We start from the raw sequence: 47,035 nt of genomic DNA, 5'->3' as shown, positions 1-47,035 counted from the left end.
GTGTCTACAGAACTCTGGCCGGTCCAGAAAGCTCTCAACGCACGCCCATAGAATTTCTTGTTGGCGCTTTCATATCTAAAAACCTAAGCCACTATTTGCATTCGCCCACATGAGAAATCCGCCAGAGAAGACGTATTTCTCTCACTCTCCCCCAGCGTCCATCTCTTCAATTGGCTCCCAGAGCCCTCGAAAAGGAAAATCCGGCTCAATCAATCGCCATTTTTTCCCAGTCGCAACCTCTTTGAACCACCTCCCCCCAAAAACCTCTCCACTTCCATAGTTCGGATCGCAGGAAATTTCCTCAGCAAATCCATCTCTCACACAGCCATCCAGATACGATAGAAAGCGATGATATTCAGACATCGAATTGAAACCGTGAATTGAGTGCCATTGATATTTATTCATCACGAATCCATTTTGGATCGACCTTTGGAATATATATCTGATTCCCACCCCCGACCAAGCCCCTCTGCGCTGCAGCCGCGCCTTCATATATCCGGGTACCTGCGGGCACATCAGCAGTAATAACTCTTGTGGCGGCATTTCCCCAGTTCTGATCCAAGGCGGAATCAATCACCGACTGCAAAGGCCCTTGAGGCTTTATGGACGTCCAAAAGCTACCAGCCGGATTTCCTTTGTCGGATATTACTCTATACAACGTCGTATTCGATTCGAGAGTTCGTGCGGTATAGCTAGCACTCCTAAAAGTATTCGCGACATCGCGTGAAAGAGGCCCAGGGTTTATTGGCCCATATCTAATAGCACCCGTCACACCGGCTGCCTCACCCAATCCCATCGCAATAGTGGTTGTCGTTGCTGGATTGGCCAACGCAACCATACCCAGTTCCCAAGCACCAAAGCCTAAAGCCGGAGCCGAAACAGCGGCCAAAGACACGCCGATCGCGGGCCCAAGCCAATCCTTGTCGCTGCGAGGAGGGGTTTTAAGATACGTACCGGCCTGTTTTGAAATCACCTCAAAATCACGTGACCATCGCCCATCGGGATCTGTGAATCTGTATGGATTATTGTTCGCGTACCAGTATCGANACCTCAAAATCACGTGACCATCGCCCATCGGGATCTGTGAATCTGTATGGATTATTGTTCGCGTACCAGTATCGATTGAAGTTGGCACCCGGACTGGAGTACGCCGTCACCGGGTCCACCGACAGGAACCGCCCAATAACCGGGTCGTAGTACCGCTGCTGCATGTAGGTCAGCCCGGTGGCCGCATCCTGCACATGCCCGGTGTAGCCTGGACCATCGTTCACTGGCTGGGTCAGTACCCGCCCATAAGGCTCGTACTCGTTGCGTTCGACCACATTGCGACTGGCATCGGTCATCAGCACCACCGAGCCCAGGGCATCGGTATGCACATAGCGCACCGTCTGTGCCTGTGCGCCAGCCCAAAGGCTCAATAGCATCAGGCAGAGCAATGTCCCCAAGCCTGCTTTCCATCGCGCATTCATCTTCATCCTCTCACTTCCCGTGATGGCACTTCCGCGTGGGCTTCATACGTGACAACTCAGCGTATGTAAATCTCGTAAATTTCGCAGCCGTAAACCCTGACATCCAGTCGGCGCTGGCTGATGAGCGCCGAAGTCAGCGTGGCCAGCAAGGCGTTGCCGCTGGCCTGGTTGTCGTAGAACTTGTGAACCGGCTGCGGAAGGTTGCCGCACTCGGTGCCGCGCTTTGAGAACCACACATAGTGGGCGGCGGTGTTCTGGTAGGTTCCGATTTGCGTCACCAGAACGTCGCTGAGTACTTCCAGCGGATAGACCGGCGGCTCGGCGGCCGCCGCCATCAGTTCTGTATTGACTGGCGCGGGTGCCGCCAGTGGCGTGGCATCCATGCGCGGAGGGGTGTCTTGCACCTGCGCCAGTGACGGGGCCGCGAGGGTGGCCAGCAGTGCCAGGAGGGTGGATTTCATTCCATTCAACATGAGGTCTTTTTCCAGGTGTCGTCAATCAAGGGCTGAGCAGCAGTTGGTACAGCAACAGCATGGGATTGTTGGCCTGGTGTTTGACGCCAGGGTTGGCCACTGCCGCACAGACGCCAGCGGCATTGCATGACAGCACGCGATAGCTGTAGCTGCCCGAAGGCCGGTCCAGCGAAGTCCAGCCCGGCGTGGCGCCGTCGTACACGGCAGTCCAGGTCATGCCGTCAATACTCTCTTCGACGACGTAGCGCACTGCACCCGACACGGCCGACCAGTTCACATAGGTGGTGGCACGTACCGGCAGCGAGGCCGGCCAGTCCACCTCGGCGACCAGGCTCCCCCCCAGTTGGATGTAGTCCGTGGCTTTGCCCATGCGCTGGTTCTGTTGGTAGCGCAGCACACCCGCCTGGTCGTAGAAGGAGAACAATGCTCCTCCCGCCTGCTGCGAGCGGGTGCGCCGACCGTGGGCATCGTACTGATAGGATTCGGCGTTCCTGACTTCGCGCAGTCGATTGCCGTAGTCGAAAATATGGGCGGTGCCGTTGCGATTGCCCAGGTTGCCTTGCACGTCATAACCCAGGCCGATGACCGTGGCCCCCGCACAGCCACCGGTCTTGACATTGGTCAGACGCCAGGAAGGGTCATAGCAATAATGGTGGTCACGCCCTGGCGCCACCACGCGGGTCAGGTTGTCCAGCACGTCATAGCCGTATTGGGCGACACCGAACATGGGAGACTCGACGCGCACAAGACGGTCCAGACCGTCGTATTCCATCGTCCGGTTGCCACGCTGGTTGCGGCCCGCAGCACCGTCTGCAATGGCAGTCAGGTTGCCGTTCTTGTCGTAGCTGTACCCATCCCGCAACAACGCGGTGCCGCCATAGGCATCCTGGCTGACTTCCGGCAACTGCCGCGCGTTCTGGGTCAGCGTATGGACGATGCCGTTGCCATAGCTGAATTGCTTGATGGCGCCGTTGGGGTAATAGCTCACCGACTTGGCATAGGTACCCGTCTGGGTCGGCTGGCCCAACGCATTTGGAAGATAGGCGACTGTTTGCCCACTCGGATAACGCACGCTGCTCAGGTTGCCACTGGTGTCATAGTCGTAGCCCAGCGTCCAGGTAGCGCCATCCGCGCGCGCCAGCGCTTCGGCCCTGGGCAGTCCACGCCGGAAGTAGGCGTAGCTGTTGTAGGTATACACCCCGTCATTCAAGGTACTGACCTGCTTGACTTGTCCCCCCGGCCAGTACTGCCAGCGCTGGTTGCCCTGCCCATCCGGGAACGTCAGCGAGTTCAGACGTTGGCGTGCGTCGTAGCTGCGCAAGACCCAACGCCCCGACGCCGCGGCCAGCGCCGTGCTGCATTCGGCCAGACTCGACAAGGTCAAGCCCGAGGCCGAACCGATGAGCAGGCCAGCCGCGTCATAGCCCATCACCGTTGTACCGGTCTCCGGCTCGACCATCTTGCACAATCGCTGGCGCTCGTCATAGACATAGCTTCGTTCCAGTACCGGCTCGCCCACGCCACCGCGCCGGGTGATGCGGGTGGGCTTGCCCCAGGCGTCGCGGGTGATGTCGGTAATCGCCCCCAGCGGCTGCTGTTCGATGCGTATTGGCCAGTCATAACTGGGCTGGTCATAAGCCTGATAGGAAGTGATGCTCACTTGCCCCTTCGGGCTGGTGACTTTTGTCTTGAATCCAGCCTCATAGGCCGTGAGCGTGGTCAAGGGTCCCGATTCGCTGTCCTGGCTGACGGAGGTCACCCGTCCCAGCGCGTCATAAAAGCTCCAGATGCCCTTCAAGGCGCTGTCGTTGATGCTGGTGAGGCTACTGACCGGATAGGACTGGAACTCCAGCTGCCCCTCCGCGTCGTAGCGCTTGACCACCAGGCTATGCGTGGCCGCGATGGTGGTCCCGTTGGTATTGTCGAATTGCTCTTCCAGCACCGGCCGCCACAAGGCATCGAAATGCTTGACGCGCCGCGCCGCGCCGGTATCCACGATCTGAATCCAATAGCCAGCCGGCAGGCCATAACGTCCCACGGCGCTCGGGGCAAAGCTCTGTGTCGTACGGGCCCAGGCGCTGTTGTTGCAAACACCGGCGGTTGTCTCCGACGGATGGGTGATGCTCGCCAGCCGGCCCATCGCATCGTAGGTGTAGCAAGTGGTATAGCCGCCCTCGTCCGTGACCGAGTCGATCCAGCCATTGCCATTCACCACCGCCGACTGCGTTGTGCTGTCGGCATAGGTGATGGTCTGCGGGATACCGCGCTTCCAATTGGTGAATGTGGTGACGTTGTTGTTGCCGTCCTTGACCGTCCTGAGCGTGCCCAGCTGCCCCGTGTCCACAGGCGAGGCCACATCGTAAGTAAATACCTGGGGCACACGACCGAACTCACTGGTCTGCGTCGGCAACGCCTTCCAACCATAGACGGTGCTGCTGGTCTCCACCCCGTTGGTCGTCGTCCGTTTGACTTGCCCCATTACCCACAACGCCGGATCGTCGTAGTACTCGATGGTTTCAGTTTTGCTGTAGGTCTGTGCCTCGCCCGCCAACGGCAACGCCAGCAACATCCCCAGTACTGCCCGCTTCATGCCCCGCCTCCATGCCAATCGCACATCACAAAACGACATTGTCCTATTGCGGAGCGCTGGCCTTGTCAATCTTCAAGGGCCGGACGAATCCATCAAAGCAATACCTTCCTTCACAGTCGGCCCTGACCCTCCAACTGTGGTTGATCCCATCCACCCACTCAACCTTCTCGATCAAAGGAGCATTCAAGTTGTCATGGCCATCAAACATGCCAGTGCCCGTAGGGAACTGTATCCCCACGTACTCCGGAAAATTCTGATTCGCGGCATTCTCAAGATACTTGTAGCTGATGCGCCGCAAGACAGTGGAACCAGCCCCCGACTCCTCTTCGATTACCTTTCCAAACGTCTTTGCAAAACCAAACTTGTATCTCGTGAACTTCCCGGTCGAGTCCGACACCACCGTGCGCGCCTGATATGGTGAAGTCCATCCCGGCTCGTAACTGTAGTTGCGGACATAGGTTGAAAGTCCAGGGCCAGACACCGTCATCTTGTAAAGAGATGCCATCTGGTAGACGGAGGGGTACGGCACAATTGGCCCGATATCGGATCCACCTCCACCAGCGACATGCTGATAATAACAGCGCGCTTCGCCATGATTTGTTCCATGCAATATCTTGCGCAAGTCGAATTTCGCGGTAGCCCCTGAAGGACTCCTTATCGATACATAGGCGGCATCACCATATCCGGGCGCGACAGACGTCGACTTTGTTCCTACGTTTATTCTGCAGATCGCCCAAACCTCCAGCGGCCGATACCAATTGATGCTGCGCAAGTTGTTGGAGATCTCGTACCCCCAAGAACTCCCGTCTGGATTGGTCACAGTGCTCAATGAGCCAAGATTCCCCTCATACGCATAGGTCCAGGTCCGTCCGAATGAGGAAACTTGCACCAATCTCCCGCCGGAGTACCCGAAAGACATCACTGTCTCGCCATTGTGGACAATTGAACTCAGATGAAACGGGTTGTCAGCGTCAAATTTGTATTCAGTCTTGTTCCCGAACCTGTCAATGACTTCAGTCGCATACAGGAACGATTGCATCCTTGGAACAGCCAGCGCCACCCAGCATCCTTGATGCGTTGCGAGAGCGGATTCAGGCGACCGATAAATGTTCTGACTCGCACCCGAGCAGGTGCTGTCGTTGATATTTCCCGCAAACCTTTTTGCAAACCAGTTGAAGTGATAAATCGTGCCGTTGGGCAAAGTCACCCGAAAACCCTCTCCGCGCCCATTCTTCAGCGTATCAAGGCACGAAATCTTCCAATGGCTCGGCGTGGTGCCCACATAGCTTCGCCCGTCCTGTGGACTGGCTGTTCCACTTATGGATTCCTTGACGGATTCCATTCCATGACCAGGAACATTGATGCTTATCCCGGAAAAATAATATTCAGGCCTGTAGGTGACCTGGAAAAAGGTTCCGACCCCATAAATGGTGGGTAACTCACCAAGATAGGTACAGCGTTTGAGGCGACTCTCATCATTTGACCAATTTGAACCTGGCCAACTATCGCCGTAACCAGCGGCGAATATTCCCGTCATGTAAGGAATATCAAGCTCCCATGGCGTTGCGGGCATACTCGAAAAATCAGTGCCGCTACCCAACTCGTCCGTGCTGAATTCCGTCGGACTCAGTTTCCGCCCGAAGGTTATTGAGCCAGAATTTGTCTGGACGACCACATCCGTCGTGCGGAAAGAGACCCCACCGTCCTGGAGATTCACGGACTGACCAAAATCCTCAACGGTCATCGGCTCAATCACTTGAGCCGCTTTTGTCCGACTATTGTAGTTGTCTATGACGGATGCTCCATACGCGTTGGAGCACATGAGAATCCCGGCGCATATCACCGTCCTAAGCTTTCTTTGCATGTCATTCCCTTTAAGATTCTTCCCCTACCCAGAATCCTTGTTGATCCGCCGCGCCTGCCTGGAGGCGTACGGCATGCAGCCCCGGATTCATCGGCCCCTTGCGGATGATCTCCATGACTCTCCCCGTGTCGCTCCCGCATTTTCCTTGATCAGGGCACCTGATTGGCAGTTGACAATCGATCTTCCTGCCTTGTCAACCATCCAGAGCAAGAGCCAGCCAACTCACTTTAATTTTTCTTTTGCAAGACCTCATTGTTGGATGCAGGCGTCCATCCGTGTTCATCCCCAATTCGACGACACGATACTGGCAAGCATCCCACGAGGAGGCGCCTGGCCAGCGAAGGACTATCATCCAGCGCTGCGGTGAACCCGTGTACCGTTCTTACTCACGAAGACGCGCCAATGCTATCGCCCCCCTGTGTTGCGTGGCTAACGCACTGATACATACCCACCTGGCACGCCCTTCGGCGACAGCACCACCTGCCACAGCTGCGAGCGCCGGCTGCGGAATGTCGCCATCGAGGCAGCCAGATAGAAACGCCACATGCGACGGAAACGTTCGTCGTAGCGGGCATCCAGATTTGGCCAGGCGCGTTCGACGTTGGTGCGCCACGCCTGGAGGGTGCGATCGTAGTCGGTGCCGAAGCTGTGCCAGTCCTCCAGCACGAACAGGCCTTCGCTGGCCTGCGCGATCTGCGCGGCGGACGGCAGCATGGAGTTGGGGAATATGTATTTTCCAATCCACGGATCGGTGTGGTTGACCGAGCGATTGGTGCCAATGGTGTGCAGCAGGAACAGGCCGTGCTCCGGCAGGACGCGGCGGGCGATTTCGAAATAGGTGCGGTAGTTCTTGACGCCGACGTGTTCGAACATGCCCAGCGAGAAGGCGGCGTCGAAGGGTTCGTGCAGGTCGCGATAATCCTGCAGGCGGATCTCGATGGGCAGGCCCTTGCACAACTCGCGGGCGTATTCGGCCTGCTCCTTCGAGATGGTCACGCCGACGCCGGAAATGCCGTAGCGTTCGGCGGCGAACTTCAATGCCTCGCCCCAGCCGCAGCCGATGTCCAGCACGCGCATGCCGGGTTTCAGTTGCAGCTTGCGGCAGACCAGATCCAGCTTGGCCGCCTGCGCGTCGTCGAGGTTGACGGCCTGGCGCCAGTAGCCGCAGCTGTAGACCAGGCGCGCGCCGAGCATGGCGTGGTAGAGATCGTTGCCCAGATCGTAATGGCGCTCGCCGACCTCGCGGCTGCGGCGGCGGGTCTGCGGGTTGAACAGGCGCGCGAACAAGGCGTCGCGGATTTCGCCGGTGCCGTGCACGCGCTCGTCCAGACGTGCGTTCAATACGTGGAACAGGAAACCATCCAGCGATTCGGCATCCCAGTCGCCATCCATGTAGCCTTCGCCCAGGCCCAGCGAGCCCTGCGCCAGCATCCGCGCGTAGGTGCGCGGTTCGTGTACCTGGATATCCCAGGGCCGGTCGCCGCCAATCCGCACATCTGCTTCCGCCAGCAGTCGTTCGACCCGTTGCGCGAAGCGTGACGTGCTCATGGCAGGCCCTGTTGTGCGAAGCCTATTGGGCGAACAGCCCGCTGTAGGCGGGCGCCAGGTGCGGACGCAGCACCGAGGCCGGGACGTCCACGGTCTGGGTGCCGTCGGCGTACGGCCCCACCTGGTAAGGCGGGAACACGAAGCGCAGCGCGCTGATGTGGCCGGTGGTGTCGAGGACCGGCACGAACTGGGCGAAGTTCTCCGCCTTGGGCTCGGTGCCGTCGTCGATCATGCGCGAGGCGTTCTTGAGCACTTCACTGCGTTCGGCCGGCTCCAGTTCGTCCGCATCCGCGCGCAGGGTGACGCCGGTGAGCAGTTGTTCGCGCACGTAATCGCTGATTGCCTGCCAGCCGGCGGGTTTGGCGATCAGATCATTGGCCGACAGCAGGTGGTTCTGCTGCGGCAACCAGACGAAGCGCGCGATCAGCGGCTGGCCGTGGGCGCCGCCGGTATAGCGGCTGCCGTCGGCGGCGACCGCGACGACCTGCGGGGTTTCCAGCAGCTTTTCGAAGCTGAGCGAGAGTTCGTAGGGCGCGGTCGGCTTGTCGTTGCCGAAGCCGTCCACCGCTTCCATCAGCTCACCGCGGGCGGCGTGCGCGTAATCCGACAGCGCTTTGGCAAGACCGGGGTAACGATCGATGCCCGGCGGATAGGTGATGCCGACGACGTAGCGCTCGTTGGTCTCGATGACGTCCTTGAGTTCGACCGGCGCTTCCGGCGCGACGGGGCTGGTGGCGGGCGCTCCGGCTTCGGGCGTGGCGGCGGTCGGCGGCTGGGCGGCGTCGGGTTCGCGCTTGCACGCGACCAATGCCAGCACCAGGGTCGCGGCCAGCAGGGAAATGCGATGGACCTGTTTCACGTCAGGGGCTCCTTCCACTCAACGAGGCGACAGTTTATGCCGCGTCGCAGCAGCGCTCCAGCCCCGGCCGCGGGAATACAGTGTTCACGCCAGCAGGGTCACGCCCGGAAAATCACGCCAGCAGGTCGGCGTACTCGGGGTGGCGCTGGACGTAGACCGCCGAGTACGAGCAGGCCGGCACCACCTTCCAGCCGGCGGCCCGCGCGTGGTCGAGCGCGGCCTTGACCAGTTGCGCGGCGATGCCGCGTCCGCCGATGGCCTCCGGCACGCCGGTGTGCTCGATGACCATGCGGCCGTCGCGCAGGCGGTAGATCAGTTCGGCCTCGTGCCCGTCCACCGAGGTGGAAAAGCGCTGGCCATCGGGGTCGTGCTGAATCGTGATGTCCATCACTATCTCATTGAATATTCGGGGGTTCCATTCTGCCCGCGTGGCCGGGAATGCGACAGAAGCCGACGCGGCGCGTCACTCTTGGTCACGTCAAAAAGCTGACGGACAGCGCTATTTCACAGTGTTTTCACTCCGGGCACCGGGTTGGCACGGTCTGTGCGTAATCCCCGGCAAGCAATCCGGTAGGGAACACCCATGAGCGCCAACGATCATCCGTCCGAGACCGCATCCGTCGCCAGCGATTTCACCCTGCTGGAAGGCCTGTTCCAGTTGACCGTCACCGGGCATACCGAGGACTGGGAATTCGAGCGCCTCAACAATGCCGTGTACGAGCGCCTGCTGTCCAACTACGCGCAGGAAGAAGTCGGCACCATCAAGCTGTCCAAGACGATGATGGCGGGCTGAGGCGCCGCCTCGCCCATCTCCGCATCGCGCGGCTTCCCGGTTCGCCTGCGCAACCGGGAAGCCCCGCCGGAAAGCCCGTTCCGGGCCCGGCCTCCGGCTTACCTACTCTTCTCCACGATGATCGCGCTTGCCCTGGTTGCGGCGATCACGGGCACTCATGCTGCCCTGGATGGCCTTCATCCGGCTTTCGGCGGCGTGCAGATCCACCTGCTTGGCAGCGGCGCCGGATGACTGGAAACCATCGGCCTGCGGCGGGATGCCGCCGTGGGCCTGATCCAGTTGCTGCCAAGGTGCGGGTTCGCGATCCTGCTGCTGTTTCTCGGCCAACAGTTCGCGGGTGCGCGCCAATGCCTGCTCGGGACTGATCCGGCGCTTGCGGGCGGTCGCGCGCTTGCGGGGCGCGGAAGTCGCGGTGCGCTTGCGCGTCACCTTGCTGGCCGGCGCCTTCTTCGCGGCGGTTTTCCGGGTCGCTGTCTTCTTCACCGCGACCTTCCCGACCGCGGCTTTCTTCGCGGCGGCTTTCTTGGCGACGGCCTTCTTGGCCGCGACCTTCTTCCGCGTGACCTTGCTGGCCGCCGTCTTCTTCGCGGGCGCCTTGGCCCGCTGGCTGGCGGTTGCCTTGCGCGTGGCGGTCTTCTTCGCGGTTTTCGTGGTCTTCCGCACGGTCTTGCCGGCCGTTCCAGCGCCGGCCTTGCGGACGCGGGCGCCCGCCTTTTTCGCCGTGGCCTTGCTGGCGGTCTTTGCCACGGTCTTCCGGGTGGCCTTCTTCGCGGTCTTCTTTGCCGCTTTCTTCGCGGCCTTGCGGGGCGTGCTGCGTGTACGTGTTGCCATATTGCCTCCACGGGTGTGGTTCACCCGTGGGATAACACAGCGGATCTTCAGATCAGGTGATTGGCGCCGCCGCGTTCAGCTGCCGAAACGGCTCAGCTGGGCAAGGAAATGGTTCAGCACCTTGGGCTCCATGGCAATCATGAAGAGCACGCCATAGGCGGCGCCGGCCAGGTGCGCGCCGTGGTTGACGTTGTCGCCGCCGCGCTTGTCCATCCATATGCTGTAGGCCACGTAGAGGACGGCGAACACGATCGCCGGCATCGGGATGAAGAACACGCCGATCATCGCCCACGGATTGATCAGGATGAACGCGAACAGCACCGCCGACACCGCGCCCGACGCGCCCAGGCTGCGGTAGTTGGGATCCTTCTGGTGCTTGAGGTAGGTCGGCAGGATCGAGACCACCAGCGCCGACAGGTAGAAGCCGATGTAGACCAGCACGCTGCCGGTCAGCTCGGTGACCACGCCTTCCATGATCCGGCCGAAGAAGAACAGCGTGACCATGTTGAACAGCAGGTGCCAGATGTCGGCGTGGATGAAGCCGTAGGTCACCAGCCGGTCGTACTGCTTGTTGCGGTCGATGGCCGGCGGCCAAAGGATCAGGCGGCCGGCCAGCGCGGGCGTGCGGAACGCCAGCAGCGAAACCACCGAGGTGATCAGGATCAGAATCAGGGTAATGGGGGCTTGCATGGGGGATTCTCAGACCGCGCGGTAGTTGTCCTGCATCGGATAGCTCCGCGCGTAAAGGGCGAACACGAGCGCCGCCAGGAAGGCGAAGCCGGCGAAGAAGAACATCAGGAACGCATTCTCGCTCAATCCGGTGCTGGCGATGTGGGCGGTGACGGTGTCGTTGCGGACGCCGGCGTTGGTCAGCAGGACCCACAGGCTGCCGAAGGTGCTGGTCAGGTACCAGAACGCCATGATCACGCCCTTCATGGCCTGGGTCGCCTGGCTGTAGGCGAATTCCAGCGCGGTCGCCGAGACCAGGATCTCGCCGAAGGTCAGCAGCGCGTACGGCAGGATCTGCCAGGCCAGCGAGACGGGGTCGCCGCCGTCCATCCACAGCTGCAGGGTGCCGGCGACCACCCAGGCCAGACCGGAGAACGCGATGCCCCAGCCCATCCGGCGCAACGGCGTGGGCTCGAAGCCGAGCTTGCGCAGGGCCGGGTACAGCACCAGGTTGTTGAACGGAATGAGCAGCATGACCATCGCCGGGTTCAGCGCCTGCAACTGGCCGGCGTCCTTGATCAGCCAGCCCGGCCACCACCAGACACCCTCGGGCATCACCATTTCCTTGCCCTGCAGGACCCAGGTGGAGGCCTTCTGGTCGAACAGCGACCAGAACGGAGTGACCAGCGCGAACACGATCAGGATGCGCAGCACCGCGCGCACGCTGTCCACCGCCGCATCGGGATGCCGGCCGCGCGCGCGTTCCAGTTGCATCGAAGCGCCCCAGCCGCCGAAGGCGATCAGCACGCCCAGCGCCAGGCACGCGGAAATGACGAATCCGAAGTCGTCCGGCCACCAGCCCGGCGCCAGGCCGAGCATTGACAGCGCCCACAGCACCAGCAGCGCCACCGCGATGACCACGCCCGCCATCGCCACCAGATATCCCCAGCGCCCCTCGCCTTCGCGGCGCGCGGCCAGCGCGGTGCGCACCACCCGCAGGAACGAATCCGGATCCTCGCCCGAGGGCGGCACGTTGACGTACTGCTTGCGCCCCAGCCAGAAGATGAAGGTGGCGATGAACATCAGGACGCCGGGGATGCCGAACGCCACCGCCGGTCCGTAACTGTGCAGGAACAGCGGCATCAGCAGCGAGGCGAAGAACGAACCGAAGTTGATGGTCCAGTAAAACGCATCAAAGACGATCTTGGCCTTGTTCTTGTTGCTCTGATCGAACTGGTCGCCGACGAAGGAGACCACCAGCGGCTTGATGCCGCCCGAGCCCAGCGCGATCAGGAACAGGCCGGTGTAGAAACCGGTGCGATGACTCTCGAACAAGGCCAGGCACGCATGGCCGGCACAGTAGATCAGCGAGAACCACAACACCGTGTTGTACTTGCCGAAGTAGCGATCCGACAGCCAGCCGCCCAGCAGCGGGAAGAAGTACACGCCGATGACGAAGCTGTGGAAGACGTCCTTGGCCACGCCCTGGCGCTCGGCCTCGGGCAGGTAGGCCAGCAGGATGCTGCTGGCCAGGAACTGCACCAGGATGTTGCGCATCCCGTAGAAGCTGAACCGCTCGCAGGCCTCGTTGCCGATGATGTAGGGAATCTGCCGAGGCAGTCGGCCGGCGGTGGCTTCGCTGGAAGTGGTCATCCGGTGTTCCGTTGGCAAATTGCGGGAAGGTTACCGTATCCGGTCCGGGGGGTCGAACCTCCTTGGTCATGCTGGGCGCGGCCGTTTCAGCCCGGCATCATGCGGGGCTTTCGCCCCTCCGGATACCGCCCATGATCCGTCCGCTCCACGCCGCCATCCTGCTCGCCCTCGCCCTGCCCGCCCTGCCGACGGCCTCCGCATCCGCCGCCACGGCGGATCTGGCCACCGTGTCCGAGCAGTTCGGATTCGTCCGCACGGGCCGCTACGAGGAAGTCATCGCGCTGTGCGATCGCTTCGCCAAGGCGTATCCGAAGGCGGTGCGCTGCATCGAGTTCGGCACCACCCCGGAAGGCCGGCCGATGAAGGCGCTGGTCGCCTCGACCCGCGGCGCGTTCACCCCGGATCAGGCGCGCCGGCAGAACCTGCCGGTGGTGTTGATCCAGGGCGGCATCCACGCCGGCGAAATCGACGGCAAGGACGCCGGTTTCCTGGCACTGCGCGAGGTGCTGGAAGGCAAGGCCGCCGCCGGATCGCTGGACAAGCTGGTGTGGGTGTTCGTGCCGGTGTTCAACGTCGACGGCCATGAGCGCTTCGGCGCCTGGAACCGCCCCAACCAGCGCGGCCCGGTGGAAATGGGCTGGCGCGTGACCGCGCAGAACTACAACCTCAACCGCGACTACGTGAAGGCCGACGCGCCGGAAATGCAGGCGATGCTGCGGCTGGTGCAGCAGTGGGATCCGCTGGCCTACGTGGATCTGCACGCCACCGACGGCGCCCAGTTCGAGCACGACATCTCGGTGCAGGTGGAACCGGTGCACGCCGGCGACGAGGGACTGCGCGTGGCCGGTCGCGCGCTGCGCGACGGCGTGCTGGCGGATCTGGCCAAGCAGGGCTCGCTGCCGCTGCCCTACTACCCGTCCTTCGTGGTCGGCGACGATCCGAGTTCCGGCTTCGAGGACAGCGTGGCTCCGCCGCGTTTCTCGCACGGCTATTTCCTGCTGCGCAATCGCATCGGCGTGCTGGTGGAAACGCATTCCTGGAAGGAATATCCGGTGCGCGTGAAGATCACCCGCAACACCATCGTCGCGACCCTGGACCAGATCGCCGCGCACGGCGCCGACTGGCTGAAGGCCGCGCAGCAGGCCGACGCGGCGGCGGCGAAGCTGGCCGGCCAGCCGGTGCCGCTGGAATGGGCGGCCAGCAAGCAAAGCCACACCGTCGAGTTCCGCGGCTACGAGTACACCCGCACACCGTCGGACGTGTCCGGCGCGCTGATGACCCGCTACGACGAAACCAGGCCGCAGATCTGGAAAGTGCCGATGCGCGACGATCTGCATCCCTCGCTCAGCATCCCCGCGCCGGGTGCCGGTTATCTGGTGCCGGCGGCCTACGCCGGCTGGGTCGGCGAAAAGCTGAAGCAGCACGGTATCGAGTTCCGTCGCGTACCGGCGCTGGCGAAGGAAAATGTGGAGGCGTTCCGCGCCACCCGCACCCGTTTCGGCGCGCAGCCGGTGGAAACCCACCAGCGCCTGACCGTGGAAGGCGCATGGGCGCCGGAAGCGCGCGACGTGCCGGCCGGTTCGCTGTTCGTGCCGATTGCCCAGCCCAAGTCGCGCCTGCTGATGGCGCTGCTGGAACCGCAGGGGCCCGACTCGCTGGCCGCGTGGGGCGAATTCAACAGCGCGTTCGAACGCAAGGAATACATGGAGGACTACGTCGCCGAGGACGTGGCCCGCAAGATGCTGCAGGACCCGGCGGTGAAGGCGGCGTTCGAGCAGAAACTGAAGGACGATCCGGAGTTCGCCAGGAATCCGGGCGCGCGCCTGGAGTTCTTCTACCGCCGCCATCCGGCATGGGACGAGCGCTTCAATCTGTATCCGATCTATCGGACCAGTCGGGTTCCATGATGGTCTGAGGGGCTTCGGCCTTCATGGCCCCGCAGGAATCCATGCACATCGCGTCATCCCGGCCAAAGCCGGGGTCCGTGTTCGAGGAACAACAAAGCAGCGGAGCAAGCTCCGCTCTACCGATGCGTAGAGCCGAGCTTGCTCGGCTGCCCTTGCCAGGAACCCGCGGCCGCCCTACTCGACCTTCATGATGCCGCGTCGCGGGGCGATGTTGCCCAACGTGTTCGCGGTGACCGGCGCGCCCAGCTCGATCAGGACTTCGCGCTGCTGCGCGACCGGCGTGCGCAGCGTCTTTTCCTCGAATGCGGCCAGCGCGCGGAAGGCCGGCAATGCCAGCGCGCGTTCGACGAAGGCGGCCGTGCGCGGCCAGAGCGCGGCGTCGATCTGGTAGCGCACGAACGCGGCATTGCGGAAGAACGCGGCGATGGCGATGTCGGCCGCGCCGACCTCGCCGAACAGGAAGCCTTGGGCCGGCAACTGCGCTTCCAGGTAATCCAGCGCCTCCGGCAGTTCCTCCTCGCGCGCCTTGCGCACGACCTCCTCGTCCGGGGTCTCGTTGAACAGGTAACGCTTGACGCCCAACTGGTAGAACATCCGCCAGATGATCACCTCGCCCAGCCGCGAGTCGGCGAATTCCTCCAGCCAGCGCGCGCGGGCGCGGTCGCGCGGCGCGGCGGGATACAGCGACGGGGTCGGTTGCAGATCTTCCAGGTATTCGCAAATGACCGTCGAGTCGTTGAGGACGAAATCGCCGTCGATCAACACGGGGATGCGCCGCAGCGGACTCAATCGCGAGAAGGTCTCGTCGCCGATGAAGGGGGCGAACGGGTCGATCCGGTAGTCGATGCCCTTCAGTTGCAGGCAGACCAGCACCTTGCGCACGTAGGGCGACAGGTAGTTGCCCAGGATCGTCACGGGTTCGCGCATGCGCCGGCTCCATTGGAAGTGCCGCGAGCCTGCGGGCTGCGGCGGGCCGGGTCAAGCCTCAGCCCAGCGCGGTATCCAGCGCCATCATCAGGCAGAAGCCGATGGCCAGGCCCAGAGTGGCGAAGCCGCCGTGTCCGTGGCGGTTGGATTCGGGAATGACGCTGTGCGCGACCGCGGTCAGCATCGCGCCGGCGGCGAAGGCCAGACCCCACGGCAGCAATGCGGCGGAAATGCCCACCGCCCACGCGCTCAGCACCGCCGCCGCCGGTTCGACCACGCCCGAGAACGCGCCGATGAACACCGCCTTGGCCCGCGCCATTCCGGCACCGGCCAGGATCAGCGCCACCACCAGTCCTTCCGGAACGTCCTGCAGGGCGATGCCCATCGCCAGCCCCGCCGCGCCCGGCAGGTGGCCACCCGCCGCGACGCCCACCGCCATGCCCTCGGGCACGTTGTGCAGCAGGATCGCGAACACGAACACCAGCACGCGCGCCGGCACCAGCGGCGTGTCGGGATGCGCTTCGACCGGTTCGTCCACCAGCACCCGGTCCAGTCCCAGCAGTGCCAGCGCGCCCAGCAGCAGGCCGCCGCTGATGAGTGCCGCCGCGCCCCAGCGTCCGTAGCCGATGCGTTCGGCCGCTTCCAGTCCGGGCAGCACCAGCGAAAAGGCCGTTGCCGCCAGCATCACCCCGGCGCCGAAACCGAGCAGGCCGTCGGCCAGCCGCTGCGGCAGGCCGCGCACCACCAGCACCGGCACCGCGCCCAGCGCGGTGGCCAGTGCGCACAAGGCGCCGCCTCGCCAGCCGGCCGCCGCGCCCGTCGCATCGGCGGGCGCCGCCGCCAGCGTCCACAGGCTCGCCGCCACGATCGCCGCGGTGGCGACCAGGTACGGCCAGGCGTTGGCCTGGCGGAAAGCCAGCGGTTGCAGCACGCGATTCATGGTCGGCGGGCTCCGGAACGGGCGCGCACGCGCGCCCGGCATGCGTCCGATACTAGCGCCGCTGCGGTCACGCGGCCATTCGGAAGCGCCGATGGCGGTGTTCGATGCGCCCTATCGCCCCGGCGATGGCGCGTTCACATGTACTTCCAGTTGCGCGGCTTGCCCTCGACCAGCCACTCCACCGACTGGGCGATGCGACGCTGGCGGGTGTCCTCGCGCTTGGCCTCGGTCACCCATTCCACGTATTCGCGCTGCTGGCTGGGACTGAAGCCTTCGAACGCGGACAGCGCCTTGCGTTGCTTCTTCAGCGCGGCGAGGAAATCCGCCGGCGGTTGCGGCGCCGGACGCGGCGTCGCCTGCTTGCGCGGCCCCGCCGCCTTGACGCCTTCCTCGTTCAACTTCATCGCCTTGCGGATCAATGGCAGCAGTTGCTTCTTCGGCGGGATGTCGGCCAGCCGGGTCATCTTGCCGAAGCTGCCCATGCCGTCGCGCGGCACGCCTTCTCCGACCACCAGCGCATGCTTCCAGAAACCGAACGAGGCGTGCTGCTTGAACGCCGCCATCCCGCACAGGATGCCGCCGGCATACACGAAAGTGGGCATGCCCCACTTGATCGTTTCCTCCACCTGCGGGCACGCCTCGTGGACGATTCCGCGCAGCTTCTCCAGGATCGGCTGCGCGAATTCGGCCGACCTGGCGATGTAGGCGTCGATGCGGGGATCGTGCCGGGCCATGGGATCGCTCCGTGGGACGTGGCGCCACTCTAGCGCGCCGGGTGCCACCTCGCGCGCGTCCGTCACGGAGGGTGAAGCTTCGCGCGACTATCCTGCCGGTTTCATCAAAGGAAGGAACAGGACATGGTCTCCCGTCTCGCGCTCCCCGCGGCCCTGCTGCTCGCCCTGGCCGCCTGCCAGCCGAAGCCGGCGGGCGATGCTCCCGCCACGCCCGCCGCGACGGCCCCTGCGGCGGCGGCCACCATCACCGGCGCGGCCCGCTATCGCGAACGGATCGCGCCACCGCCGGGCGCGGTGCTGACCGTGCAGTTGATCGACAACCAGTTGGCCGACACGCCGACGGCGATCATCGCCAGCGCCGAGATCAAGGATGCCAAAGGCCCGCCGTTCGCTTTCGAACTGCCCTACGACGCTAGCAAGCTGCGGCCCAACGGCAGCTACGGCCTGCATGCCAGCCTGCGCGACGCCGGCGGCAAGCTCTGGTTCGTCACCGACACCCGCACGAGCGTGGTGCCCGGCAGCGGCCAGCCGGCCAACCTGTCGATGATCCGGGTGGCCGCGGAACCGGCGTCCGCCGCGCCGCTGAAGACCCAGTGGCAGTGCGGCGACCAGCGCATCGCCGCGACCTTCGACAACGGTGCGGCCGACAACGTCACCCTGGACGTGGACGGCAAGCCGCTGGTGCTGCCGCATGCGGTGTCCGCCTCCGGCGCGCGCTATGCCGACAACGCAGGCAACGAGTTCTGGACCAAGGGCCGCGAAGGCATGCTGACCCTGGCCGGCAAGGACAAGCTGGATTGCAGCCAGACCGAGACGGCATCGCCGTGGGATGCGGCGCGCGAGCGCGGCGTCGCCTTCCGCGCGGTCGGCAACGAGCCGGGCTGGCTGGTCGAAGTCGGCGCCGGCAAGGCGCCGTCGCTGCATGCGGAACTGGACTACGGCGAACGCAAGCTCGATGTCGCCTCCGCCGAGGCCACCGCGAACGGATTCCGTGGCCGCACCGCCGATGGCGTCGACGTCGCCCTGGTCGCCACGCGCAAGGCCTGCCAGGACGACATGAGCGGACAGGACTTCCCCGCCACCGCCGAACTGACGGTGGGCGACAAGACCTATCGCGGCTGCGGCCGCTTCCTGGCGGAGTGATCGTCATGCCGCGCCGTTCCCGCCATCGTTCCGGGTTCCGCAAGCCCGCCATCATCATCACTGTCCTGCTGCTCCTGGTCGCCGGCTGGTTCTGGCAGCAGCAGCGCGCGCGCCACGATGCGGTCGGCGAGGCGCCGCCATCGATCGCCGCCGATGCCGGCGGGCCGGGCGCGCGCGCCGAACTGCCGCTGCCACCAATCGAATCGACCCGGGTGGACGCGGCCGCCACCGCGCCGGCGGTGCCGCCACCACCGGCGCCTTCGGCGTCCCCGGCGCCGGCCTCCGGCGACGCCCAGGCCGGATTGCCGGCGTTCCTGCCGCCGGAGGCGCACCGGACCCTGGCGCTGATCGCGCGGGGCGGACCGTTCCCGAACCGACAGGACGGCAGCGTGTTCGGAAATCGCGAGGGTCGGCTGCCCGCGCGCCAACGCGGCTACTATCGCGAATACACCGTGGACACCCCGGGGCTGGATCACCGCGGCGCGCGGCGCATCGTCACCGGCGGCCAGCCGCCGGTGGAGTACTACTACACGGATGATCACTATGAGACTTTCCGCCGTTTCGACGTGCCCGCGCAGGTGAACCGATGACCGACTCCGGTTTCGACCTCGGCCTGGGCGACGCGCGCCAGGCCGGCGTGTTCTTCGTCACCAGCGAGGATCTGGATTCCCTGGGCGCCGCCGGCCGGGACGCCGGGCTGGGCGTGCGCCGGGTGGACCTGTCCGGCTGCGAGAACAAGGCCTCGCTGATGCTGCGGCTGGCGACCCAACTGGATTTCCCGGACAGCACCGGCCGCAACTGGGACGCGCTGTCCGACAACCTGCGCGATCTGTCCTGGCTGCCGGCGCCGGGCTACGTGCTGCTGCTGGATCAGGGCGCGGAGCTGCGCGAGCGCGACGAGGGCGTGTTCGACACGCTGCTGGACGTGCTGGACGAGGCCGCGCAGTTCTGGACCGCGCAGGAAGTGCCGTTCTGGGCCTTCCTGGCGCTGGACGAGGACGATTTCGAGGACATGGACGCGCAGTTGTCCTGATCCGGCCGCGCGCCGTGCGATCATGGCGCATGAGCGAATTCAGCACCCTGCCCCTCCTCGACGGCCTGCGCCCCGGCGTCGAGGCCCTGGGCTACACCCATCTGACCCCCGTGCAGGCCGAGAGCCTGCCCGCCATCCTGGCCGGCCGCGACGTGATCGCCCAGGCCCCGACCGGCAGCGGCAAGACCGCCGCGTTCGGCCTGGGCCTGCTGCAACGGCTCGATCCCGCCTTGGTCCGCGCGCAGGCGCTGGTGCTGTGCCCGACCCGCGAACTGGCCGACCAGGTCGCCCAGCAGATCCGCAAGCTGGCGATCGGCATTCCGAACCTCAAGGTCACCCTGCTGTGCGGCGGCATGCCGCTGGGTCCGCAGATCGCCTCGCTGGAGGCGCACGACCCGCACGTGGTGGTCGGCACGCCCGGGCGGGTGCAGGAACTGATGCGCAAGAAGATCCTGCACCTGGGCGGCATCCGCACGCTGGTGCTGGACGAGGCGGATCGGATGCTGGACATGGGCTTCGAGGAGCCGATCCGCGAAATCATCGGCAGGACCCCGCCGGACCGGCAGAGCCTGCTGTTCTCGGCCACCTTCCCCGAGGCCATCCGGACGATGGCGCGCACCAGCCTGCGCGACCCGCTGGAAGTCACCGTGGCCGCGCCGGAGGACGCCCGTACCGGCATTGAGCAGCGTTTCATCGAGGTCGAGCCGGCGCGCAAGCAGATCGCCCTGGCCGGCCTGCTGGCGGCGGAGCGGCCGGAATCAGCGGTGGTGTTCTGCAATACCCGCAAGGACACCGACGAGGTTGCGGTCTCGCTTCAGCATTTCGGTTTCTCCGCGCTGGCCCTGCACGGCGAGATGGAGCAGCGTGACCGCGAGGAAGTACTGGTGCGCTTCGCCAACCGCAGCTGCAACGTGCTGGTCGCCAGCGACGTCGCCGCCCGCGGGCTGGACATCGACGACCTGGCGGCGGTGATCAACTACGACCTGCCCAGCGACGTGGACACCTACATCCACCGCATCGGCCGCACCGGCCGCGCCGGCCGCGACGGCCTGGCGATCAGCCTGACCACCCCGCGCGAGCGGCCGCGCACGGCGGCCATCGAGGAGCGGTTGGGCCAACCGCTGCGCTGGGACCGCGCGCTGCCGCCAGCGCCACGCGCCGGTAGCGCGCCCTCCGCCGCGATGAGCACGCTGCGGATTGATGCGGGCAAGACCGACAAGCTGCGCCCGGGCGACATCCTCGGCGCGCTGACCGGCGACGCCGGCCTGCCGGCCGCGTCCATCGGCAAGATCGCCATCTTCGCCACCCGCTCCTACGTGGCGGTCGAACGCGGCAAGGCCGCGCAGGCGCTGGCCCGGCTCAACGCCGGCCGGATCAAGGGCCGCAGCTTCCGGGTGCGCCGGATCTGAGGCGCGAGCGGGACGCTGGCCGGGGGATTCGGGAAGGGCTCGCGGCGGGACGCCGCTCCTACCGCGGGGCTTGGCGTTCCGCGTGGGTAGGAGCGGCGTCCCGCCGCGAGCTCCTAGCGGGGTCTTTGCAAACCGCTCTCCTTGCGGGATCTCCGCGAACCAGCTTCGCCCGAATCCCCACGGCGCCCCCCAAACAGCGGGCACAAAAAAACGCCGGGGTTCGCACCCCGGCGTTTCTGCTTTGACGCGAAGGTCAGCGCTGGATTACAGCGGCTGCACCTGGTCGGCCTGCATGCCCTTCTGGCCCTGCACCGCCACGAAGGTGACCGCCTGGCCTTCCTTCAGCGACTTGAAGCCGGTGCCCTGGATCGCGCGGAAGTGCACGAACAGGTCCGGGCCGCTCTGCGGGGTGATGAAGCCGAAGCCCTTGGCATCGTTGAACCACTTGACGGTTCCGGTCTGACGCTCAGACATCTTTACTAACTCCTGAAACATGGTTTGGGTTGAAAAATCGCGGCGCCGGAACGTTCCGGACCGAGACTGAGTTTGCAGGCGTTGGTAAAGCGGGAAGATGTAGCAGATGTATCTACCGCATCAGGCTCACGATTCACGGTGACCCTGGCAAGCACAGTTCGCGCACTCTACCGGGCCTGCGGACCAAAAGCGACAGGTTTCCGACGCTTGGTGGTCCTTTTTCTTCAGTTTCGGTGGTTTCAACGGTTTTCGGGGCCGGATCCGGCCGCCGGACCCGTATCATGGCGCCCCCTTCCGACCCGTTCAGCCCGCCCATGGCGCTCAAGGCCACCGTCGTCAAAGCCGACCTCCAGATCAGCGACATGGACCGGCACCACTACGCTTCCTACCCGCTGACCCTGGCCCAGCACCCCTCCGAGACCGATACCCGGCTGATGGTGCGGGTGCTGGCGTTCGCCCTGTTCGCCGACGAGCGGCTGGAATTCGGCCGCGGCCTGAGCACCGAGGAGGACCCGGACCTGTGGCGCCGCGACTACACCGGCGACGTCGAGCTGTGGATCGACCTGGGCCAGCCGGACGAATCGCGCATCCGCCGGGCCTGCGGACGCGCCCGCGACGTGGTGGTGGTCAATTACGGCGGCCGCGCGGCGGATCTGTGGTGGGAAAAGAACGCCTCCGGGCTGGCGCGCCTGCGCAACCTGACCGTGCTGGACCTGTCCGCCGCCGACGTGGACGCGCTGACCTCGCTGTTCGCCCGCGGCATGCGCCTGAGCGTGATGATCCAGGACGGCGAAGTGCAGCTGATCGACGATGCCCGCACCGTCACCGTGATCCCGGCCCATCGCCAGCGCGCGGAAACCGCCCCGGCCTGACATGGCGCCAACCCATGACGTGATCATCATCGGCGCCGGCGCCGCCGGCCTGATGTGCGCGATGACCGCCGGCCAGCGCGGCCTGCGGGTGCTGGTGATCGAACACGCCAACAAGGTCGGCAAGAAAATCCTGATGTCCGGCGGCGGGCGCTGCAATTTCACCAACACCGGCGCCGGCCCGGCCAATTACCTTTCCGCCAATCCGCATTTCTGCAAATCGGCGCTGGCCCGCTACACGCCGGCCGACTTCATCGAACTGGTCGATCGCCACCGCATCGCCTATCACGAGAAGGAACTGGGCCAGTTGTTCTGCGACGTCTCATCCAAGCTCATCGTGAAGATGCTGCTGGACGAATGCCAAGCCACGCACGTGCGCATCGAGATCCCGTGCAGCGTCGAGCGGGTGCAGGCGGTGGACGGCGGTTTCCGCATCGCCACCTCGCATGGCGCATTCGCCGCGCCGTCGCTGGTGGTCGCCACCGGCGGGCTGTCGATCCCGAGCATGGGCGCCACCGGCTTCGGGTACGAACTGGCACGCCAGTTCGGCCACGCGGTGCTGCCGACCCGTGCCGGGCTGGTGCCGCTGACCCTCAGCGGCAAGCACCAGGAGCGCCTGCACGACCTCAGCGGCGTCGCCGTGCCGGTGGAAGCGCGCTGCGGCAAACAGGCGTTCCGCAACTTCATGCTGGTCACCCATCGCGGCGTGAGCGGTCCGGCGATCCTGCAGATTTCCTCCTACTGGCAGCCCGGCGACGACCTGCGGCTGGATCTGCTGCCCGGCCAGGACGCGCTGGCGTGGCTAAAGGAGCAGCAGGCGCAACGGCCCGCCGCCGAACTCAAGACGGTGCTGTCCGACGCCCTGCCGCGCCGCTTCGCCCAGCGCCTGTGCGAGGTGTGGCTGCCGAACCGGCCGATGCGCCAGTTCAACGAGCCGCAGTTGCGCGAGCTGGCCGGTGTGCTCGGTGCCTGGCCGCTGGTGGCCAGCGGCACCGAAGGCTATCGCACCGCCGAGGTCACCCTGGGCGGCGTGGACACCGACGGGCTGTCGTCCAGCACGATGATGTCGCGGCTTGTGCCGGGCCTGTTCTTCATCGGCGAAGTGGTCGACGTCACCGGCTGGCTGGGTGGCTACAACTTCCAGTGGGCCTGGGCATCGGGGCACGCGGCGGGGATGGCGGTTTAGGGCCTTCCGGCAGGCCAAAAGCAAAAGCAAATCCCCCTCGGTCCCCCTTCTTCGAAGGGGGAGGTAGAGCCGGGCTTGCCCGGCTGCGGGATGTCCGGATGACACGCGAAGGCTCCAACGGCAGCGGAACATGCTCCGCTCTACGTCCTGTAGAGCCGGGCTTGCTCGGCTGCGAATGGCTGGATAACAGGCTAAGGCCACGAAGCAGCGGAGCAAGCTCCGCTCTACGGGCGCATGGCCTGGGCGGCGAGTTCGAACGAGCGCAGGCGTTTGCCGTGGTCGAAGATGTTGGCGGTGAGCATGATCTCGTCCGGGCGGTGGCGGTCGACGAAGGCGCGGATGCCCTCGCGCACGGTGTCCACGCTGCCAATCACCGAACAGGCCAGCGCCTGCGCCACGCCGAGTTTCTCGTGCGGCTGCCAGAACGCCTCGATGTCCTCGATGGGCGGCGGCACCAGTCCCGGCTTGCCGCGGCGCAGGTTGACGAAGGCTTGCTGCTGGGTGGTGAACAGGTACTTCGCCTCTTCGTCGGTTTCCGCCGCCACCACGTTCAGCGCCAGCATTGCGTGGGGCTGGGCCAGGCGTGCGGATGGGCGGAAGTTGCGGTGATAGATCATCAGCGCCTGGTCCATCGCATCCGGCGCGAAGTGCGAGGCGAACGCGAACGGCAGGCCCAGCGCCGCCGACAGCTGCGCGCTGAACAGGCTGGAGCCGAGCAGCCACACCGGCACCTCGATGCCCGCGCCCGGCACCGCGCGCACCGCCTGATCCGGCTGCGCGGGTTCGAAGTAATGCAGCAGTTCGTTGACGTCCTGCGGGAACTGCTCGGCGTTGTCGAAATAGCGTCGCAGCGCGCGCGCCGTCGGTTGATCGGTGCCCGGCGCGCGGCCCAGGCCGAGATCGATGCGATCCGGATACAGCGACGCCAGGGTGCCGAATTGCTCGGCCACCTGCAGCGGCGAATGATTGGGCAGCATCACCCCGCCCGCTCCCACCCGGATGCGCGAGGTCGCGCCAGCCACGTTTCCGATCAGCACCGCGGTGGCGGCGCTGGCGATGCCGGGCATGTTGTGGTGTTCGGCCAGCCAGTAGCGCTGGTAGCCCCAGGCTTCGGCATGTTGCGCCAGATCGCGCATGTTGGCGAAGGCGCGGGAAATGTCGCTGCCTTCGCAGACGGGAGCGAGATCGAGCAACGAATAGGGAATCATGGCAACTCCTGGCAGGCGATGCCTCCGTCGTGGGGCCAGCGCGCCCGGCTTTCCAGCCCGGCATTCGGGATAGTGAATCCCGTGAACATCCTTCCCGTTCTTGTGGGAGCGACGTAAGTCGCGAAGGAATGCCGGCAATGCCTCATCGCGACTTACGTCGCTCCCACAAGGGTTGTTTCCACAAAGCGGTGGAGATCAGCTCAACAGATCGAACGGACCGCCCTGCTGGAGCGCGCGTTGGTAGGCTGGCCGCGCATGGATGCGCGCCAGGAAATCGGCGAGTTTCGGGTGGCGCTCCAGCCCCGTCCGCGCGGCGGCGGCTTCCACCGGGAAGCTCATCTGGATGTCGGCGGCGCTGAAGTTCTCACCAGCGAACCAGCGCGCCTTGCCCAGTTCGGCTTCCATGTAATCCAGGTGCAGGCGGACCTGCGGGGCCACGAAGCCCTGCAATGCCTTGTCCGCGATCGAGCGCGCGATCGGCCGCGCGAAGAACGGCATCGGCGCCTTCTTCAGCCGCGAGAACACCAGGCTCAGCAACATCGGCGGCATCGCGGAACCTTCGGCGTAATGCAGCCAGTAGCGGTAGCGCAGGTGTTCGGCCGTGCCCGGCGACGGCGCGAACGCGCGCGCGGCGTCATAGCGTTCGACCAGGTATTCCAGCACCGCGCCCGATTCGGCCAGCGTGTTGCCGCCGTCCACCAGCACCGGCGACTTCCCCAGCGGATGCACCGCGCGCAGCGACGGCGGCGCCAGCAGGGTCTGCGGATCGCGCTGGTAGCGGACCACGGTGTAGTCCAGGCCCAGTTCCTCCAGCAGCCACAACACGCGCTGGGAACGGGAATTGTTGAGATGGTGGACGGTGATCATCGGCGGCCTCCGGCGTGAAGCCGCATCCTAGTACGGCCAGGCGCACCTTGGGTGACAGTCAGGAGCTGCAGGACAGCATCGAACAGCCGGCGCGTTCGCGCGCCCAGTCCGGTCGGCGCAGGGCGAAGCTTTCGCGGCCGGGCTGATCGTCGTAGGGACGCCGCATCACTTCCAGCAACTCGGCGATGCCGGCTTCATCGCCGGCCTCGGCGCGGTCGATGGCCTGCTGGGCCAGGTAGTTGCGCAGCACGTAGCGCGGATTGGCCAGGCGCATCCGTTCCCGCCGCAGCGCCGGATCCAGGCCGTCGGCCACCACCCGTTCGCCCAGGCCGCGCAACCAGTCCAGCAGATCCGCGCCGATCGCCTCGCGCCGGTTTGCGTCGTAGAACGCGGCGTCGAAATGGGCGAGATCGGGCGCGACGGGATCGGCATCGATCAGCGCGCGGAAGAACAGGGTCATGTCGACCTCGCCCGCCCACAGCAGCTCGTGCAGGCGACGCATGCGCTCGGTGTCCCCGTCGCGGTGCGCGTCCAGTCCCAGCTTGCGCGCGGTGTTGCCGCGATCGGCGGCCGCATAGGCATCGGCGTAGCGCTGCAGGCCCTCCTGCAAGGGCTCGACCGAACCGAACAACGGCGACAGCGCGTGCGCCAGCCGGGTCAGGTTCCAGTAGGCCACCTTGGGCTGCCAGCCGAAGCGGTAGCGGCCGCCGGCCGCGTCGGTGGTGTTCGGGGTCCAGTCCGGATCATAGTTGTCGATCCAGCCGTACGGGCCGTAGTCGATGGTCAGGCCCAGCACCGACAGGTTGTCGGTGTTCATCACCCCGTGCACGAACCCCACCCGCATCCATTCGCCCATCAACCGCGCGGTGCGCTCGCAGATGGCGGCGAACCAGGCTCCGTACAGCGCCTCGCCCTCGCCCGCCAGTTCCGGAAAATCGCGGCGGATGCAGAAATCGGCCAGTTGCCGCAGCAGCGGCACGTCATCGCGCGAGGCCGGCAGCTCGAAATGGCCGAAGCGCAGGAACGAAGGCGCCACCCGACAGACGATCGCGCCGGGTTCGGCCTTCGGATGTCCGTCGTAGAACATGTCGCGTACCACCGCCTCGCCGGTCGCCACCAGGCTGAGCGCGCGGGTGGTGGGAACGCCCAGGTGATGCATCGCCTCGCTGCACAGGAACTCGCGGATCGACGAACGCAGCACCGCGCGGCCGTCGGCGGTGCGCGAATAGGGGGTCGGACCGGCGCCCTTGAGTTGCAGTTCCCAGCGCCGCCCCTGCGCATCCACGGTCTCGCCCAGGGTGATGGCGCGGCCATCGCCCAGTTGGCCGGCCCATGCGCCGAACTGGTGGCCACCGTAGTTGGCCGCGAACGGCTGCATGCCCGGCAGGATCGCGTTGCCGCCGAACACCTGCGCGAACATCGGATCGGCCAGATCCGCATCGCTGAATCCCAGCGCCTGCGCCATTTCGCGCGACCAGGCGATCAACCGAGGCGCGACCACCGGCGTCGGCGCGACCGACGACCACGCCGCGCCCAGCACCTCGCGCCGGCGCGGCCCCTGCTCCGGATCGCCAGGCAGATCGCGCACGAAAGCGTTGTCGTAGTGCAGCGCCCGCATGGCGTTCACGCCATTCCGGTGGCCAGCGGCTTCAGTTCCGGATCCAGCGCCACCCGCTCGTCGAACACGAAACAGCCGCCGTCGTAACCGTGTCCGCCGACTTCCTCGAAGTAGCCCAGGATGCCGCCATCCAGTTGCAGCACGTTGTCCATGCCATCGGCGCGCATCCACAACGCGGCCTTTTCGCAGCGGATGCCGCCGGTGCAGAAACTGACCACGGTGGCGTCCTTCAACGTTTCGCGATGCGGCGCCAGCGCCTCGGGCAGTTCTGTGAAACGGGTGATCGGCAGGGTCAGCGCGCCGGCGAAGGTGCCGTGGGCGAATTCCTGCGCGTTGCGGGTATCCAGCAGGACCACCCGCCGCCCTTCGTCGTCCCGGCCGCCCTGTTGCAGCCAGCGCCGCAGCGTCGCCGGCGCCACCGCGGGGGCGCGGCCACCGTCCAGCGGCGAGGCGTCGTCGCGGCGGAAGCTGATGATTTCCGGCTTCACCTTCACCTTCAGGCGGGCGAACGGCGGCGCCTCGCTGTGGCTGTACTTGACCCGCAGGTCGGCGAAGCGCGGATCGGCGCGCAACGGCGCCAGGAACGCCTCGATGGCATCGCCGTCGCCGGCCAGGAACAGGTTGATGCCCTCCGCGGCCACCAGCACGGTGCCTCGCAGTGCCAGCGCCTCGCCGCGCGCGCGCAGCGTGTCGGCCAGGGTCTCGGGGACCTCGAGGGTGGCGAAGTGGTAGGCGGCGATATTGACGATCATCCGCGCATTTTACCCGGGTGGGCGCCCGCGGCCCCGACCCTCCCCGGCAATATTCAACCAAAAGGTTGACAATGACGCCCGATGCGGATAATCATCAACCTTATGGTTGAATATTCTCCCGCCCAGCTCGACAGCCTGTTCCACGCCCTGTCCGACCACACCCGGCGGCGCATGCTGCGCAGCCTGGGCGGCCAGGCCCGCAGCGTGGGCGAACTCGCCGCCCCGTTCCAGATTTCGCTGGCCGCCGCCTCCAAGCACATCAAGGTGCTGGAACGCGCCGGCCTGGTCACCCGCACCGTGCAGGGACGCACCCACCTGTGCCGGCTCCAGCCAGAAGCACTCGCCGCCGGCCAGGAATGGCTCCGCTACTACGAACAGTTCTGGAACCAGCGCCTGGATGCATTGGCCGAAGCGCTGGGCGAACCGCCCGCCACGCCCTCGCCGCCTGCCTCCAGGGCGCCACGCCGCAGGAAGACACCATGAACGACACCATCGACGTACAGGTGAAGCGCCCGTTCCGCGCCCGCGCCGAACAGGTCTTCGATGCCTGGCTGGATCCGGCCTGGCTCGGCCGCTGGATGTTCGGCCCCGACGTACGCGCGGAAAAGGTGCTGCACCTGCGGATCGAGCCGCGCGTCGGCGGCGGTTTCTCGTTCCTGGTCGAGCGCCAGGGCCAGGCCATCGATCACATCGGCACCTATCTGCACATCGAGCGCCCGCGCCGGCTGGTATTCACCTGGGCAATCCGCGGCGAATCCGACGACGATGCCAGCACGGTCGCCATCGACATCGCCGACACACCCGAAGGCTGCACCCTGACCCTCACCCACACCCTGCCCGCGCGCTGGGCCGACTACGCGCCGCGCACCCGGCAGGGCTGGAGCACCATGCTCGACGCGCTGCAACGCCTGTTCTGATTTTCCCCGCCCGTCCGGATCGCCCGCGGCGGTCCCCCGGATTCCCCCAAGGAGATGCCACGATGAACGAAGACTACGGCCAACCCGTCGCGACGGACGCCCTGCGGATCCAACGCTCCCTGCCCGGCCCGATCGAACGGGTCTGGGCCTACCTGACCGAATCGGACAAGCGCGGGGAATGGATGGCGCGCGGCGACATGGAGCTGCGGGTGGGTGGCAAGGTCCATCTGTTCTTCCACCACGCCAGCCTGTCGCGGGAACCGGGATCGCCGCCGGCCAAATACCAGGACATGGCGGACGGCGTCGGCATGGATGGCCGCGTCACCGTGTGCGAGCCACCGCGCCGACTTGGCTACACCTGGGGCGAAAGCGAAGGCAGCACCTCTGAGGTGCTGTTCGAACTGCTGCCGCAGGACGGACGCGTGCTGCTCACCGTCACCCACAGCAGGCTGCGCGATCGCGACGAGATGGTCAGCGTCGCCGGCGGCTGGCACGCCCACCTGGGTATCCTGATCGACCGCCTGGAAGGTCGCGAACCGCCCAATTTCTGGCGCGCGCACGACGGCCTGGAAGCCGAATACGACCGTCGCCTGCCGGCCGCCGCGCGCGGCTGAGCAACGGACGCGACGCGCGTCAGCGCAGCAGCAGCCAGGGCAAGGCCAGGGTCAGCACAACGATGAAGAGGATCGCGCCCAGCGTGATCAGCACGAAGGCCGGGCGTTCGCGCAGCAGTTGCGCGAACGTCTGCGCGTTGCCCTCGCGCATCGCCCGCGCATGCTCGCGACGCGCCTGCTCGCCGCGTTGCCGCTGGTAGTCGTCCAGCAGCGCCTTGGCGCGCCCGTAGTCGGCCGCATCGGACAGCCACAGCGCACCATGCGAGATACCCCACGGACTGGGCGGCGTTTCGTACCAGGCCAGGCCCTCGCGATCCAGCAGTTCGCGGATCTCGCCGGCCTCGTCGTCCGGCACGCCGCGAAGATAGAACAGACGTTTCGACATCGGGCGACGCCCGGATTCCAACAGGAGAAGCGGACATGCTACTGCAAGACAAGGTGGTGATCGTCCATGGCGGCGGCGGCGCCATCGGTGGCGCCTGCGCGCGCGCCTTCGGCCGCGAGGGTGCGCGGGTGTTCCTCGCCGGCCGCACGCCCGAACCGCTGCAGCGAGTGGCCGCCGACATCGTCGCGGCCGGCGGCCAGGCCTCGTGCGCCACGCTGGACGTCCTGGATCCGTCCGCGGTGCGGGCGCACGCGGACAACGTGGCGGCGCAGGCCGGACGCATCGACGTCTGCCTCAACGCGGTGGGCTTCTTCCACGTGCAGGGCATCGCGTTCCTGGACCTGGCAGCGGAGGATTACCTGCATCCCATCGATCATTACACACGCGCGAACTTCAACACCGCGCAGGCCGCCGCCCGCCACATGGTGCGCCAACGCGCGGGCGTGCTGCTCAGCCTGTCCACCCCGGGCGCGCGCCTGAGCGGCGGCGGCTTTCTCGGCAACGGCGTCGCCAGCGCGGCGGTCGAGGCGTTCTCGCGGATCCTGGCCGGCGAACTGGGCGGACATGGCATCCGGCTGATCTGCCTGCGCCCGGACGCGATTCCGGAAGCATTGGCGCTATCCCATTCCGCCAAGGTATTCGCCAGCGCCGCCGCCGAGTCCGGCGTTTCCATCGAAGCGATGCTGGCCGAGCGCGCCGCCGGCGCGACGCTGCTTGGACGCCTGCCCACGCTGGCGCAGGTCGCCGACTGCGCGGCTTTCCTCGCCTCGGATCGCGCCGGCGCGATGACCGGCACCGTCGCCAACCTGACCTGCGGCTCGCTGGTGGACTGACCGATCCCGGCCAATCGGTTAACCTCCGCGCAACTCTTTCCACCGGATCCTTCCATGCGCCGTTTCCTGCTGCCGCTCGCCCTCCTGCTGTTGTCCGGCTGCGCCGATCCGGGTCCACCACCGGGCGGCAGCGTGGCCGAGCTGCAGCGCATCGACGAGCGCGTCGGCACCGGCGCGGTCGCGACGAAGGGAGCGGACGTGACGGTGCACTACACCGGCTGGATCTATGACAAGCGGGTGCCCAACCAGCGCGGCGAGAAGTTCGACAGCTCGGTGGATCGCGCCGAGCCGTTCACCTTCCTGCTCGGCGCGGGACGGGTCATCCGCGGCTGGGACGACGGCGTGGCCGGCATGAAGGTCGGCGGCAAGCGCGTGCTGCTGATCCCTTCCGATCTGGCCTATGGCCGCGATGGCGCCGGCGGCGTGATTCCGCCCAACGCCTCGCTGGTGTTCGAAGTGGAACTGCTGGACGTCAAGCCGCACTGATCCGGCACCCACACCCCTGTAGGAGCGACGTAAGTCGCGACCGGACTCTCGCACCCGGCAGTCTCACTCAAGGGGCTCTGCCGGCTTGACTACATGGTCGCGACTGACGTCGCTCCTGCAGGGTGCATATAGAGAAACCCGCCCTACTTCTTCTTCACCGGCGCCAGGCGCAGGTCGTGGAAGTCGAAGCTGAAGTCGGTCAGCGGCGAGATGGCTTCCATCCGCGCCTCGCGGATTTCGCCGTCGGGGGTCAGGGCGAAATTGAGGAAGGCATCGGCGTTGAGCCAGCGTTCGCGCCAGCGCACGATGAACGTGTCGTGCTGCCAGTGGCTCAGGTCGCCCACCAGCTCGGCGGTCTTGCTGAAGCGCAGCACCAGCTTGCCGCCTTCCTGCGAAACCACGACGTCGCCGTACCAGGGATCGCGCAGGGTGCCGGCGTACTTCGCCAGCGGCAGCGACGGACCGGACTTGGCATCCCTCGCGGCCACGTGTTTCTGCCAGCTCTCGTCGGCATTTTCCTGCGACTTGGCCACCGCCTCGGCATAGCCCGCCAGCCAGTCGGTCTTCGGCGCGTCCAGCATCGCGTCGAGCGCGCGCATGGTCACCGCATTGAAGGCGGCGCCGACTTCCTGGCTGGTCAGCACGACCACGCCGATCTTGCGATCCGGCACCAGCGTCACCCGCGAGACCATGCCCGGCCAGCCGCCGGTGTGCCAGACCAGTTTCTGGCCCCGGTAGTCCGACAGCATCCAGCCCTCGCCGTAGCCCAGGTAGTTGGGCTTGGCCAGCTTGAGGGTCTCGATCTTCGGCTCTGATACCGGAATCGGCGTGATCATCGACCACATGTCGCGCTGCCGCTTGGGCGTGAACAACTGCTGCTGGCGCCCATCCTTGTCGGTATAGGTGCCGCCAGCCAGTTGCATGCCCATCCACTTGCCCATGTCGTGGACGCTGGAATAGATGCCGCCGGCGCCGGCCACGTTCGACCAGGTCATCCGCGGGGCCGGCTTGAGATCCTTGAAGTCGGCCTTCGCGTGACCGGTGACGACGTTGTCGCGGGGCTTGAGCGCATCGCTGTTGAAACGGGTCTGCTCCATGCCCAGCGGCTGGAACACGCGGGTGCGCAGGAACTGTTCGTAGCTCATGCCGCTGACCTGTTCGATCACCAGCTGGGCCACGCCGAACAGGATGTTGTCGTAGGCGTACTGGGCGCGGAAACCACCGGTCAGCGGGACATCCTTGAGGCGCTCGGCCACTTCGCGGTTGGTGTAGCTGGTGGTCGGCCAGAACAGCAGATCGCCGGCGCCCAGGCCCAGGCCGCTGCGATGGGCCAGCAGATCGCGGATGCGCATCTCGCGGGTGACGTAGGCGTCGGACATGCGGAACCACGGCAGGTGATCGATCACCCGGTCGTCCATGTCCAGCTTGCCCTCCTCGGCCAGCATCTCCAGCGAGGCGGCGGTGAAGGCCTTGGTGTTGGAGGCGATCGCGAACAGGGTGTGTTCGTCCACCTTCTCCGGCTTGCCGATTTCGCGCACGCCGTAGCCGCGCTCCAGCACCACCTTGCCGTCCTGGATGATGGCCACGGCGATGCCGGGCACGTCGAACTGCTTGCGCACCGATTCGACATAGGCGTCGAAATCCTGCAACTGCGCCGGCGCGGCGATCTCCTGCGCATGCGCGCCGCTCCACAGTCCGAACGACAGCACCAGCGCGCCGGCCTGCCCGGCGATCAGCGGAATCCGCATCATTGAGCCCCTTGGAGAACGAAGACGACCGCCAACGATACGTCAGGCGGGCACCGGCGTCCCCCTGCCGATGGTCATCGTGGGCGCCGGCCGGCACGGCAGGCTTGGCATAATGGCGCGATGTCCGCGGCTTTTCCTTCCCCAGCCTCCCCCCCGCCCCGTGTCGCCATCATCGGCGGCGGCCCGGCCGGCCTGTTCGCCGCCGAGCGGCTGCGCGCGGCCGGCCTGGAGGTCGATCTTTATGACGCCAAGGGCTCGGTCGGGCGCAAGTTCCTGATCGCCGGCAAGGGCGGGCTGAACCTGACCCACTCCGATCCCTTTCCGGTGTTCGCGTCCCGCTACGGCGCCCGCCAGGAAGCGGTGGCCGACTGGCTGCGCGGTTTCGACGCCGACGCCCTGCGCGCCTGGGCCGCCGGACTGGGCGTGGAAACCTTCGTCGGCAGTTCCGGGCGGGTGTTTCCGAATGATCTCAAAGCCGCACCGCTGCTGCGTGGTTGGGTACGGCGGCTGCGCGACCAGGGCGTGCGCTTCCACATGCAGCACCGCTGGGCAGGCTGGAACGAAGAAGGCGCCCTGCGCTTCCTCCATCCGGCCGGCGAGGTCATCCTCCGCGTCGACGCCGTCCTGCTCGCGCTTGGCGGCGGCAGTTGGCCGGAACTGGGGTCCGATGGTGGCTGGGTGCCGCTGCTGGCCGCACGCGGCGTCGACGTCGCGCCGCTGCAACCGGCCAACTGCGGCTTCGACATCGGCTGGAGCGAGCACCTGTCCGGCCGCTTCGCCGGCTCCCCGCTCAAACCGGTCATCGCGCACTGGCGGGACGCCGACGGCCAGTGGCACGCGCAGCAGGGCGAGTGCGTGGTGACGGCCACCGGCATTGAAGGCAGCCTGATCTATGCGTTGTCGGGCACGCTGCGCGACGCCATCGCCCGCGACGGCGAAACGACCCTGTACCTGGACCTGGTTCCCGGCCGCGACGAACCCGCCTTGCGCCGCGCGCTGGCCAAGCCACGCGGCGCCCGCAGCCTGAGCGAACACCTGCGGCGCGAGGCCGGGGTGTCCGGGGTCCGCGCGGCGCTGCTGTACGAGGTGATGGACCGGCAGGCCATGCAGGATCCGGAGCGCCTGGCGCACACGCTCAAGCGGCTGCCGCTGCGCCTGCTGCGTGCGCGCCCCATCGACGAGGCGATCAGTAGCGCCGGTGGCATCCGCCTGGAAGCGCTGGATCGCGACCTGATGATCACCGCCCTGCCCGGCGTGTTCGCCGCGGGCGAAATGCTCGACTGGGAAGCACCCACCGGCGGCTATCTGCTCACCGCCTGTTTCGCCAGCGGCCTGCGTGCCGCCGAGGGTATCCTGTCCTGGTTGAAGGAACACGAGTCCGGATCGCGTTGAAGCACGCCGCCGGTTCCGGCAATGCATGTCGAAAAACGAAAGAGGAGTCGGGCGGGAATTTTCGATCGCGACACGGCGACGATGGCTTCGCTCCGGTGCGGCCGGCGCGGTTCAATCCGGATCAACCCACTTCGGATCAGAGCACTCCGGATCAGAGCATCCCGGATCAGATCACCGCCATCCATGCCTGCCATTGCGGCAGGACATGGATGGCGGGTCTTCCACACCACACGCTTTCAGGTTCCGGATTTCGTTTCCCCGACAGGCTTTCCTTGCCCGCATGGAAACGCATCCTCGCCTTGTCTGGTCGCCCGCGATGGCTGCGACAGGCTAGAGAGAACCTGCGCGCAGCGATAGCGGGGCGTGCGCGTAAGATACAAACCGGGACGTTGAATTTCGGTTAGCGTTTCGCGTCATTGCGATGACAGCGCAGCGTCCGTTCACAGTCCGTGTGATCGCTTCGGCATGAACTGATGCCCTTTGCTCATCATCAGGATTTGCTGTCCTGCAGCGCGCGCACCCGCGCCGGCGGATTGAACGCGTCGCTGCGCGCCTCGGCCCAGAACTGCTGGAACACCGCATGCGCGGGAATCCGATCCAGCAATTCACCCGGCTCCAGGAAACGATACAGGGTCGCCAGCGACCGCACTTCGACCGGTGATACCCGGCGCAGGATGTGTTCGGGCCCGAGCTGCTGTGGATGTTCCAGGCCAGCCGCGCACAACATGTCGCGCAGGGCCTTCAAGGTGTTGTCGTGGAATTGCTGCACCCGCACGGATTTGTCGCCCACGTCCAGGTGCTTCCAGCGGCCGGGATTCTGGGTCGCCACGCCGGTCGGGCAGCGATCGTTGTGGCAGCTCTGCGACTGGATGCAGCCCAGCGAGAACATGAAACCGCGTGCCGAATTGCACCAGTCCGCGCCCATCGCCAGGGTCCGGGCGATGTCGAAGGCGCTGATGACCTTGCCGGCGGCGCCGATGCGGATGCGTTCGCGCAGTTTCAGCCCGACCAGCGTGTTGTGCACCAGCAGCAGAGCCTCGTGCATCGGCACGCCGACGTGGTCGATGAACTCGGCCGGCGCCGCGCCGGTACCACCCTCGGCGCCATCGACCACGATGAAGTCCGGCAGCAGGCCGGTTTCCTGCATCGCCTTGGCGATGCCGAACCATTCCCAGGGATGGCCGATGGCCAGCTTGAAACCGGTCGGCTTTCCGCCGGACAGATCGCGCAGGCGCGCCACGAACTGCAGCAGTTCCACCGGCGTGGAGAACGCCGAATGGCGCGCCGGCGACACGCAATCGTGTCCCATCGGCACGCCACGCGTGGCCGCGATCTCGGGGCTCACCTTGGCCGCCGGCAGCACCCCGCCGTGGCCGGGCTTGGCGCCCTGCGACAGCTTGATCTCGATCATCTTCACCGACGGCAGGCGCGCGTTCTGCACGAAGCGCTCCTCGCTGAAGCGGCCCTGTTCGTCCCGGCAACCGAAATAGCCGGAGCCGATTTCCCAGACCAGATCGCCGCCATGCTCGACATGGTAGGGGGAGATGGAACCCTCGCCGGTGTCGTGATAGAAACTTCCGCGCCGCGCGCCTTCGTTGAGCGCGCGTATCGCGTTGGCCGACAGTGCGCCGAAACTCATCGCCGAGATGTTGAACACGCTGGCCGAGTACGGTTGCGCCGAACTGGCGCCGATGGTGACGCGGAAGTCGTGCGAATCCACCTGCGTCGGCGCTAGCGAATGGTTGATCCATTCGTAGTCCACCCCGTACACGTCCTGCTGGCTTCCGAACGGCACCACGTCCATCACGCCCTTGGCGCGCTGGTACACCAGCGAGCGCTGCTGTCGCGAGAACGGTACCTCGGCGGTATCCCCCTCGATGAAGTACTGCCGGATCTCCGGCCCCACCGATTCCAGTCCGTAGCGGAAATGCGCGAGCACCGGATAGTTGCGGCGCAGGGTGCTGCGGGTCTGCAGCAGGTCCCAGGTGCCCAGCAGCGCCAGCGCGCCGAACAGGCCGGCCGGCCAGCCCCATGCGGGCCAGTGGAAGGACAGCGCCAGCGACAGCAACGCCAGCAGGATGCAGAGCCCGTAGGCCAGGTAACGATTCATCACGCTCCTTGCCGGACCGGGCGGCCGCCCACCCTGTCCGCATGATCCAGACGACCGGCACCTCCGGCGCTGTGCGGCAGGAGCATCTTAATGCGCGCCGTTGATCGCCGTGCGACCGCCGCCTGTACGGCCGGCCGCGGGCTTTCGGTGCGGACGAACCGCGCGTCAAGCCGGATCACATGGCGATTCGTCATGTGGCGATGAATCACGGCCATTCGGCAGTGCAGCATCCGCATGCGGTAATGATGCGCCCAACGTTCAATGCCTTCGATGTCGAGAACCACCCCGCTCGCCCTGGCCATCACCCTGGCCATCACTTCTCCCGTCGTCCACGCCCAGGACGCCACCACGCCGCCCACCGGACCGGACAAGACCCTGGACGCGGTCGTGGTCACCGGCTCCAACATCAAGCGCAGCGACACCGCCGGACCGAACCCGGTACAGGTCGTCACTCGCGAGGAAATCGAACGCACCGGAAAATCGACCCTGACCGACGTGCTGCGCTCGCTCTCGGCCAATGCCGGCAACAGCTATGACGAGCAGTACACCGGCAGCTTCTCGGCCGGCTCGGCCTCGATCGGCCTGCGCGGACTGAGCCCGAAGAACACCCTCGTGCTGGTCAACGGCTATCGCGTGGCCAACTTTGGCTTCGCCCTCAACACCCAGGATACTTTCGTCGATCTCAACGCGCTGCCGATCAGCGCGGTCGAACGCATCGAGGTACTGAAGGACGGCGCCTCGGCGGTCTACGGTTCCGATGCCATCGCCGGTGTGGTCAACATCATCCTGCGCCGCAATTTCCAGGGCATCGAAGTGGGCGGCGCGGTCGGTGGCGCCACCCGGGGCGGCCTGGACGAACAGAAGGCCAACCTGCTGCTGGGCTTTGGCGATCTCGAACAGCAGGGCTGGAACGTGCTGTTCGGGCTGGACCTGCTCAAGCGCGAACGCCTGGACGCCGACGAACGCGCCTTCACCCGCAGCGGCGACTTCCGCGACAAGCCCGGCGGGCGCCTGGCCGGCTGGTCGACCGCGGGCGGCAACTGGTTGCTCGATCCGCGCCAGCCCACCCCGTTCTCGCCGTGCCCGGACGGCAGCGTGCCGCGCCCCTACAGCGACTTCGGCAGCACCCTGCCCGGCAATGCCTGCGCCTTCAACGCGCAGCCGTACAAGACCCTGCAACCGGGCGCGGAACGCGTCCAGGCCTCGCTGAGCGCGACCTTCCGCCTGGGCGAACGCACCGAACTGTTCGCCGATCTGCTCTACAGCCACAACCAGGCGGACCAGATCTTCAGCGCGCCGCTCACGGTCGGCCCGGGCCTGCGCGCCTACAACCCGGCCACCGGCACCCTGGTGGACATCCCGGTGGCGCTGCCGGTCGGCCATCCCGACAATCCCAACGGCGTGCCGCTGCCGTTCGAATACACCTTCTTCGATCTCGGCCCGCGCCTGAAGGACAACACCCAGGTGTTCTATCGCGCCCTGGCCGGCCTGCGCGGCCAGACCGAGCGCTGGGACTGGGAAGTGGCCGCCGGAACCTCGCAGAGCCTGCAACGCGAGTATGTCGACAACTTCATAAACCGCTACGCATTCGAGCGAATCCTCGCCGACGGCAGCTACGACTTCCTGGATCCAACCAGTACCCCGGCGCCATTGAATGACCTGCGCCTGCAGACCAAGCGTCCGGGCTACTACCGGCTGGACGCGGTCAGCGCCAAAGCCTCGACCTCGTTCCTGGAACTGCCCGCCGGCGCCATCGGCTTCGCCTGGGGCGCGGAGTTCCGCCGCGAATCGCTGGATGCGCGCACCAGCCGGCAGGTGCTGTCCGGCACCGAGCTTCGCCCGGCCATCAACATCGTCAAGGGCGAGCGCAAGGTCAGCGCCGCGTACGCCGAGTTCAGCGTGCCGCTACACCAGACGCTGGAACTGCAACTGGCCGGCCGCGCCGATCACTACGACGACTTCGGCAACGCCTTCTCGCCCAAGGTGGCGCTGCGCTGGCAGCCGCTGGATTCGCTGCTGTTGCGAGGCTCGTTCTCGCGCGGCTTCCGTGCGCCTTCACTGCCTGAAATCGCTCCCGGCCAGACCATCAGCTACGGCACCGTGGTGGACCCGTACGATCCGCTGTCGCCGGGCGGCAGCCGTGGCGTCACCAACGTTCGTACCGGCAACCCGGATCTGGATGCGGAGCGCTCGAAGAACTTCAATCTGGGCGCGGTGTGGTCGCCGGACGCGGACACGAGCATCGGAGTCGACTACTACCGCATCGAACAGGACAACCTGATCAAGCCGGACAACGCGCAGTTCATCGTCAACAACCCCGCACTGTTCCCGGGCCGGGTGATCCGCGATGCGCAGGGTCGCATCCAGATCATCACCAACCAGTATTCCAACCAGGGGGAACTGGAGACCTCGGGCATCGATCTGGATTTCAGCCGCACCTTCCGTACCGCCGCCGCCGGCAACTTCACGCTGGCCGGAAGCTGGACCCACCTGCTGGAGTTCAAGCAACCGCTGGTGGCCGGACAGGCGCCCTACGACGGTGCAGGCAACAACCGCCTGGGCGCGCTGCCGAAAAACCGTGGCACCACCTCGCTGGGCTGGGAAGCCGGCGACTGGGAGAGCACGCTCAGCCTGCAATACATCGCCGGTTACGATCAGCGGGTCTCCACCCAGGCCAGCAATCCGGGCCTGCGCGACAAGGTCAAGCCGTATCACCAGTTGGACCTGTACGTGGCCTACCAGGGCATTCCCAAGACCACGCTGTCGTTGTCCGTGCAGAACCTCACCGACAAGGATCCGCCCTTCGATCCGGCCGGAGGATCCAACGGCTTCGACATCACCCAGTACAACCTGCGCGGCCAGTTCGTCTCGCTGGGGGTGAAATACCGGTTCTGAAAAGGACGACAACGCGGCGGCTGGGGGACAAGCCGCCGCCCGCACTCCCTCGCCCGTGAGGACTTCACCGGTTTGCGGGCGCGGCGGATTGGCAGCAGGTTGGCAACAGGTGTTCGCTGACGAAATCGACGAACACCCGCAGCTTGGGGGAAACGTGGCGCCCGGACGGCCACAGGAGGTAGAGATTTCCCGGCGCGTCCACGTAGTCATCCAACACCGTCACCAGCTCACCGGTGCGCAGCGCCTCGCGTACCGAATGATCCGGCACATAGGCGACACCGCGTCCGCGCTTGGCGAAACACACCCGGGTTTCGATGTTGTTGCATACCATCGATTCCGGCACTTTCAACTCCGTCGACGCGCCGCGCAGCGGCCATGCCTCGATGCGCCCACTGCTGGGATTACGGTATTGCAGGCACAAATGTCGCTCCAGATCCGCCGGCTCACCCGGCGTGCCGCGTTCCGCCAGATAGGCCGGTGATGCCACCAGTCGTCGATGGAAATGGCCGATATGCCGCACGGTCAGGCGTGAATCGGAGGGCTCGCCGACACGCAGGACCGCATCAAAGCCTTCCTCGATCACATCGACCAGGCGGTCGGTGAAATCGAGGTCCAGCAGCACGTCCGGATAGGCGCGCATGAAATCCGCCAGCACAGGAAGCGCAAGATCGCTGATCAGCGGCAGGCTGATCCGCAGTCGACCCTGCGCGTGGCCCGCATGATGTGACAGCTCGGCCTCCGCCGCCGCCACTTCTTCAAGGATTCGCCGGCAACGCACCAGGAACAACTCGCCTTCCGCGGTCAATGCCACGCTGCGCGTACTGCGATGGAACAGGCGCACTCCCAGGCTTTGTTCCAGCCGCGACACGCTCTTGCCCACCGCGGCGGCGGAAACCCCCAACAGGCGGCCGGCTTCGGCAAAGCCGCGCGTCTCAGCGACCTGCACGAACGTTTGCAGACTGCCCAGGCTCTCCATTCACGTCTTCCCATTGCGGACATTCATGTCCGTGCTGATGCGAACTCTACCCGCCTTTTTCATCCGCCGAAGCGTTACCACCATGACGGCTCATTCCATGCCTGGAACCTTCCATGCCGTCGCATTCCCCCGTGACTCCCCAGTCGGCTGTTTCATCGCCTATCCCTCTCCTCACCGTGGCAGTCGATGCCGCACTGGATGCCGCGCTTGCCGAACAGCGTCTGGTCGGCGCGGTCGTACTGATCGCGGTCGATGGCCGAATCCGCTACGCGCGTGCCGCAGGCTGGGCGGATCGCGAGGAGCGGCGCGCAATGGACCGCGACGCGTTGTTCCGGCTGGCCTCGGTCAGCAAACCCATCGTCTCCACCGCCGCGATGGTGCGCGTCGCCCAGGGACGGCTGGATCTGGACGCGCCGATCCAGCGTTGGCTGCCGGACTTTCGACCCGCGCTCGCTGACGGCAACCAGCCCGACATCAGCGTGCGGCAACTGCTCAGCCATACGGCCGGACTGGGTTACCGCTTCCTGGATCCCGCACCGGACGGCGACGGACCGCATGGACGCGCCGGCGTATCCGACGGCATGGACGACAGCCCCGTATCGCTGGCGGAAAACCTCCGCCGCATCGCACGGGTTCCACTTCAATATGCCCCCGGCACGGCTTGGGGCTATTCACTGGCGACCGACGTGCTGGGCGCGGTGCTGGAAGCCGTCGATGGCCAGCCGCTACCGGCGGTGGTGGACACCGTGGTGACCGGACCACTGCGGATGCACGACACCGCGTTCCATGCCCTCGATCCGGCACGGCTCACCACCCCCTATGCCGCCGCCGATCACACGACGCGCCCCCACCGATTACAGGAAGGCGAAATCGTCTCTCCTTTCCCGGGACTGGCGGGCATTCGCTTCAATCCGTCACGCGCATTGGATCCGCATGCCTTCCCTTCCGGTGGCGGCGGCATGGTCGGCAGCGCCGATGACGTGATGCGCCTGCTGGAAGCGCTGCGTCAGGTCCGCGTTCCCTCGCTGACCGCCGACGGGATCGCGGAAATGGGGCGCGTGCAGAGTGGCCCGCATGGCCCGCCCGACAGTCCTGGCGTGGGCTTCGGTCTGGGTTTCTCGGTCCTGCACGATCCCGCTGCCGCCGCCAGCCCCGAATCCGTCGGTACCTGGCGTTGGGGCGGCGCCTACGGGCACAGCTGGTTCGTCGATCCGTCGCGGCGGCTGAGCGTGGTGGCATTGACCAACACGCTGTACGAGGGCATGTCAGGTGCGTTCGTTACCGAACTCCGCGATGCGATCTATGCGGGCCTGGGTGGAGCGACAGCATGAGCGCCGGTGACGGCGGAAGCGAGCTGATCGTCTCGCCGCCGGATGTGGGTTCACGGCTGCCCTGGGCGGGCCTGCTGGTGTTGGCATGCGCTGGGTTCATCACGATATTGACCGAAGCACTGCCTGCCGGGCTGCTGCCGGCGATAAGCGCAGACCTTCGTGTCAGTGAATCCTGGGTGGGACAACTGGTCACCGTCTACGCCCTGGGCTCGCTGCTGGCCGCGATTCCGCTGATCGCCGCGACCCGTCATTGGCGCCGGCGCCCCCTGCTTTTGATGGCCATCGCCGGGTTTACCGTGGCCAATTCGGTGACCGCCATTTCACCGCTCTACGAAATCACCCTGCTCGCACGCTTCATCGCCGGCATCAGCGCAGGCCTGTTGTGGGCTCTGGTGGCCGTCCACGCCAGTCGCATGGTCACGCCTGCCCAGCAGGGCCGCGCGATCGCGGTGGCGATGGTCGGCACGCCGCTGGCGCTGTCACTCGGCATTCCGGCCGGCACCCTGCTGGGCCAGACCATCGGATGGCGCTGGACCTTCGGCCTGATGTCGTTGCTCAGCCTGGGCCTGCTGGCCTGGGCACGCGCCCGCTTGCCCGACTTCGCCGGTCAGGCGCGAGGTTCCCCGCTGCGATTGCGTCGCGTGCTCGCCCTGCCCGGAGTACTCCAGGTGCTTGGCGTCATGCTGTTGTTCGTGTTCGCGCACAACGTGCTCTATACCTACATTGCCCCCATGCTGGCGGTCGCCGGTGCCGACACACAGGTGGAACGCTATCTGCTGTTGTTCGGAGCCACCGCGCTGATCAGCATCGGCCTGGTCGGCGTGCTGATTGAGCGCTGGCTGCACGGCCTGACGCTCGTGAGCCTGGCGTTGTTCGGCGTCGCGGCAGCGATGATCGCATTGTGGCCGAAGAATCCGGTGGCCCTCGCCGCAGCCGTTGCCCTGTGGGGCCTGGGTTTCGGTGGCGTCGCGACATTGTTCCAGACCGCGCTCGCACGCAATGCCGGCGAGTCTGCGGACATCGCCACGTCGATGCTGGTCACCGGCTGGAATCTCGCCATTGCCGGCGGCGGCATCTTTGGTGGCCTGCTGTTGCAGGGCATCGGCCCGGCCAGCCTGTCCTGGATGGTGTTGCTGCTGCTGGTACCGGCGGCAGGCCTGGCCCTGCCCCCGCGCGGTTGGCGATGAACGCGCGCCGGCGGTGAGCCGACGCAGGCATCACACGAACGCCTGATCTCCACGATCAGGCTTCGCACTCGGCGGCGGCGATGAATACATCCGGCATCAAGAGCGGTAACAACGGGTACCCGGTTCTGAGTCCTGGCCTCACGCCTGCCCTCTTTTCCGGGCCGCCAACGAAGGCGGCGGTCCTTCTCATCAGGGCACGGTTCGCATCGTAGCGGTTTCGAGAATGTCTCCCTCGCCCACCGTCAGGGTCCAATGGAGTGCGCCGCCCGCAAAGCGGGTTTCGTAGACATCCGCCCCACCAGGGTCGACGCGCAGGAAGGCGACCGATTGAAGCGGGCCCAACCCGGAAAACTGGTTCCGCAGCGCGGTGAGGTTATCGCGAACCGCTCCGCCGAGAACCTCGCCCAGTGCGTCGTAGTCCGGCGCGCCGGCGGCGAGCTCTCCAATGAATCGTCGAAGGACGACTTCGCCCTGCGGATAAGGCTGCTGGGCGGCCACACGGGCGGCACTTGCCGCCTTGGCGGCCCGCAACGCCTTCGCGACCGGCACCCAGGCGGGTGACAGTTCGGCATATACGTCGATGAATCGCGATTGGCACATATCCTCGGCGCTGGCGAGACAGATGACGCCAATCCTTTCTTCGGGATCGAAGAAGGCCGAGGACGCATAGCCGGTGGTTAGTCCGTTGTGTCCGACCAGCCGGCGCTCGCCATGAGCTTCCTCGGCAAAGCCGATGCCAAAGCGGTCACCAGTCACGCCGGGAAAGCTGCGTCCGAAGTTGGCCTCCAGCGTTGCGTTGTCAAGCGGCGGATGGCGCGCTGCGCCCATCTCGAACGCCAGAAATCGCGCCATGTCCGAAGCGGTGGAGAAGAGTCCCCCGTTGGGTATCCGGTAGCCCCGGCCGGCGATCTCGCTTTTGGACTCGGCCGTGTCGCTCCCGGAACTGCTGCGATAACCCACCGCCAGTCGTGCAAGCAGGGCCTCATCCGGGCGAAAAGATGTGGAGTGCATGCCGAGCGGCCGGATGAGCCTGTCCTCGACAAAGGTCACATAGTCGATGCCCGAGGCACGCTCGATCGCCAGTCCGAGCGCCGCATAGCCGATATTCGAGTATCGGCTACGCTCGTTCGGTGCGTAGGGCGCCCGGGTGTGGGCCAGCGCCTCGTTCGCCAGTTGCCGCCACTGGTCCGTAGCGCCGGTCGAGTAGGCGTAGTCAGGATCGTCGGGCTCGCGGGCCAACCCCACGCGATGGGTGGCGAGCGCCAGCAGGTCGACCGGCGGCGCGTCAGCGCCAAGGACCGGGCCGAGTTCGGGCAGATAGTCGATGACGCGGTCTTCCAGACGGACGTGGCCTTCGGCGACCGCCTTCAACAAGGCGAAGCCGGTGAACTGCTTGGTTATCGAACCGATCCGGTAGACGGTGTCGGAGGTGGCGGGGATAGTCCGTCCCTCGTCCGCATAGCCATACGACCGAACCCAGACCACCTCGCCCCGAACCACAAGGGCGACCGTCATGCTGCCATTCTGATGTCCGGCCGCCTCGGCGTCGATGATACGCGCGGCCGCCTCCAACTGGCGGGCGTCCACCTGCGCCGTAGCCGAAGAAGCATACAGACTCGCACCGAGAAGGGCCGCGCCTGCTGCCAGGAGGATTCCACGAGCGATCATGTTGTACCTGATGCGACGCCCCATCGGCATGCTAGGGCACGACGGCGAATGTCCGCAACGGGTTGGAAGCACGTTTTGGCTCCGATGCAGATCTCGGACGTTCGGATCTTCACCGCGAGCGATTGCCGGTCTCGGATGACACCCATCCGTGAGGCGTCGATACCATTCGATCGGGCATGGCCACTCGTGGTTTCGGAGCTTTTGGCCTTGCATCGTTGGTAGGCGAACAGGCGAGCTTGCGAACTATTCGACCCACCGCAAACTGTGGAAACGTGTTGGGTTGGCCGTAATAGATGGCGAACGTCAACGGCGCCTCACAGGGGCTGCGGCCATCTAGCATGGTTAGTGTCCTAGCCGGCGGGCCATGCGCACCCAGCGGTCCCTCTGTGAGTCGGAGGAGGCAAGCAGCGCCCCTGACACACTGGCTGACTCACTTTTTATCTGGATGCGAGCAGATGTCACCGGACGTCCTTGGACAACAATCCCGCCAAATGCAGGTCATTTCAGGGAGTTTTTGGACATGGTGGACATCGACGGATTGCACTTTGGTGCCCGGAGCCGGAATCGAACCGGCATGGCCTCGCGGCCGGCGGATTTTAAGTCCGATGCGTCTACCAATTTCGCCATCCGGGCAGGGGGATAGCCTGCCTGAGCGGGCGCGCGATGGAAAGTCGTTCGCATGCCGTCCGTCAGGCACAAAAAAACCGACCGCGTGGTCGGTTTTCCTGATATGGAGGCCTGGGTCGGAATTGAACCGGCGTACGCGGATTTGCAGTCCGCTGCATAACCACTCTGCCACCAGGCCGATGGCGATTGCGCGAGACTGGCGCAATCACGGCGCCATTTCAAGCGCCTTACAAAACAAAACCCCGCGAACGGGGTTTTGTCCTGAATATGGAGCGGGAAACGAGACTCGAACTCGCGACCCCGACCTTGGCAAGGTCGTGCTCTACCAACTGAGCTATTCCCGCGTGGTGAAGTTGGAAATTTTACCGGTATCCCGAGAACTGTCAACTGCTTTTTTCTCGTCAGCCCGCAGAATCGGCCATGCCGCGTGCAGGTACTGGAAACCGGACCAGAGCGTAAGTATAGCGGCAATCGCGAGCAGCCAGTCGCCGATCCTGAAAATCCATTCACCCAGCCAGATGTCCGCCCGGTCCGCCGGTCCCGGGGTCGCCGCATAGAGCAGGCAGCCCAGCGCCACCATCTGCACGATGGTCTTGATCTTGCCGATGGTGGCCACCTTGACCCGCGCACGCTGGCCCAGTTCGGCCATCCATTCACGCAGCGCGGATACCGCGATTTCGCGGCCGACGATCACCGCCGCCCAGATCGCCATCCACATGGTCGGGTTGTCCTGCACGATCAGGAACAGCGACACCGCCACCATCAGCTTGTCCGCCACCGGATCCAGGAACGCGCCGAAGGCCGAATACAGGTGGTAGCGGCGGGCGATCCAGCCATCCAGCCAGTCGGTGACGGCGGCCAGGATGAAGATGAAGGCCGCCGCGAAATTGGTCCATTTGTGCGGCAGGTAGAACACCAGCACCAGCACCGGGATCAGCACGATCCGCAACAGGGTGAGCCAGGTGGGGATGGTCAACTTCATTGCATTCCTACTCGTTTCCCGCAATCGGCGCCGGCAACCCGTGCAGATTAGCGTAGATCCGCTCGGCGAGCGCGGCGTTGATGCCCTCGACCCGGGCGATCTCGTCCGCGCCCGCGGCCTTGAGCCCGGCCAGGCCGCCGAAATGCTTCAGCAGGCTGGCGCGACGGCGCGGGCCGATGCCCGGAATGTCCTCGAGCTTGCTGGTCATGCGCGCCTTCTGGCGCTTGCCGCGATGGCCGGTGATGGCGAACCGGTGCGCTTCGTCGCGGACCTGCTGGATCAATTGCAGGGCCGGCGAAGCGGCACCCGGGCGTACCTCGCGGCCGTCGGCCAGGACCAGGGTTTCGTGGCCGGCCCGACGTTCCTCGCCCTTGGCCACGCCCACCAGCACCACGCTGTCCACGCCCAGATCGGCCAATACCCCGCGGGCCTGGGCCAACTGGCCGGCGCCGCCGTCGATCAGCAGCACGTCCGGCAGCACCCCGCCCTCTTCGACCGCGCGGCGGAACCGGCGTTCGATCGCCTGGTGCATGGCCGCATAATCGTCGCCGGGTTCGATGCCGGTGATATTGAAGCGCCGATACTGCGCGCGGACCGGGCCGTTGGCGTCGAACACCACGCAGGAGGCGACGGTGGCCTCGCCCATGGTATGGCTGATATCGAAGCATTCGATGCGCTGGGCGGGTTCGGCCAGCCCCAGCAGTTCCTGCAACGCCTCGCTGCGCGCGGTCTGCGCGCCTCGGCTGGTCAATTCGGTCACCAGCGCGATCTCGGCGTTGCGCCGCGCCAGGTCGAGATAACCGGCGCGCTCGCTGCGCACGTTCCACTTCAACTGCACCCGTCGGGCGGCCGAAGTGCTGAGCGCGGTCTCGATCAGTTCGGCATCCGGTATCTCGCGATCGAGGATGATTTCCTGCGGCGGGGTCTGTTCGCCGTAGTACTGGGAAACGAAGGCGGCGAGCACTTCGTCCGCGCTCTCCTCGCCATTGGTGCGCGGGAAGAACGTGCGGGTGCCGAGGTTGCGGCCGTCACGGAACGCCAGCAGCAGCACGCACGCGGAGCTGCCGC

The 47,035-nt window shown here is 65.9% G+C and carries 45 protein-coding genes and 3 tRNA genes (1 of these 48 only partly in view); 17 read left to right on the top strand and 31 right to left on the bottom strand.

Annotation, left to right across the window (positions count from 1 at the left end; all coding sequences use genetic code 11):
* Positions 1-141: 141 nt before the first annotated feature.
* The 9 genes from IQ458_RS09100 to IQ458_RS09060 form a co-directional block, all read right to left on the bottom strand.
* Complete coding sequence (locus IQ458_RS09100; protein WP_203322591.1) at positions 142-405, bottom strand: hypothetical protein; 264 nt, start codon at positions 403-405, stop codon at positions 142-144.
* On the bottom strand, positions 398-973 hold the full coding sequence (locus IQ458_RS09095; protein ID WP_203322590.1) for a hypothetical protein: 576 nt from the start codon (positions 971-973) through the stop codon (positions 398-400). The genes IQ458_RS09100 and IQ458_RS09095 overlap by 8 nt, the downstream gene beginning before the upstream one ends.
* Before the next feature lie 49 nt (positions 974-1,022).
* Complete coding sequence (locus IQ458_RS09090; RefSeq protein WP_484573275.1) at positions 1,023-1,424, bottom strand: RHS repeat-associated core domain-containing protein; 402 nt, start codon at positions 1,422-1,424, stop codon at positions 1,023-1,025.
* 101 nt (positions 1,425-1,525) lie between these two features.
* Complete coding sequence (locus tag IQ458_RS09085; protein ID WP_203322588.1) at positions 1,526-1,930, bottom strand: hypothetical protein; 405 nt, start codon at positions 1,928-1,930, stop codon at positions 1,526-1,528.
* Between the two features lie 37 nt (positions 1,931-1,967).
* Entirely contained in the window at positions 1,968-4,532 is a 2,565-nt protein-coding gene (locus tag IQ458_RS09080; RefSeq protein WP_203322587.1) for an RHS repeat domain-containing protein, read from the bottom strand.
* A gap of 43 nt (positions 4,533-4,575) precedes the next feature.
* Positions 4,576-6,396 carry a hypothetical protein gene (locus IQ458_RS09075; RefSeq protein ID WP_203322586.1) on the bottom strand — a complete coding sequence of 607 codons (1,821 nt, stop codon included), beginning with the start codon at positions 6,394-6,396 and terminating at the stop codon, positions 4,576-4,578.
* A gap of 429 nt (positions 6,397-6,825) precedes the next feature.
* On the bottom strand, positions 6,826-7,944 hold the full coding sequence (gene cfa, locus IQ458_RS09070; RefSeq protein ID WP_203322585.1) for a cyclopropane fatty acyl phospholipid synthase: 1,119 nt from the start codon (positions 7,942-7,944) through the stop codon (positions 6,826-6,828).
* Between the two features lie 22 nt (positions 7,945-7,966).
* The gene (locus tag IQ458_RS09065) at positions 7,967-8,803 is read right to left on the bottom strand and encodes a DUF3298 and DUF4163 domain-containing protein (RefSeq protein ID WP_203322584.1); all 837 of its coding nucleotides are present in this window, start codon (positions 8,801-8,803) and stop codon (positions 7,967-7,969) included.
* 112 nt (positions 8,804-8,915) lie between these two features.
* Positions 8,916-9,191: a GNAT family N-acetyltransferase gene (locus IQ458_RS09060; protein ID WP_183641977.1), complete on the bottom strand. Its 276-nt coding sequence runs from the start codon at positions 9,189-9,191 to the stop codon at positions 8,916-8,918.
* Positions 9,192-9,386: 195 nt separating this feature from the next.
* On the opposite strand from IQ458_RS09060, the gene IQ458_RS09055 reads away from it, so the two are divergent.
* Positions 9,387-9,596 (top strand): hypothetical protein, encoded by a 210-nt coding sequence (locus tag IQ458_RS09055; RefSeq protein ID WP_183641980.1) that lies wholly within the window; start codon positions 9,387-9,389, stop codon positions 9,594-9,596.
* A 102-nt stretch (positions 9,597-9,698) separates the two neighbouring features.
* On the opposite strand, the gene IQ458_RS09050 is transcribed toward IQ458_RS09055, so the two are convergent.
* The 3 genes from IQ458_RS09050 to IQ458_RS09040 form a co-directional block, all read right to left on the bottom strand.
* Complete coding sequence (locus IQ458_RS09050; protein WP_203322583.1) at positions 9,699-10,427, bottom strand: hypothetical protein; 729 nt, start codon at positions 10,425-10,427, stop codon at positions 9,699-9,701.
* 75 nt (positions 10,428-10,502) lie between these two features.
* A complete protein-coding gene (locus tag IQ458_RS09045; protein WP_192197688.1) occupies positions 10,503-11,117 on the bottom strand; it encodes a rhomboid family intramembrane serine protease in 615 nt (204 codons plus the stop codon).
* 9 nt (positions 11,118-11,126) lie between these two features.
* On the bottom strand, positions 11,127-12,749 hold the full coding sequence (locus IQ458_RS09040; RefSeq protein WP_203322582.1) for a POT-type proton-dependent oligopeptide transporter: 1,623 nt from the start codon (positions 12,747-12,749) through the stop codon (positions 11,127-11,129).
* 131 nt (positions 12,750-12,880) lie between these two features.
* On the opposite strand from IQ458_RS09040, the gene IQ458_RS09035 reads away from it, so the two are divergent.
* On the top strand, positions 12,881-14,656 hold the full coding sequence (locus IQ458_RS09035; RefSeq protein ID WP_203322581.1) for a M14 family metallopeptidase: 1,776 nt from the start codon (positions 12,881-12,883) through the stop codon (positions 14,654-14,656).
* A 174-nt stretch (positions 14,657-14,830) separates the two neighbouring features.
* On the opposite strand, the gene IQ458_RS09030 is transcribed toward IQ458_RS09035, so the two are convergent.
* The 3 genes from IQ458_RS09030 to IQ458_RS09020 all read right to left on the bottom strand — a co-directional run bounded on the left by IQ458_RS09030 (position 14,831) and on the right by IQ458_RS09020 (position 17,257).
* Positions 14,831-15,583, bottom strand: coding sequence for a glutathione S-transferase family protein (locus IQ458_RS09030; protein ID WP_203322580.1), 753 nt, complete (start codon positions 15,581-15,583; stop codon positions 14,831-14,833).
* A 58-nt stretch (positions 15,584-15,641) separates the two neighbouring features.
* A complete protein-coding gene (locus IQ458_RS09025; protein WP_141453142.1) occupies positions 15,642-16,523 on the bottom strand; it encodes a ZIP family metal transporter in 882 nt (293 codons plus the stop codon).
* A 134-nt stretch (positions 16,524-16,657) separates the two neighbouring features.
* The gene (locus tag IQ458_RS09020; RefSeq protein WP_203322579.1) at positions 16,658-17,257 is read right to left on the bottom strand and encodes a YdeI/OmpD-associated family protein; all 600 of its coding nucleotides are present in this window, start codon (positions 17,255-17,257) and stop codon (positions 16,658-16,660) included.
* A 123-nt stretch (positions 17,258-17,380) separates the two neighbouring features.
* Between IQ458_RS09020 and IQ458_RS09015 the strand changes: the two genes are divergently transcribed.
* From IQ458_RS09015 to dbpA, 4 genes are read left to right on the top strand one after another with little or no spacing between them, the layout of a single operon-like run.
* Entirely contained in the window at positions 17,381-18,400 is a 1,020-nt protein-coding gene (locus tag IQ458_RS09015; protein WP_203322578.1) for an MliC family protein, read from the top strand.
* 5 nt (positions 18,401-18,405) lie between these two features.
* On the top strand, positions 18,406-18,990 hold the full coding sequence (locus tag IQ458_RS09010) for a ribonuclease domain-containing protein (RefSeq protein ID WP_203322577.1): 585 nt from the start codon (positions 18,406-18,408) through the stop codon (positions 18,988-18,990).
* A complete protein-coding gene (locus tag IQ458_RS09005; RefSeq protein WP_192197681.1) occupies positions 18,987-19,433 on the top strand; it encodes a barstar family protein in 447 nt (148 codons plus the stop codon). Before IQ458_RS09010 ends, IQ458_RS09005 begins: the two co-directional genes overlap by 4 nt.
* A gap of 29 nt (positions 19,434-19,462) precedes the next feature.
* Positions 19,463-20,842: an ATP-dependent RNA helicase DbpA gene (gene dbpA / locus IQ458_RS09000; protein ID WP_203322576.1), complete on the top strand. Its 1,380-nt coding sequence runs from the start codon at positions 19,463-19,465 to the stop codon at positions 20,840-20,842.
* A gap of 264 nt (positions 20,843-21,106) precedes the next feature.
* Here dbpA and IQ458_RS08995 read toward each other — a convergent pair whose 3' ends face one another.
* Positions 21,107-21,316 carry a cold-shock protein gene (locus IQ458_RS08995; protein WP_079722614.1) on the bottom strand — a complete coding sequence of 70 codons (210 nt, stop codon included), beginning with the start codon at positions 21,314-21,316 and terminating at the stop codon, positions 21,107-21,109.
* A gap of 314 nt (positions 21,317-21,630) precedes the next feature.
* On the opposite strand from IQ458_RS08995, the gene IQ458_RS08990 reads away from it, so the two are divergent.
* Both IQ458_RS08990 and IQ458_RS08985 read left to right on the top strand, forming a co-directional pair.
* A complete protein-coding gene (locus tag IQ458_RS08990; RefSeq protein WP_183644694.1) occupies positions 21,631-22,188 on the top strand; it encodes a YaeQ family protein in 558 nt (185 codons plus the stop codon).
* A 1-nt stretch (position 22,189) separates the two neighbouring features.
* Positions 22,190-23,371, top strand: a complete 1,182-nt coding sequence (locus tag IQ458_RS08985) for a BaiN/RdsA family NAD(P)/FAD-dependent oxidoreductase (RefSeq protein WP_203322575.1) — start codon at positions 22,190-22,192, stop codon at positions 23,369-23,371.
* A 224-nt stretch (positions 23,372-23,595) separates the two neighbouring features.
* Here IQ458_RS08985 and IQ458_RS08980 read toward each other — a convergent pair whose 3' ends face one another.
* The 4 genes from IQ458_RS08980 to IQ458_RS08965 form a co-directional block, all read right to left on the bottom strand.
* Entirely contained in the window at positions 23,596-24,579 is a 984-nt protein-coding gene (locus IQ458_RS08980; RefSeq protein WP_203322574.1) for an LLM class flavin-dependent oxidoreductase, read from the bottom strand.
* 195 nt (positions 24,580-24,774) lie between these two features.
* Positions 24,775-25,446, bottom strand: a complete 672-nt coding sequence (locus IQ458_RS08975; RefSeq protein ID WP_203322573.1) for a glutathione S-transferase — start codon at positions 25,444-25,446, stop codon at positions 24,775-24,777.
* 58 nt (positions 25,447-25,504) lie between these two features.
* Positions 25,505-27,064 (bottom strand): protein adenylyltransferase SelO, encoded by a 1,560-nt coding sequence (locus IQ458_RS08970; protein ID WP_203322597.1) that lies wholly within the window; start codon positions 27,062-27,064, stop codon positions 25,505-25,507.
* A gap of 5 nt (positions 27,065-27,069) precedes the next feature.
* Positions 27,070-27,816, bottom strand: a complete 747-nt coding sequence (locus IQ458_RS08965; RefSeq protein ID WP_203322572.1) for a sulfurtransferase — start codon at positions 27,814-27,816, stop codon at positions 27,070-27,072.
* Between the two features lie 102 nt (positions 27,817-27,918).
* On the opposite strand from IQ458_RS08965, the gene IQ458_RS08960 reads away from it, so the two are divergent.
* The 3 genes from IQ458_RS08960 (at position 27,919) to IQ458_RS08950 (ending at position 29,347) form a co-directional block, all read left to right on the top strand.
* Complete coding sequence (locus tag IQ458_RS08960) at positions 27,919-28,299, top strand: ArsR/SmtB family transcription factor (RefSeq protein ID WP_203322571.1); 381 nt, start codon at positions 27,919-27,921, stop codon at positions 28,297-28,299.
* Positions 28,296-28,733, top strand: a complete 438-nt coding sequence (locus IQ458_RS08955; protein WP_203322570.1) for an SRPBCC family protein — start codon at positions 28,296-28,298, stop codon at positions 28,731-28,733. Before IQ458_RS08960 ends, IQ458_RS08955 begins: the two co-directional genes overlap by 4 nt.
* Positions 28,734-28,795: 62 nt before the next feature.
* Positions 28,796-29,347, top strand: coding sequence for an SRPBCC family protein (locus tag IQ458_RS08950; protein ID WP_183642029.1), 552 nt, complete (start codon positions 28,796-28,798; stop codon positions 29,345-29,347).
* Positions 29,348-29,366: 19 nt separating this feature from the next.
* Here IQ458_RS08950 and IQ458_RS08945 read toward each other — a convergent pair whose 3' ends face one another.
* Positions 29,367-29,732: a DUF6164 family protein gene (locus IQ458_RS08945; protein ID WP_183642031.1), complete on the bottom strand. Its 366-nt coding sequence runs from the start codon at positions 29,730-29,732 to the stop codon at positions 29,367-29,369.
* Between the two features lie 35 nt (positions 29,733-29,767).
* Between IQ458_RS08945 and IQ458_RS08940 the strand changes: the two genes are divergently transcribed.
* Positions 29,768-30,565 carry an SDR family NAD(P)-dependent oxidoreductase gene (locus IQ458_RS08940; RefSeq protein WP_203322569.1) on the top strand — a complete coding sequence of 266 codons (798 nt, stop codon included), beginning with the start codon at positions 29,768-29,770 and terminating at the stop codon, positions 30,563-30,565.
* A gap of 54 nt (positions 30,566-30,619) precedes the next feature.
* On the top strand, positions 30,620-31,051 hold the full coding sequence (locus tag IQ458_RS08935) for an FKBP-type peptidyl-prolyl cis-trans isomerase (RefSeq protein WP_183642037.1): 432 nt from the start codon (positions 30,620-30,622) through the stop codon (positions 31,049-31,051).
* A gap of 143 nt (positions 31,052-31,194) precedes the next feature.
* Here IQ458_RS08935 and IQ458_RS08930 read toward each other — a convergent pair whose 3' ends face one another.
* Positions 31,195-32,799 (bottom strand): serine hydrolase, encoded by a 1,605-nt coding sequence (locus tag IQ458_RS08930; protein ID WP_235996699.1) that lies wholly within the window; start codon positions 32,797-32,799, stop codon positions 31,195-31,197.
* Positions 32,800-32,919: 120 nt separating this feature from the next.
* Here IQ458_RS08930 and IQ458_RS08925 point away from each other — a divergent pair, with 120 nt between their 5' ends.
* Positions 32,920-34,191, top strand: a complete 1,272-nt coding sequence (locus IQ458_RS08925; RefSeq protein ID WP_203322567.1) for a TIGR03862 family flavoprotein — start codon at positions 32,920-32,922, stop codon at positions 34,189-34,191.
* Between the two features lie 490 nt (positions 34,192-34,681).
* Here the strand turns inward: IQ458_RS08925 and IQ458_RS08920 are convergent, their stop codons facing one another.
* Together IQ458_RS08920 and IQ458_RS08915 are read right to left on the bottom strand one after the other, a co-directional pair.
* Positions 34,682-36,301, bottom strand: a complete 1,620-nt coding sequence (locus IQ458_RS08920) for an FMN-binding glutamate synthase family protein (RefSeq protein ID WP_203322566.1) — start codon at positions 36,299-36,301, stop codon at positions 34,682-34,684.
* Complete coding sequence (locus tag IQ458_RS08915; RefSeq protein WP_203322565.1) at positions 36,301-36,585, bottom strand: hypothetical protein; 285 nt, start codon at positions 36,583-36,585, stop codon at positions 36,301-36,303. Before IQ458_RS08915 ends, IQ458_RS08920 begins: the two co-directional genes overlap by 1 nt.
* Between IQ458_RS08915 and IQ458_RS08910 the strand changes: the two genes are divergently transcribed.
* Positions 36,572-39,196 (top strand): TonB-dependent receptor, encoded by a 2,625-nt coding sequence (locus IQ458_RS08910; protein ID WP_203322564.1) that lies wholly within the window; start codon positions 36,572-36,574, stop codon positions 39,194-39,196. The two genes, IQ458_RS08915 and IQ458_RS08910, sit on opposite strands and share 14 nt — an antisense overlap.
* Before the next feature lie 64 nt (positions 39,197-39,260).
* Here the strand turns inward: IQ458_RS08910 and IQ458_RS08905 are convergent, their stop codons facing one another.
* Entirely contained in the window at positions 39,261-40,172 is a 912-nt protein-coding gene (locus IQ458_RS08905; protein WP_203322563.1) for a LysR family transcriptional regulator, read from the bottom strand.
* Positions 40,173-40,348: 176 nt separating this feature from the next.
* On the opposite strand from IQ458_RS08905, the gene IQ458_RS08900 reads away from it, so the two are divergent.
* Complete coding sequence (locus IQ458_RS08900) at positions 40,349-41,503, top strand: serine hydrolase domain-containing protein (protein ID WP_328805140.1); 1,155 nt, start codon at positions 40,349-40,351, stop codon at positions 41,501-41,503.
* Positions 41,500-42,690 carry an MFS transporter gene (locus IQ458_RS08895; protein WP_203322562.1) on the top strand — a complete coding sequence of 397 codons (1,191 nt, stop codon included), beginning with the start codon at positions 41,500-41,502 and terminating at the stop codon, positions 42,688-42,690. Before IQ458_RS08900 ends, IQ458_RS08895 begins: the two co-directional genes overlap by 4 nt.
* Before the next feature lie 189 nt (positions 42,691-42,879).
* On the opposite strand, the gene IQ458_RS08890 is transcribed toward IQ458_RS08895, so the two are convergent.
* The 6 genes from IQ458_RS08890 to uvrC form a co-directional block, all read right to left on the bottom strand.
* Entirely contained in the window at positions 42,880-44,358 is a 1,479-nt protein-coding gene (locus tag IQ458_RS08890) for a serine hydrolase domain-containing protein (RefSeq protein WP_203322561.1), read from the bottom strand.
* Positions 44,359-44,904: 546 nt separating this feature from the next.
* A tRNA-Leu gene (locus tag IQ458_RS08885) sits at positions 44,905-44,991 on the bottom strand.
* Between the two features lie 98 nt (positions 44,992-45,089).
* A tRNA-Cys gene (locus tag IQ458_RS08880) sits at positions 45,090-45,163 on the bottom strand.
* A gap of 90 nt (positions 45,164-45,253) precedes the next feature.
* Positions 45,254-45,329, bottom strand: a tRNA-Gly gene (locus IQ458_RS08875).
* Positions 45,320-45,967, bottom strand: a complete 648-nt coding sequence (gene pgsA, locus IQ458_RS08870; RefSeq protein WP_203322560.1) for a CDP-diacylglycerol--glycerol-3-phosphate 3-phosphatidyltransferase — start codon at positions 45,965-45,967, stop codon at positions 45,320-45,322. Before pgsA ends, IQ458_RS08875 begins: the two co-directional genes overlap by 10 nt.
* 7 nt (positions 45,968-45,974) lie before the next feature.
* On the bottom strand, positions 45,975-47,035 hold the 3' portion of the coding sequence (gene uvrC / locus IQ458_RS08865) for an excinuclease ABC subunit UvrC (protein ID WP_183642065.1). It continues 787 nt past the right edge of the window; the window shows 1,061 of its 1,848 coding nt (coding positions 788-1,848); the start codon falls outside the window, past its right edge; its stop codon occupies positions 45,975-45,977.

It is taken from the genome of Pseudoxanthomonas beigongshangi (assembly GCF_016820515.1).
In the GTDB taxonomy this organism is placed as follows: Bacteria; Pseudomonadota; Gammaproteobacteria; order Xanthomonadales; family Xanthomonadaceae; genus Pseudoxanthomonas_A; species Pseudoxanthomonas_A beigongshangi.
Note: the sequence above shows the minus strand (reverse complement) of the source record. Positions and strands in the feature narration are given on the sequence as shown.

Bases quoted from the DNA above. Each gene is read 5' to 3' on its own strand.
- IQ458_RS09035 (WP_203322581.1), top strand. From the start codon at position 12,881: ATGATCCGTCCGCTCCACGCCGCCATCCTGCTCGCCCTCGCCCTGCCC.
- IQ458_RS09030 (WP_203322580.1), bottom strand. From the start codon at position 15,583: ATGCGCGAACCCGTGACGATCCTGGGCAACTACCTGTCGCCCTACGTG.
- IQ458_RS09045 (WP_192197688.1), bottom strand. From the start codon at position 11,117: ATGCAAGCCCCCATTACCCTGATTCTGATCCTGATCACCTCGGTGGTT.
- IQ458_RS08895 (WP_203322562.1), top strand. From the start codon at position 41,500: ATGAGCGCCGGTGACGGCGGAAGCGAGCTGATCGTCTCGCCGCCGGAT.
- IQ458_RS08945 (WP_183642031.1), bottom strand. From the start codon at position 29,732: ATGTCGAAACGTCTGTTCTATCTTCGCGGCGTGCCGGACGACGAGGCC.
- IQ458_RS08960 (WP_203322571.1), top strand. From the start codon at position 27,919: ATGGTTGAATATTCTCCCGCCCAGCTCGACAGCCTGTTCCACGCCCTG.
- IQ458_RS08940 (WP_203322569.1), top strand. From the start codon at position 29,768: ATGCTACTGCAAGACAAGGTGGTGATCGTCCATGGCGGCGGCGGCGCC.
- IQ458_RS09055 (WP_183641980.1), top strand. From the start codon at position 9,387: ATGAGCGCCAACGATCATCCGTCCGAGACCGCATCCGTCGCCAGCGAT.
- IQ458_RS08975 (WP_203322573.1), bottom strand. From the start codon at position 25,446: ATGATCACCGTCCACCATCTCAACAATTCCCGTTCCCAGCGCGTGTTG.
- IQ458_RS09005 (WP_192197681.1), top strand. From the start codon at position 18,987: ATGACCGACTCCGGTTTCGACCTCGGCCTGGGCGACGCGCGCCAGGCC.
- IQ458_RS08890 (WP_203322561.1), bottom strand. From the start codon at position 44,358: ATGATCGCTCGTGGAATCCTCCTGGCAGCAGGCGCGGCCCTTCTCGGT.
- IQ458_RS08990 (WP_183644694.1), top strand. From the start codon at position 21,631: ATGGCGCTCAAGGCCACCGTCGTCAAAGCCGACCTCCAGATCAGCGAC.
- IQ458_RS09025 (WP_141453142.1), bottom strand. From the start codon at position 16,523: ATGAATCGCGTGCTGCAACCGCTGGCTTTCCGCCAGGCCAACGCCTGG.
- IQ458_RS08980 (WP_203322574.1), bottom strand. From the start codon at position 24,579: ATGATTCCCTATTCGTTGCTCGATCTCGCTCCCGTCTGCGAAGGCAGC.
- IQ458_RS08955 (WP_203322570.1), top strand. From the start codon at position 28,296: ATGAACGACACCATCGACGTACAGGTGAAGCGCCCGTTCCGCGCCCGC.
- IQ458_RS08950 (WP_183642029.1), top strand. From the start codon at position 28,796: ATGAACGAAGACTACGGCCAACCCGTCGCGACGGACGCCCTGCGGATC.
- pgsA (WP_203322560.1), bottom strand. From the start codon at position 45,967: ATGAAGTTGACCATCCCCACCTGGCTCACCCTGTTGCGGATCGTGCTG.
- IQ458_RS09050 (WP_203322583.1), bottom strand. From the start codon at position 10,427: ATGGCAACACGTACACGCAGCACGCCCCGCAAGGCCGCGAAGAAAGCG.
- IQ458_RS09040 (WP_203322582.1), bottom strand. From the start codon at position 12,749: ATGACCACTTCCAGCGAAGCCACCGCCGGCCGACTGCCTCGGCAGATT.
- IQ458_RS09010 (WP_203322577.1), top strand. From the start codon at position 18,406: ATGCCGCGCCGTTCCCGCCATCGTTCCGGGTTCCGCAAGCCCGCCATC.
- IQ458_RS08920 (WP_203322566.1), bottom strand. From the start codon at position 36,301: ATGAATCGTTACCTGGCCTACGGGCTCTGCATCCTGCTGGCGTTGCTG.
- IQ458_RS09100 (WP_203322591.1), bottom strand. From the start codon at position 405: ATGAATAAATATCAATGGCACTCAATTCACGGTTTCAATTCGATGTCT.
- IQ458_RS09080 (WP_203322587.1), bottom strand. From the start codon at position 4,532: ATGAAGCGGGCAGTACTGGGGATGTTGCTGGCGTTGCCGTTGGCGGGC.
- IQ458_RS08930 (WP_235996699.1), bottom strand. From the start codon at position 32,799: ATGCGGATTCCGCTGATCGCCGGGCAGGCCGGCGCGCTGGTGCTGTCG.
- IQ458_RS09060 (WP_183641977.1), bottom strand. From the start codon at position 9,191: ATGGACATCACGATTCAGCACGACCCCGATGGCCAGCGCTTTTCCACC.
- IQ458_RS09085 (WP_203322588.1), bottom strand. From the start codon at position 1,930: ATGAAATCCACCCTCCTGGCACTGCTGGCCACCCTCGCGGCCCCGTCA.
- IQ458_RS08935 (WP_183642037.1), top strand. From the start codon at position 30,620: ATGCGCCGTTTCCTGCTGCCGCTCGCCCTCCTGCTGTTGTCCGGCTGC.
- IQ458_RS08910 (WP_203322564.1), top strand. From the start codon at position 36,572: ATGTCGAGAACCACCCCGCTCGCCCTGGCCATCACCCTGGCCATCACT.
- IQ458_RS08995 (WP_079722614.1), bottom strand. From the start codon at position 21,316: ATGTCTGAGCGTCAGACCGGAACCGTCAAGTGGTTCAACGATGCCAAG.
- IQ458_RS08985 (WP_203322575.1), top strand. From the start codon at position 22,190: ATGGCGCCAACCCATGACGTGATCATCATCGGCGCCGGCGCCGCCGGC.
- IQ458_RS09015 (WP_203322578.1), top strand. From the start codon at position 17,381: ATGGTCTCCCGTCTCGCGCTCCCCGCGGCCCTGCTGCTCGCCCTGGCC.
- cfa (WP_203322585.1), bottom strand. From the start codon at position 7,944: ATGAGCACGTCACGCTTCGCGCAACGGGTCGAACGACTGCTGGCGGAA.
- IQ458_RS08925 (WP_203322567.1), top strand. From the start codon at position 32,920: ATGTCCGCGGCTTTTCCTTCCCCAGCCTCCCCCCCGCCCCGTGTCGCC.
- IQ458_RS09075 (WP_203322586.1), bottom strand. From the start codon at position 6,396: ATGCAAAGAAAGCTTAGGACGGTGATATGCGCCGGGATTCTCATGTGC.
- IQ458_RS08970 (WP_203322597.1), bottom strand. From the start codon at position 27,064: ATGCGGGCGCTGCACTACGACAACGCTTTCGTGCGCGATCTGCCTGGC.
- IQ458_RS09020 (WP_203322579.1), bottom strand. From the start codon at position 17,257: ATGGCCCGGCACGATCCCCGCATCGACGCCTACATCGCCAGGTCGGCC.
- IQ458_RS08965 (WP_203322572.1), bottom strand. From the start codon at position 27,816: ATGATCGTCAATATCGCCGCCTACCACTTCGCCACCCTCGAGGTCCCC.
- IQ458_RS08905 (WP_203322563.1), bottom strand. From the start codon at position 40,172: ATGGAGAGCCTGGGCAGTCTGCAAACGTTCGTGCAGGTCGCTGAGACG.
- dbpA (WP_203322576.1), top strand. From the start codon at position 19,463: ATGAGCGAATTCAGCACCCTGCCCCTCCTCGACGGCCTGCGCCCCGGC.